Below are 54661 nucleotides of genomic sequence, written 5' to 3'. Positions count from 1 at the left end.
GATAAAACAGAAAGATGCCACCTCGGCGCGTCGCCTTGGCGGCGGGCCGGGTCACGCTTGGGCGCGGTGGGACCGTCGCGGCCGACGGCGCCCGAAAGAGAGTGAGGCGCCGCCGGAGGGGGCGGTGGTCCGGCGGGTGTAGGGTTCGGAGCTGCGAAGGGGAGTAGCCCCGCGAACCGGTCGTCGACACACTGGAACCCGCTTGCGGGTTCCCGGTGGCCGGGCCCGCACGGTGCGGGCGGGCGAGACCTTCGGTCCTGTTTGTCGACGACCGTATGCGTGTCGGCAGGGGCCGAAGCCGTGCCCCGCCCTCGTGCCGGTCGTCCTTCGGAGCCCCCGCCGGTGCGGGAAGGCTGGACGAGTCCCGTGATCCCTTTTCTTCTGCTCATCGTGTGCGCGGTGGCGATCTATCTCTCGTGCGAGTGGTTCGTCAACGCGGTCGAATGGCTGGGCGAACGCCTCAAGGTCGGGAAGATGGCCGTCGGTACGATCCTGGCCGCCTTCGGCACCGCGCTGCCCGAGTCGGTGGTCACGCTGGTCGCGGTGACCACCGGCGGGACGGAAGAGGCCAAGAACATCGGCGTCGGCGCGGCGATGGGCGGCCCCCTCGCCCTGGCCACCGTCGCCTACGGCGTCACCGGCACGATGCTGCTGCTCAAGCACCGCAAGGAGCGTCTGCTGGTACTGGCCGACACCGGTATGGCCCCCGGCGGACCCGATGCTCCGGCCCTGGGCGACGAGAAGGACATGAAGCGCCTGGCCAAGGACCAGCAGTGGTTCCTGCCGATCTTCATCGTCAAGGTCTCGCTCGGCCTGGTCGCCTTCGCCTTCAAGCCCGCACTCGGCCTGCTGTTCTTCGCCGCCTACGCGGTCTACTTCTGGCGGGAGATCCGCAGCAGCCGGGCCGCTGAAGCCCAGGAGGAGACAGAGGAGCTGGAGCCGCTGAAGTTCCAGCCCAAGGCCGCGTCCCCCGCCACCTGGGCCGTGGTGGCGCAGACCCTGGCCGCCCTCGCGGTGATCTTCTTGGCCGCGCACTACTTCGTGAAGCAGCTCGATCTCATCGGCCCCATGCTCGGGCTGTCCGCCACGGTGACCGCGCTGCTGCTCTCCCCGATCGCCACCGAACTCCCGGAGATCATGAACGCGGTGATCTGGGTGCGGCAGGGCAAGACGAAGCTGGCCCTGGCGAACATCTCCGGTTCCATGATGATCCAGGCCACCGTCCCCAGCGGCATCGGGCTGCTGTTCACCACCTGGCACTTCGACGGCGCGCTGCTGTGGTCCGGGCTGATCACCATGGCCGCGATCACCTATCTGCTGGCGACGATGCGCGCCCACAGGCTCACCCCGGCCCGCCTCGCGGTCGCGGCCGGCTTCTACGTCGTCTTCGCCCTCGGACTGATCCCGATCCTGTCCTGACCCCGCTCGACCGCTACGCCCACTTCAGGCCAGAGGCGGGCCGGAAGGGGCGTGGGGCGGTCGATAGTCTGCTTGTCGGCCGGGGTGCCGGTGACACACGTTCTCTGCGGCTCCAGCGGCAGGCAGTATTCGCCGGTGCTTCTCTGCACTTCATTCGTTTGGGTGACCAGGGGTATGTGGTTCGGAAATGAGGCTCCGTGGGTCAGGGGACTGGGGGCGTCTCGATGTCGACGCCCAGGGGTCGCGCCGATCGGCGTGGCTCGGGGTGCCAAGCTCAGCGCGATGACGAGTGATGGGGAGGGTGAGGGGGTTGAGCTATGACCTCAAGGCAGTGATCGCGGGGAGCGGTTTGCTGGCTGCTGTGGTTGGCGGTCTGCCCTCGGCTCGCGTCGTAGATCTGCGGCAAGGTCTGGCATTGCTGCCCGTATCTGATGCCTTGTCGGATGCGGTAGCTGGTGCTGACCAGCACTGCCGTACCGATTTCTGGAGCCTTCCGTCCGGCTTCGACCGTGTGCTGGCCGCGTGGTCGAAGGAAGGCTCCGTCGCCTATGTGGAAGCCGAGTACTTCGGAGGTCTCGGCGAGGAGAACGTGGCGGTCTGGCGCGACGGGCAGCTCGTCCTGGGACCGCTCCACCTTGTCGAAGGTGAGCTGCCCTCGTCTGAGGGCACTCCCCTCTGCCGGGCTCTGCGCGAACTTGGTGTCCGTGCTGGTAAGCGGGAGGACGAGTTCACGGCCGTGGGCCTGGGCAAGCACCGGAACACCGAGGGGTGGGCCGGCGCGACGACGTGAGTGTCGTGTGCCGCGGGGGCGCCTGCATCATTCGTCGGCCCCGAGAGCGCGGGGGCGGGGTTTGGGGATGCCGAGGTCGACGGCTGGACGGCGGGCCATGCGTTGGGACTCGTCGGGCTTGGAGCGGAGGAGGGCGAGGGTGAGGGTGAGTCCTTCGATCTCACCGGCCCGGCCCTCCCTCTCAGTTCTGTACCCGCGGGCGAGGAGATCCTTCTCGAGTTCGTCGAGGCGGGCCAGCATTTTGGGGTTGACGTGCAACATCGGGCAGCGGATGCACGCTTCTCTGAACTGGTTCCGTTGATCCGGGCCAATTCGGGCAAGGTCACCCTCAGGTGATGACCTCGACGGCCGCTGGCCTGGCAAACGGTGTTGTTTCCCAACCCAAAGGCCAGTCTCCCTCGCGGTGCTCTGCGGCCTCGACATCCAGGCGACGGGGAACCCGCCGGTCCCACCACCCAGCCCCGTCCTCGGGTCGGCCAGGCCAGGGAACTGTGGCCTGGCGATACTGCTCGTCGATGCGGTCGAGCTCGGGCTGTCTGATCGACCGGACGCGCAGGGGCAGCAGCGGCCAGACCCTCGCGAGGGCGCTTCGGCACCAGATGCTGTTGTGGAACTCGGGTGCGCAGTCCGAGTAGCCTTGCTGTTCCAGTTCCGCGGCGATGTCGCTCCACTGTTCGAGCAAAGAGTTGAGTGTGGGCGGCTGTCCGCCAGCTCGGGGGCTGGCGCCAGCGGTGATGGCTGCACGTACCGCGTCGTACTCTTCGGCGCTCAGAACGATTGCGTCCGCGTGATCGTCTGCTGGGTTCATGCGTCGACTTTCTCTGAACTTCTGCTGAGTGGTGATCGAGTCAGGAGTGTCGTTGCTTGCGGTTGAGTTCGTGGTAGGCACGAAAGTCGAAGAAGCGTAGACCGTCGTTCACTGCTCCAGAATCGATTTCCTGCAAGGTCCAGGGGTGGGCGGAGTAGTCGTCGGTCGCCAAGCCTCCGTGCTTCATTAGGAGCGCGAGAAGTTGGTGAAGCTCTGCGGTGCCGTCGATCCGCCCGGAGATGTCGATCTGGACTGCCCAGGTGGGATGGTGCCCGAGGGCCGCTTCGAGGACCGCCACGTCGTCGGGATCCCAGTCGGAGAAGAGGTAGCCGGTCTGTTCATCGTCGATCTCGATGTAGAGGTTGCCGTCCACAGTCCACGGATCGCGCTGCTGGGGCAGGTGCCGATCGAGTGAGGCGACCGTCTCAGCTCGCTCACCTGCTGGGAATACGAACACACTGCGCATGGGATGGAGCGTAGGAGGTGCAGCTTCGCGGCGACCACGGGTATTCAGGGCTGGTGCGGGTCCGTGGGTGTGCCGGTGGTGTGGATGGCGATGTCAGCGATGGCCGGCATCCCCGGGTTGACCGTTGTCGAGTGCCGGGCGATGAGGTTGTCGAGCTGGGCGAGTTTCTCCTCTGCTCCGGCAAGGCTGGGTGACGAGCCGTTCGGGGGTGTCCTGTGTGAAGGAGGCGTGCCAGTGGGTGTCGAATCCGTCGTACACGTGGTGCTGGAAGCGCCAAAGGGTCTCGTCACCGGGGGTGTGCCGCAGGAGGCAGCGGCCGTCGCGTGAAGTGAAGGTGCCGTCGTCTGCACGCCAGTGATTCAGGTCGGCGATCTCGGCGAGGGTGCTGGTCGTGAGAGGGATCCGGTCGAAGTGGCGGCGGTCGCCGATCAGCTGGGGCAGAGCCTGCGTGAAGGCAGCGATGGCCTCGATCGGGGTCTGCCGGCTGAACCGCACCTCCCAGTAAGGCTCGTGGTGGGCGACGGTCCACCATCGGCCGGCCGGGTCGCTGGGGGTGAAGTCGAGGAAGAGGCTGCCGTCGGGGCTGTCGATGGCGACGCGCCCGGTCGCGACGTCGCGCTGCGGGGGCCGGCCGAAGAGGTGGATCAGCGGGCCGAGCGCGTCGGTGAGCCGGTCGAGTCCGGCTCCGCCCAGGTGCCGTGGGGAGACATGGGGTGGCGTGACTCCGGATGAGAGCGGCTGCGGGCGGCCGTCTGTGCGGCGGTGGGGACAGGCGGAGGTGTCGTACCGGGTGTGGCCCCGGTGGACGGAGGGAGGCCGAGGGCGGAGGCGAGGGCGATGGCTCCGGCCGAGGTGAGACGGACCCGGTCCTGAAGCGGTCCGCCCGTGTACACGGAGGACGCGGACTTGGGGACGCGCTCGGCGAGGTCCTTGGCCTCCAGCGACCGCAGCGTGCTGGTCAGCACGCGGGCGTCCCGGTAGGGGACGTACGGCTGTCCCGGGGAGCTGGTGGCCACGACGTGCCCGCGGGCGATCTCCCACAGGACGGGTGCTGCGTGGCGGTCACGAAGCGATCTCGTGGACGCCGTCGACCGGGCATTATCAGGCCCATGACACACACCACCCGTCCAGGTATCCGGCCCGCCTGGACGATAACTCCCGCTCCGTACGACGACCCTGTGGTCCAACAGCTTCTGCTGGGATTACACGACGAACAGCGCTCGATGTACGGCTTCGCCGACAACCCCGCCGACACCCCCATCTCCCAGTTCGCCCTGCCGCGCGGGCTGTTCCTGCTGACGCGGGACGAAGAAGGGAACGCGCTCGGGTGCGGCGGATGGTGGTTCCTGGACACGCATACCGCAGAGATCAAACGGATGTACGTCCGCCCCGCGGCCCGTGCCCAGTCCCTGGGGCGGGAGATCCTGCTGCATCTGGAAGCCGACGCGAAACTCAGGGGCGCCACGTGCATTCAATTGGAGACCGGCGTCGCCAACACCGCGGCCCTGGCGCTGTACCGCGCTCAGGGATACATGCCGATCACCTCGTACCGGCCCGACAGGAACCCCGACGTCAACCGAGCCCTTCGCAAGGATCTATAGAATGCTGCTGCGTCGGCCGGGGCGGCTCTGTTCCGTGGCTGTGTCAAGGTGTCCGGTCCTTCTGTACGGTCCGGATGTCCTGCGGTCAGTCAGGAGGCTGGGGGCGCAATGCCAGGTACACGGGCCTGGCCGCCGAAATCTCCCCCCGACCTAGCTAGTGCTGTGACCGGAAACGATTGCCGGGGTGTCCTGCGATGATCGGTGGATGAGCGAGCGTGAGTGGCAGGCGTTGACCAAGTCCGAGGAAGCGTTCATGGTCAATTCGTATGAGATCGACATCCTGGCTGGTGTCTGGGGAGATCTCGACGATGCCGATCGGTCCCGACCCGTGAAGGAGCTGGCAGGGATCTTGCTCAGTCTCATCGATCGTGGATGGATCGAGGTTCGTCGAGTTGCGCCGTGGACGTCGCCGTCAGGGGAGAAGGGTTTCCAGCCCGGGGAGCTGGTGCCTCGTGATCAGCTCCCGGTGGTCCTCGAAGATGCGGCCAACTGGGAGTACCCGGACGGCGACTGGATCGGTGCAGTGACCCTGGTGGAGACCGAAGCAGGTATGAAGATCACCCGTCGTTCTCCCGAGGAGATGGCCGAGTAGAGCGCCGTGGCGGGGATTCTCAGGCCGCTGCTGCCAGTGGTCGACCGCCCCACCGGATGCCCCTCTCGCTGCGGACACGGGCGCGTTCGCGCCGTTGGGCGGCCAGGACGGAGGGGTGGCGGGCGTTCTTGTTGCGCCAGCGTAGGTAGCGGTGCAACTCCCGTGTCTGCACGGTGTGGTTGGGGTGGTGGGAGTTGGCAAGGGTGAACTGCCGCAGCGGTCCGAAGTGCGCCTCGATCGGGTTCGCCCAGGAGGCGTTGGTCGGCGTGAAGCACAGCTCGACCTTGTTCTTCCGGGCCCACCGGCGGATCTTGCTGCCCTTGTGGGCGGACAGGTTGTCCAGGATCACGTAGATCGGGCGCCGTCCGGTCGGGCGGCCCGGATCGATTGCAGCGCGGCCAGGGACGGGGCAGTGCCTTTGTGGCGGCGGTTGACACCCCAGAGGGTGTCGTCGCCGACCGAGTAACAGCCGTGGAAGTAGGTGACTCCGTGGGTGCGGTGGAAGGTCGCCGGCGGCCGGTTCGGCCTGCCCTCCTTTGCCCAGCAGGACCCGGCGGTGGGGCGGATGCCGAGCGGCCCGAACTCGTCGAAGGCGAAGGTGCGGTCGGGGCACTCGGTCAGCGCGTACTCGATCCGGTCCAGCTTGGCGTCGAAGTCCGGGTCGGTGGATTCCTTCCAGGTCTTGGTCCGCTGGAACGTCACGCCGCGGCGCGAGAGCAGGCAGCGCAGGGCCTCGCGACTGATGCGTATCGGCTGGGCGACGTTGCGCCGCAGATGGTCGGCGAGCTTGCGGATCGACCAGCGGCTGAAGGGCCTGCCGAGCTTGGTGGGGCGGGTGGTGGCCGTCTGGATGACGAAGTCCTCGTCGTCATCGCTGAGCAGGCGGGGACGGCCTCCCGCCCACCGAGGGTCCAGACAGGCCAGCCCGATCTCGTTGAAGCGGTGGATCACATCCCGGACGGTGTCCTCGTCCGCTTGGACGAGATTCGCGATCACCGGCACGGTGTTCCCGCCAGCCGAGGCCAGCAGCATCATCGCCCGCCGGAATCGCACCGTGCTGGTGCTGCCCCGCCGCACAATCCGCTGGAGCTTCTGCCCCTCCTGCCCGGTCAGCCCGCGGACCCTGACCGTCCCTGCCATCGCGCCTCCTCGCGCCAATCAGACGTGTCGTCACATCCAACCGGCGCAAGCCCAGTCGGCGCCACCCGGTGATCGTTTCAGGTCACAGCACTAGCTGCCTCCGGCCGCTTCGGGCGTCTCGTGTTGCGTGGGGCTGCGCGGAGCACGGTCGAAGCCGATCTCGGGGAAATGCATCGCGCGTACATCGAGACCCGACAAGAACTGGAGTGGCTGAACAAGCGGCTCCAGGAGGTCGCCCAGGCGGCTGGACCCGTCGATGAGTTCGAAGCCACGCTCACCGCTGCGGACATGCCTGAGCAGGAGAAGGCATATGTCCTTCGACGTGCCCAGGAGCAGGACAACCGGGATGCCGGGCGGCTGCGCACCGAGGCGGTCACGAAACGGCGTAGAGCCGATGGCTCCGTATGCCGGGAAACCGGCCTGCGTGACGAAATGCACGCGCGGATTCGACCGTCACAGCGGCGATGGCCTTCGACAACAGCGAGCACGCCGTCGCTCTCCAGCGCTTCAACACCGCGGTGAAACTGGCAGCACGGTCCGGCGACGCAGCCCTGAGCGGGCACATCCTGCGAGCCATGGCACACCAGGCACTCGACATGGGTTTTCGACGCGAAGCCCTCCAGATCGCGCGGGCTTCGGTGCACGGCGAGCGGTACGCGGCCGCCACTCCCCGCGAACCGCCACAACGATGCGGCGGCGAAAGCCCTGCTGCGGGCTGAGGACGACCTGTCGAACGCCCACGACGGGATCAGGGAGCCCGACCGGACGTCTTCTTCGGCGAGGAGTCCTTGGCCCACGAGACCGCATGTGCCCTGCGGGATCTCGGTGATCACCAGCGGGCGGTCAAGGAGTTCCGGCGCTCCGTGCGCACGCGCGGCGCGGCGTTCCGGCGCACGCACGCGGTCACCCTCGGGTACATGGGTGCGACGCAGACCGCCCAGGGCGGTGTTGAGGAGGCGTGCGCGACATGGACCAGCGTCCTGGACGCGATGGAGGACGGGATCTATTCCGGCCGGGCCCGGCAGAGGGTCGTCGACATGCGGCACCTGTTGTCGCCCTACCGCAAGCGCGACATTCCCGCAGTGGGCGTGCTCGACGCCCGCGCGGCCACGTACCTCGCCCAAGTAGATTGATCGCCAGCGTCGCTACGACCGAGTCGAAGGGTTGGGCCCGTGGCCTTGGAGATCAAGCCGGTCGGGGAAGTTGTCGCGGGCCGCACCGAGGTGGCTGATGACTACTGGGGCGGCGTTGAGTCAGTGATCCAGCTCGATGAGGCCGAGTTCCCTACCGACTCCGTGCAGGGCCTGGAGGAGTTCTCCCACCTGGTGGTCGTGTGGCACTTCGACCAGGCATCACCTGATGATGTCGAGTACCACGCCCGCAGCCCGCGGGGAAACACGCAGTGGCCGGCCACCGGGACGTTCGCCCACCGCAACCACCGGCGCCCCAACCAACTGGCGCAAAGCTTCCCGCGCCTGCTGGAAGTCGACGGCCTTCGACTGCGGGTGACGGACCTGGACGCGGTGGTCGGCACGAAGATCTACGACGTGTCGCCATACTTCGCCGAGATGGGACCGCGCGGCGCGATCCATGAGCCCGCCTGGCCCGGCGAGATGCTGGCGGACTACTGGGCAGACAAGGGCTGACCAGGTGTATTGACCTGTGAGGCTGGGGACGCGGCTGGCGGGTGGCCGTGGTGGGTGAGACCTGGAAGCGTTCGGCGGCCCGTCGCAGCGGCCACCCGTCGTCCACGACGCAGCGGGCCAGACGCAGCCGTCCGGTCTCGGTCAGAGGTCATTGCGGTGGGGCATGAGGGCCTTCTGATCGTTCGTGTAGATGTCGCATTCCACACCGAACCCGGAAGGCCCTCACTCATTCAAGATCACCGCACCGTGCGATCCGTCACCAACCTCCATGGACAGAACAGCTAGGGCATTCGTCACCACCATCACCCTCGACCACTTCGTGCCAGAGGCGGGGAAGAAGGGGCGCAGGGCAATCGATAGTCTGCTGCGGACGGGGGAGGGGACTGGTCCAAACTCCCCAGATTCTCCCCAGGACCGGTCCTGAGCACCGATCGGCCTGGCCGATTGGGCAGAAACAGCGAGGTGAGAGGCCATATGTTCACTACCCGTCCCACTCTCCAGGGCACCTTCGGCATGGTGTCCTCCACCCACTGGCTCGCCTCGCAGTCCGCGATGGCCGTGCTGGAGGACGGCGGCAATGCCTACGATGCCGCCGTCGCCGCGGGCTTTGTCCTGCATGTCGTGGAACCGCATCTCAACGGACCGGGCGGCGAGGTGCCGATCATCCTCGCGCCCGCAGGCGGCGAGGTGCGGGTGCTCTGCGGGCAGGGCCCGGCCCCCGCGGGCGCGACCATCGGCCACTACCGCTCGCTCGGCCTGGAACTGGTCCCCGGCACCGGACCGCTGGCCGCCGCCGTGCCCGGTGCCTTCGACGCCTGGATGCTGCTGCTGCGCGACCACGGCACCAAGTTCCTCGCCCAGGTGCTGCGTTACGCCATCGAGTACGCGGAGGACGGCCACGCGCCCGTCGAACGGATCGGCCAGACCGTCGAGACCGTCCGTGAGCTCTTCGAGAGCGAGTGGACCTCGTCCGCCGATGTCTACCTCCCCGGCGGCAAGGCACCGGCGCCCGGCGAGCTGTTCCGTAACCCCGCGCTCGCCGCCACCTGGCGCCGTCTGATCGCCGAGGCGGAAGCGGCCGGCGAGGACCGGGTGAGCCAGATCGAGGCCGCGCGCGCCGTGTGGCGCGAGGGCTTCATCGCCGAGGCGCTGCTCCGGCAGGCGGCCCATCCCACCATGGACACCAGCGGCTCACGCCACACCGGCACGCTCACCGCGGCCGATCTGGCCGGCTGGTCCGCGACGTACGAGGCGCCCGCGACGTACGACTGGAACGGCTGGACCCTCTGCAAGGCGGGCGGCTGGAGCCAGGGCCCCGCCTTCCTCCAGCAGCTCGCCCTGCTGCCCTCGCTCGCGTCCGAGCTGCCCCGGTACGGCTCCGCGGAGTACGTCCATCTGCTCATCGAGGGCTGCAAGCTCGCCATGGCCGACCGGGAGGCCTGGTACGGCGACGCCGCCGACGTGCCGCTCGGCACGCTGCTCTCGGAGCCGTACAACACCGCACGCCGCGCGCTCATCGACGAGCGGGCCTCGTACGAACTGCGCCCCGGCAGCCCCGACGGACGCGAGCCCGCCCTGAGCGCCCACGCCAGCGCGGTCGCCGCCGGAGAGCCCGGCTTCGACGCGCTGGGCGTCCCGGCCGCGGGCGTGGGTGAGCCGACCGTGGCCAAGGACGGCGCCACCCGGGGGGACACCTGCCACCTCGACATCGTGGACCGCTGGGGCAACATGATCGCCGCCACCCCCAGCGGCGGCTGGCTCCAGTCCAACCCGGTCGTGCCCGAGCTGGGTTTCCCGCTGGGCACCCGGCTGCAGATGGCCTGGCTGGACCACGGCCTGCCGAACTCCCTCGCCCCCGGCCGTCGGCCCCGCACCACCCTCACCCCGTCCCTCGCGCTGCGCGACGGCGTACCGGTGCTCGCGTTCGGTACGCCGGGCGGTGACCAGCAGGATCAGTGGCAGCTCCACTTCTTCCTGGCGGTCGCCCTCCGCACGCCCGTCCGGGGCGGACTCGACCTCCAGGGCGCCATCGACGCGCCCAACTGGCACAACGACAGCTTCCCCAGCTCCTTCTTCCCGCGCGGGATGCGGCCCGGCAGTGTGACCGTGGAGGCGGGCATGGACCAGGACGTCATCGACGCCCTGCGCGGCCGCGGCCATGACGTGACCGTCGCCGAAGCCTGGTCCGAGGGGCGGCTGTGCGCGGTGGCCAGGGATCCGGAGACCGGCATCCTGTCGGCCGCCGCCAACCCCCGCGGCATGCAGGGTTACGCCGTCGGCCGCTGACCGTCCCCCCAGCCGTCACCCGACCTGGCATTCGGCGGGCCATCGGGGCGTGGTTGGCTGGAGGCATGATCGATGACTCTGTGTACGGAACGGTGCCCCTGCGGGGGACGGCCCACGAACCCCGCGTGTCGGCCGTCGAGGAGGCCGTCCGCGCGGCGGCCGCCGCCGAGATCATGCCGCGCTTCCGGCAGCTCGCCGCGCACGAGATCGTCGAGAAGAGCGGCCCGCACGATCTGGTGACGATCGCGGACCGGCGTGCGGAGGAGTACCTCACCGCCGCACTCACCGCGCTGCTTCCGGGCTCCGTGGTGGTCGGCGAGGAGGCGGTCCACGCGGACCCGGCGGTGTACGCCGCCCTGCGCGGCGACGCGCCGGTCTGGATCGTCGACCCGGTCGACGGCACCCGCCAGTTCGTCCGCGGCGAGCCGGGCTTCTGCACCCTCGTCGCCCTCGCGCAGGGCGGCGAGGTGCTGGCGTCCTGGACGTACGCGGCGGCGCTGGACCTGATGGCTGTCGCGGTACGCGGCCGGGGCGCCACGCTCAACGGTGCGCCGCTGCGCTCCGGCGCCCCCGCGCCGGGCGCGGTGCTCGCGGTCGCGATGTCACACCCGGACTACACCACGGACGAACAGAAGCGGGCCCTCCTCGGCCTGCGCACCGAGGGCATCGACGCCCGCGCGTGCGGCTCGGCGGGGCTGGAGTATCTGGCCGTCGCGCGCGGCGCGCTCGACGCGGTGGCCTTCAACTGGGAGCTGGCCTGGGACCACGCGGCGGGGCTCCTGCTGGTGACGGAGGCGGGCGGCGTCCAGACGACGCTTTCGGGTGAGCCGTACCGCATCACGGGCGACAACGCGCTGCCCTTCACCGCGGCCAGGGACGCGGCGACGGCGCGGCGGGTACGGGAGCGACTGCTCACCGGAGCCTGATCCGTCCGGCGTCCGGCGTACGGCCTCAGGCGTTAGGCGTCCGGCGTCAGGCCTCCGGCTCAGACCTCCGGCGGACGGCTTCCGGCAGCCCGGACCTCGCCGACACGCCCGCGCCCGCGTCCAGCACCGCCCGTACGCCCTTCACTACGTCCGCCGCGGCCTCCACCGCCTCCGCGTCCAGCGCTTTCAGCGCCTCCGCGACCCGGTCCGCGAAAGCGAGCAGCTGCTCGGCTCTCCCGCCGCTCCCGTACGAGGTCCACACGAAGGCCGTGACCATCCGGTCCAAGGCCACCACGAAGTCCACCGCGGTCGGGGTGCTCTACAAGAGCCACAAGTTCAGCGTGGCCAAGAAGAGCGGCAACTGGCTCTACATCACGGACAAGACGACCGGCGTAAAGGGCTGGGTCTCCGGCACGTACGTCTACCGCCACGCCCGAATGTGCCTCGACTGACAGGCACGCGGCGACAACCCGCTTATTGCATAGCTGAGTTAATCACTCGCTCGCCAAATCCCGTCCCGTGAACAACCGGGCCGCTGGGCCCCTCCGGACGGAGTTCTCCTTGTCCGACGACATATCCGACGACATAAGAGGATGTCGTGGGCGTGCTCACGACACGGATCGAAGCGGACTTCGGAATGGGCATGGATCAGGTGAAGGCCACGGTCCCTGCGGCGCCGACTGCCAGCCCCGGTGCCACCGACCTCGTCAAGTGGCACGGCCTTCTGGCCGAGTCTCAGAGGGTGGTCGACCGGGCGGAAGACGCGCTCCTCGCCGCGCTGGAGACACAGCCCAGTGAGGTCGACCACCCGACGATGGACCTCGCCCATCGCGTCAGCGCGGCCGTCGATGCACGGGATCGGCGGGCTCTGGTCGTGCGGTGACTTCTCGACCCGGACGCTCCCGGGAAGAAGGATCTCGCTGCCGAACGGCTTGCCCGTCTCAATCGCGGCGCCCGTACGGGCCCGGCCATGCAGACCAGCGCTCCGTACCGACCCGCGGCTGCACCGCCGTCAGCGCCGAGCACGGGAAGGGCAGCGCAGCGATGAGCATCCGGCTCAAGCCCAGCACCGTGGACGGCCGACTGCAGGACGTCTTCGGCGCCCCTGTCGCCCAGCTGTACGAGAGGGCGATCAGTGCCGATGCCTCTCCGGCGATGACCCGCGCCCTGGAGCTGCGGTCGTTCCTCGCTCTGGCCGAGGAGCAGGTCGTCCGTGTCCGCGACCGCGTGCACGACCGGGATCTCGGTGGCGATGGTGAATGCCCGGTGGGCGGCCATCTCCGAGCCCTGGTCCCAGGTCAGGGGACGCCACAGATGCGGCGGGAGGGTCTGGACCGTGGCGGCGCGTCCGTTGCTCCACCGCTTGCTCCTGCGGAGGTTGATCCCGACGATCCGGGCCGCTTCCCGGGTGCTGTAGCCCTGCTCCAAGAGCTGGAAGTATGCGGCCCGCTCCCGGATCAGCCTTCCGGCCCCCGGCGTCCTGTTCTCGCAGATCTCGAAGTCTGGCTCCGTTCGTTTCTAGGAACAGCGTTTGTCGGCGGGTTCCGGAGGCAGTTGGTGATCAACCAGTCCGTGAATGTTGAAGAGAAATGACGGCACTGCCCTGGCCCCGAACGCGGGACGGCCAGCCGTCCATCGGGCGGCTGGGGCCCTTTTTGTGGATCACCTCGCGGCCGTGAGCCCGGTTCTCAGTCAACGGGCTCCGTGGCTTTGTTCACGAGAACCGGCTCTGGCTCAACTTCTGTGACGCGACCACTCTCAGTGATCCGCCTTGCCTTCGAATTTCCGGGCGGCAGAGTCCAGGTGGCTCGTTGGGAGAGGGCGGTAGCGTGTGTTCGTTGCCAGCGAAGGCCCGCGAAGTTCATGGCGGCGTGTGTCAGGGTTCTGGCATGACTTCGACACCGGATGGACGCCCTATCCCACCCGCACGTGCTGGCGAGCGCGCCATGCTCGAATCGTGGCTCGACTTTCACCGTGCCACTCTCGCCCTGAAGTGTTCGGGCCTCAAAGACGATCAATTACGGCTGGCCTCGGCTGCGCCGTCGTCGATGACACTGCTGGGCCTCGTCCAGCACATGGCCGAGGTGGAACGCAACTGGTTCCAGCGTGTGTTCGCAGGCCAGGACGTGCACGCAGTCTTCGGGGAGAGCAACGTTGACGGCTTTGCACTTGAGGATGGCCGAGGACTCGACGAGGCCGTGGCGGTCTGGCAGACAGAGATCGTTCGAGGGCGTGAGCTCATCGCTGCCGCCTCGCTGGACGACTCCGGTCGGCTGTCTGAGCAGGAAGCCAGCCACGTAGGTGACGGAGGTGTTTCGCTGCGCTGGATCATGGTCCACATGATCGAGGAGTACGCACGTCACAACGGCCATGCCGACCTGATCCGGGAGCGCATCGACGGTGTCGCCGGGGCGTGAAATGCGGTTGGCAACAGCTTGTTCGGCTGGCTCTATTCACCAGTAGTGTAGTGGTACTGTCACCAGCTGTTACGACAACAGGACTCTTTTTCTGAGGAGTTGGAAGCCGGCCCGGCCGAACATATGGCGCTTGAGCATCTTGATCCGGTTGACATGCCCCTCGACGACACCCCGAATTCCAGGGGAGCGTGAAGCCGGCGATGACTGCTTCGCGGTCGCGGTCGATGCCCGCGGCGAGGGTGTGGAGGCTGGGGAGGTCGTCCTGCCTGACGGCGGCGAGCCAGTCCGGCAGGCGCTCCCCCTGGCGCTCGGTGAGCATGGTCGCGAAGGACCGGACATGCCTGGTGAGTGCGTCGATCTCGGGGCAGTTGGCCCGGACGTTCTTCAGGTGGAGGTGTTCGGTCTCGGAGAGGGTTTCAGGGCGGCGGAGAACCCATCCGGCGACGGCCCGGGGCGAGGGAGGACGGGCTGTAACGGGCCGCGGCGAGGTGCGTTTCTGGCGGAGGTAGGCACGAACGCGCTGGTAGCTGCCTTTGTAGCCGAGCGGGACGATCTCTTCCCATAGTTTCCAGGCGTTGGTGCGGCCCTCGTTCCAGCGGTCGTCCAGGTAGGTCTTGTACTCGTCGAGGACCGAGGTCCGGGTCTGCCACTGCCCGGTGAAGAGGTCTTCCGGCTTGGCGGCGCCCGCGTACCGTTTGACGGTTCGGCTGGTCATGCCGAGCTGCCGCTGGATGGCGCGACGGCTGTGTCCTGCCTCAACCAGGGCATGGACCGTGGCATGCACGGTCCGGGTTCGGTCGGCGAACCGGTGGCCGGTCGGCCATGGTGAGCCGGAGGACTCCTCCGCCGGGTCGGGCTCCGTCTCGGGCGTTTCAGGTGTCTCGGACACCAGGACTCGCAGGCATCGGCGGTGCTGGGCGATGCTCCGCTCGGCGGCCTCGCTGAGGTTGTGCCAGAGGTGCCACCGGTCCGCGACCTGCACGGCCTGCGGGGCGCCGAGGCTGGCGCCCTCGGCGAAGAACGGCGCGGTCCGGCATACGACCTCGATTCCGGGCCGTTGGGCCAGCCACGCGGCCAGGCTCGACGACTCCCGGTCGGGCAGCAGGTCGACGGGTCGGCGGGTTTCGACGTCCACGAGGACGGTGCCGTAGTGGCGGCCCTTGCGGGTGGCGTACTCGTCGACGCCGACCACCCGCGGAGCGGGTACTTCTGGTTCGGGAAGTGCTTCGACCAGCCGCAGGACTGTGCTGCGGCTGGTCGGCGCACCGACGATGTCGGCCAGGCGGGATCCGGGCCGGCCCGCCAGCGCGAGACCGATCGCGGTCAGGGTCGAGCGCAGCCGCTCGGTCCGCTGACTGTGCCTTCGGGTCAGACCGGGTATCTGCTCGACGAAGGTGTGACGTCCGCACTCGGCGGTCCGGCAGGCGAACCGGCGGACCCGCAGCTGGAGTACGACGCTTCGTCCCGAACTCGGAACATCAGCGGGAAACCGCAGGTAGGAGCCGTGAACCTGGGCGGACCACGCTCCGCAACCCGGACACGAGGCGCCCGCGGCGGTGCACCTTACATCAACACGCACTATCGCGATATTCACGTCGACCGACAGCACCGCGACGTCCGCGATCGACGGGAACAACAACTCCTCCAGCCGAAGCAAGATCTCATTCACAGCCCCGAACTATCGGCCCAGCCACTGCTGTCACTGCTCGTTTTGAAGCAACTTCCCGCGTCAACGTCGGGAGTTCAGTCGTCACTCACAGTTCACGGATTACACAACCTGAGCCAGAACCCGAGAACCGACAGCACCTGTGCACGAGTTTGGGCAGCACTCGAAGCTCTGCAGAAATCGAACAGTTCATGACTTCAGGCAGCACGGGCCCCTGCCGAGAGTTCAGCAGGGGCCCACGGTGTAGCGAGCTGCGGAGGGCCGGGGCCTGTCCTCGATGAGCGGCATGCCGGCCGGCATCCGCTACCGTCTGCTGCCGGTCTGACGGCCCGGCCTCACTTCAGATGTCGGGTGAAGAACTGGGCCGCGGCGTCCCCCGCGAACTGCGGGACGCCGGTGTGCCCGCCCATATTGGCGTGCAGGGACTTCTCCTTGGAGCCGAAGGCGTCGAAAAGGTCCAGGGCCGCCTGCCGGTCGTTCCCTTCGTCGTCCCACTGCAGCAGGACATGCAGCGGAATAGTGACCTGCCGGGCCTCCTCGAACATGGCGCGAGGCACGAAACTCCCGGCGAACAGACCGGCGGCCGAGATGCGAGGCTCGACCACCGCCAGCCGGATGCCAATCGAGATCACTCCCCCCGAGTACCCGACCGGTCCGCCGATCTCGGGCAGCGAAAGGAGGGCGGCCAGGGCGGCCTGCCATTCCGGGACGGCCTTTTCGACCAACGGGAGGATGAGGGCGTCGACGATCTCGTCGCTGACCGGCTCGCCGGCCCCCATTGCCCGGCGCAGGTCGGAGCGGGCCTGCTCGGCGGCGGGCCAACGGGGCCGGTCGCCGCTTCCGGGGAGCTCGATGGTGGCCGTGGCGAAGCCCTCCGCCGCGGAGTGCAGGGCCCGGGCCACCAGTCGGGGGTACATCTTGCGCAGCCCGAGGGGAGGGTGGCCGAGCAGGATCAGCGGCACCGGTGCGGATACGGATGCGGATCCGGGTGTCCACAGGATGCCGGGGATCTCACCGAGGGTGAATTCGCGTTCGAGGACGCCGTCGTCGAGGCGCTGCTCGGAAGTGAAATGCATGGTCGTGCCTTTCGGGAGTGCTCAGAGCGGCGCTCCCGGACGACCTATCGCCCGACCGTGACCCCGGAGGGGAGCACCCATGTCGATACTGCGTTCACGGGTACCACCTCCTCGATCTCTCGCACGGCCTCCGGAAAAATAGCAGTGGTCGCCCTCGTCCGCCTAACGAGTTTTTGCGGAGTCTCCGTGGCCGGATGACACGAAGACTACGCAGAGCTACTTGGGGTGTCGTCGCGACTTCCCGAGTGGCGGCTCTGCGACGGCGGGGTGCACTGGCGCTGTCGTTTCTCAGGTTCTGGCTCACATTCCGTGTAGCTGTTACGGAGAGTCAGATCTTCGGGGCCATGCGATGCCTGTCGGGATGGGCACGAAGCTGGGGTGAGGTGAGTTCCAGGGCCCTGTTGTCGCATCCGGCGCTCATGTGGTTGAGCCAGCGTTCGTACCAGTCGAGGAAGTCGGCGGCGGAGGAGACGTTGGGGCCCCAGTAGCCGTCGCCGTTGCCGATGAGGACGCGGCCGGTGAGGGGATCGGTTACCGCGATGACGCATACGTCGGTGCAGCTCTTCCGCAGGAGAGCGAAGCCGGCGCGGCCGAACATCTGGCGCTTGAGCATCTTGATCCGGTTGACGTGTCCTTCGACGACGCCGGAGTTCCAGGGCAGGGTGAGCCCGGCGATGACGGCGTCGCGGTCACGTTCGACGCCCGCGGCGAGGGTGTGGAGGCCGGGGAGGTCGTCGCAGTGGACAGCGTCCAGCCACTGCGGCAGCCGTTCCCCCTGGCGCTCGGTGAGCATCTGGGCGAAGGACCGGACGTGAGGCCCAGCGTAGGTCTCGGTCCCGACTTCGCACCCGCCACGGTCAGCCCGAGGCTCAGCTCCGTGACCCGCTTGCGCCCCCACGCCGGCTACTCCTGAGTAGATGACCGGTCGGACCTCAAGCCCGTCGACGTTGGGGCCGCTTCCCCAGGGCCGCGGGCGGCACTATGTAGCGGACCGTCACCCGGCTCTGCGGCATGCCCATGCAGTGGGGTGCGATCGGCGACGGCGGCACCGTCTACTTCGGCGGCCGCGGCGACCGCGACGAGCACGGTCACTACACCGGCGCCGATGACACGATCAGCGACCACGGGCCCCGTTGAAGCGGCGTACCTCGCGGCACTGGCCGCCTTCGCGGAGAGCTCGGGCATCGACCGGCTAGAGATCCGCGACCCGTCCGTCACCGGCCACGTTCACCTCGGCGTAGAGCCCCCGGTCGCGGGCCACGGCCTCGCCGGGCTCTTCCCACCCGACCTCACCGGCTCCCACGACGGCGCCGAAGTCTGCCTCCCGGTCGCCCTGGAACTGGTCCGTGCGATGCTCCGCGACCAGGGAGCCTGATGCCGGGCTGGAGGTCGGCGACGTGTTCACCGTGCATGTCGAGTGGGATCAATAGCCTCCTACGAGGAGAACAGCAGCGATGCTGATCAGCAACCGCATCGTCGCCTCGGCCAACGAGTCGACCGGCACCGACGCCGTACGCACCGTTCGGGTCCTGGCCGTCGGCGCCGCGCCCGAGCCCCGGACCGCGCAGCCCGTCCCGCAGGCCCCCGCCGCGCCGGGCGTCCCCGAGGCGCCGGTGAAGACGCGGGAGACGGCGTCACCCGGCTTCCGCCAGGCGCTGGCCGCGCACCAGGCTGTCGCCCCCGCGCAGCAGCTGGATCCGGGGATCACGGAGGCGGTGGAGCGGCAGACCAGGGCGATGCGCGAGCTCAGCCGCAGGGCGTTCCCCGAGCCGCCCGCGGTGCCCGATGATGCGCCGGCCCCGCTCGACCAGGCCCGCGTCCAGCGTCGCCGCCAGGCCGCGGCGACCGAGGCGGCCGCGCTGCGCAGGGCGCGGCAGGAACGCGCGGGCATCGCCGTGCCGCAGGCTGTTGCACTGCGCACGACAGCGTGAGCGGCGTGTCCGTACGGCGCCTGGGCTCGTTGTTTCCCGCGGGAAACAACGAGCCGTCGCTCGAACCGGGGGATGGCGGTGCCGTTCTAGGTGCGACCGTATTGAGCCTGTAACTGGGCGAGCAGTTCCTGTGCTTGGTCCGGGGAGAAGGCGGTCACGTCGGCCTCATCCACGCCGTGGACGGCGAGAGTCCATTCGCCCGAGTCCGAGGAGCTGACTTCGATGGGCGGCTGAGCCATCCACATCACGTCGATGCCGCGCCGGACGACCACGGCCACGAGTCCGGGCATCGACGCCGTCGCTCGGCCGCCCGGGTTCATCATCAGGAAATCAGCAAGAGCCTCGGTGGCATCGTCGCCCCGCAGGCTCGTTGCGGAGACCGCGATGTCCCCGCCGCCGGTGTGGACGAGCGTGACCGCCATGTGCGTACAGTCCTCGTGCCGTTCCCACGGTGGGGTCTTGCAAGTGAAGGTCATCTGCGCATCCTGCCCAAGCGGCAGGGCCGCTGGTAGCCGAACCAGTAAGGCTGTCCTGGTCCGAGGGTTTCCGGCCTGCACCTTGGCTGGACCTCGACCGGCGGCTAGGTCAGGAGGTGGTCTGCGTTGTCGCGGGCGCACCGTCCAGGGAGTCGAGGAGCTCGCCGAAGGTGGGCTTGGTTTCGTCGTACTCGAAGGTCATGGCGGCGGCGAGAGCCTCCCATCGGCCGGTGCTACGCCCGCAGTGCTCCAGCAGGATCTTCAGCGCGATCTCGGGTTCCTGGCGGGCGAGGACCTCATCGGCGGGGATCTGGCGCAGGTGCTCCAGGGTGTGGTGCCGGGACTTGACCAGGGCCCGGTAGATCTCGGAGCGGGAGAGGATTTCGCCGGCGGCGGGGGAGTCGAGCCAGGACTGCAGGACGGCGGCGGGGTCGGGGTGGTAGGCGAGTTCGTCGTCGCTCAGCAGCCGCAGCACCCCGTCGTCCTCGTCCTCCGGGGCCGGGACGGCGGCCGCCGCCTCCAGGAACCAGGCGGGGCCTTCGACCTTCTCGGCGATCCAGGCCAGTTCGGCGGGGTGCAGCGTGTTCAGGGCGTCGGTGACGGCGGCGTGCGGGGTGTGCGGGTTGGCGGCGAGAGCGGCCAGGGTCTCGGCGCGGCGGTGCTCGGCGTGGCGTTCCAGGAGCCGGGCCGGGCGGCCGTAGTCGGCGGGGAGGCTGTCGTCGACGACGCGGATCAGGGTCCGGCTCGGTGCGGGGGAGACGACGGCCGGCTGGTCCAGGGCGGCGAGCTGGGCGCAGGCGCCCGCGAGGTGGTCGGGGTTGGCGCTCAGGAGGGCCAGGTCATCGGCGAGGCGCCGCACCCGCCCGTCGAACTCGTAGTCGTTCTCCTGCTTCTCGGACAGGTGGAGCAGCTGGCCGCGGACTACCGCCGCGCCGGCGGCCGCGTGCAGCTGCTCGGCGGCGAGGTCGACCAGGCGCGGGTTGGTCTCGACGCGGCGGGCGATGTGGTGAAGGGTCCTGCGGGCCGTCACCCGCGGGTTGGGCAGTGCGGCCAGCTCGGGCAGGCACAACGCGGGCAGGCACGCCCGCAGCAGATCCTCGCTGAGAGCGGGGGCCGGCTCGTCTGCGGGGAGGTCTTCGCCGGGGTCCTCCTCGCCGGGCAGGTAGCCGACGGCGTTGGTCCGGGCGTCTTCCGCGGCCTGGATCTCGGCCTGGTCCAGGAGCAGGTGCTGGACGGCCGCCTTGAGCGTGGGGTGCGCGGCGAGTTCCGCCCACCGCTCGGGACACCGGGCCAGCATCGCCCAGCCGCTGCGGCCTCCCAGTTCCAGCGACCAGTCCTTCGGATACGCGGACACGGCCTCCCAGCCCTCTTCGGGTTCCGGGAGGAGCAGGTACGCGGCGAGCGGGGTCAGGCACGCCTCGAGGACGGCGTCGAACAGCGCCTGCGGCACCGGCGGGGGCGGGGCGGCCCCTTCGGTGCGGGTGTACTGGTCGGGATCCCAGTCCCGTACGACCCGCTCCACCTCGTGGTCGGCGAGGCGCGGCAGGAGCGCGACCGCCGCATCGACCTGGCCGGGGTGCCGGGCCAGAGCGGCGACCAGCCCGGCCCACAGGCGCCGGTGTCGCAGGATGGCGGGCACGTCGTCGACGCTCACCGTGCCTTCGGCTGCCAGGGCGGCCAGCAGCTTCTCGTCACCGTGGACCAGGAGCCGGCCCCGCAGCCGCTTGGCCGACGTCCGCGCCAGCAGCGCCGGAAGCGCGGCCTTGAGGGCTTCCTCCCGCCACTGGTCAGCCCGGGAGTCGAAGCCGTCCGAACACATCGCCGGGGCGCACAGGGCCTCGATCACCGTCTTGAGGGCTTCCCTGGGAAGGTCCTCGCTCATCGCGAGATCCCGCCACAGCGGGTACGTACGGGCATTGACCATCCCCGGGGATCCCCTCCCACGCCTGACCCGGCGTCACCGCCCGGTCGCCATCCGTCCACCGACCGTACGGTGCACCCGGGCCCGAGCGGGCCGCGATCCAAGAACTCGCCTCACCCTCGTTGGCGATGAACTGGTGGCCGTTGGTGATCCCGATGTAGGCGACCCCGTGCTGGTACGGCACTAGCGATCCTCAAGCGCCCGGACATACCTTCCGCGGCAGGAGCCCGGACCGTTATCCGGCGGCGAAAGGCTCGGTCCTGCCTGAATCAACTCGTCATCCGAGGTGAGACCCCTGAGCGCGGCTCCAACAGCCTCGATACCCGCCACCGTCGACACGACTGCTGAAGCCGCCGTGCCCAGCCGGTGGCGGCGGATCGCCGTCCTCGGCTTCCTGACCGTGCTCGCCGACGGCTTCGACACCAACGCCCTCACCTTTGTGGTGCCGAAGATGGCCAAGGAGTGGGGGCTGAAGTCCTCGGCATTCACTCCGGCGCTGGTCGCCACCCATGTCGGTGTGGTGATCGGCTACGTCCTTCTGGGCAGGCTGGTCAACCGGTTCGGCCGCAAGCCGGTGATCATCTCCGGCACCACGATCTTCGCGGTGGGCTCGGCGCTCACCGTGCTGGCCGACTCGATTGCGGTACTCACCGTGCTGCGCCTCTTCACGGCCCTCGGCCTCGGCGTGGTGCTGCCCGCCTCCATCTCGCTCGCGACGGACCACGCGCCGCATGGGCGGCGGGAATCGGTCGGCGTCATGGTCGTGATCGGAATCGCCATCGGCAACATGGTGGCGGGCGGCGCCGGAGTCAAGCTGATCGCCGCCTACGGCTGGACCGCGATCTTCTGGCTGGGCGCGGCCCTGCCGGCGCTGCTGCTGCCGCTGCTCATCTGGGGACTGCCCCGCACCGCTCCCGTCCCGTCCGGCGTCGGAGCGGCAGCCGGGCAGTCCGGTTCCGGCGAGAAGGCCGCCACGGTCGGCAGGCTCTTCCAGGGCGGCCTGGCCGTGCCGACGGCGCTGCTGTGGTCCTTTGCCTTCCTGGTCTTCATGAGCGGCTATGCACTCTCCACCTGGATTCCCACGCTGCTCAACACCAGCTTCGGGTTCAGCGAAGAGCAGGCACCGATGGGAACGGTCGCGCTGGGTGTCGGCGGTGTGCTCGGAAGTCTGGCGCTGATCCCGCTGTCGACCCGGGTCCGTACGGTCCTCCTGGTGGCCGGTGGGGCGCTGATCGGCAGCGCCTTCGTGACCGTCACCGCGCTCTCGGGCGCCGTGGGCACGGTCCTGCTGGTCCTGCTGGCCATCGGCTCCTCCGGAACCGTCCCCGGCGTTCTCGGCCAGGCGGCTGTGGCGGTGGGGCTGTACCCGGCGTCGGCCCGTACCACCGGCGTCGCCTGGGCCGCCGCCATCGGCCGAGTCGGCTCGATCGTCGGCCCGGCCGTGATCGGTGCACTCCTGGCGGCGGACGTCTCCGGCCGCGACGTGCTGCTCATTGCGGCGGTGCCGATGGCGGCGGCCGCGGTCGTCGCAGTCCTCCTCGCCCGCCGCACCGCCAGCGCCGCAGAGCCCCAGGACTGACCGGCCTCACTACGCCCACGCCTGCAGGCGGCATATGCCGGTTCGGCGGAGCCTGGAACCGTTTCATGACACCGCCCGTTCTCATCTGTAGGACAAGGTGTCGACCAGCGTGCCCACAACTACGGAATGCGAACTCGCCGCCACGCGGGGCCGGGGCGTAGGCGCGTCCGTCGTCGGGATCAGAGTCAACTTCTTGCGAGATCAAGGCCTCCTGCCTCTGCCTACATACCGGACGCAGGGTCCGGTCTAGCGAGGAGGAGACCTTGTGACTATCGCCATGGGGTCCGAGATGATTGAGGCGTCCCCCGGAGTGTGGACACAGGGGCTCATGCCGCGATTGAGAGTTTAGCTGCTTGCAGATGCTGCTGTTCGAACTCCACTGGTGAGAAGTAGTTGAGGGCACTGTGGCGTCTGCGGGCGTTGTAGTAGGTCAGCCACTGGAAGATTTCCAGCCTCGCGTGACGCACCGTCGAGAACAGCCTTTGGTGCATCGTCTCCCTCTTGAGCCCCTGCCAGAACGACTCGGCGAGGGCGTTGTCGTAACTCGAGCCGATCCGGCCCATGCTCCTGCGGATCCCGAAACCGTCGCAGACCTGTGCGAACGCGGCAGCGGTGTACTGCGAGCCCCTGTCCGCATGAAAGATCACGCCGTCCACGTTGCCGCCGCGGGCCGCCATTGCCATCTTGAGGGCGTCGATGACCAGCTCGGCCCGCATATGGGTGGCCATCGAGTAGCCGAGCACCCGGCGTGAGCAGACGTCCAGGACGCAGGCGAGATACAGCCACGACCCGCCGACCTGCACATACGTGATGTCACCGCACCACTTCTCGTCCAGCCGCCCGGCGGAGAAGTCACGTTGGACGAGGTCCGGGGCAGGCGGTGCGAGGCGGTCCGGGACCGTGGTGCGTTTACGGCGCCGCAGATGGAGGCCCTCCAGGCCGTGCTTGCGCATGAGCCGCTCGACGCGCTTGCGGTTCACCGTGTGTCCGAAGCCCCGCAGCTCAGCATGGACACGCCGCACTCCGTACGTTCCCTTGTGGTCGGTGTGGATCTCGCGGATTTCCGCGGCCAGGGCATCGTCGGCGGCCTGCCGCACCTGCCGCACCTGCCGCACCTGCCGCACCTGCCGCACCTGCCGGGCCTTCGCGCTGGCGATCCACCGGTAGAAGCCCGAGCGCGAGACCTGAAGCACCCGGCATATCCGCTGCACGCCGAAGTCGCCCCGGTTGTCGGAGATGAAGCCCCAGCGGAGGGTCATGCCCTCATCTCCTTCGCGAAATATTGGGCCGCCCGACGCAGGATCTCCCGCTCGAGTTCCCACTCCTTCTCCGCCTTGCGCAGCCGGCCATTCTCCGCCCGCAGCCTTGCCAGTTCTTCATCCCTGCCCTCGGCGACCGGCTCATCGCGGTTGCCGCGGCCCGCCAGCTCATCGGCCTGGCGCACCCAACTGCGCAGCGTCTCGCCGGTCACCCCAACATCCGCCGCCACCGCCGCATACGTGCGCTTGCCACCCGCCGCGCGGTACAGCGCGACGGCATCGTTCCTGAACTCCGCCGGATACGGAGACTTCCGTCCCACCAGGACACCCTTCCTCGGATCTGCAAGATCCATTGTCAGAGTGTCCACACCACCGGGGTCGCCTCAGATGCCCTGGGACTGCCGGGGCGGACGGACGGCGAGTTCACGCAGTCCCATGAGGCGTTCGGTGCGGGCGCCTTCGGGGACCTGGTCGAGCAGGCCGGGGCCGAACCAGTACGCCCGAACGGCGCGGACGCCGTCGCCGCCGCGACGGGGGCCGCCGACACCGCCCGGGAACGCACCACCCAGCACCTGCTCACGATGCGGCTGGAGCATCTGCGCGAGCAGTCCGCCGCCCGCACTGAGACGGACGCGGCCTTCGCGCCCGGATCGCCTTCTCCGACTCCGCCGCGAAGCAACTGGACTCCCTCAACAGCGAGGCCGAGCTGCAGGCCCTGGACCGCGCCCTGGTCGTCATCTCCGTCGACCCCGACGCCCGGCGGTGATCCGCCCGCGCCGGCCGTGAGCCGCGCGGGCCCAGGGGGCGGGGCCCGCGCGCGTCGTCAGTCCGTCAGCTGCCGTGCCGCGCCCGGCGACGGCGTACGACGAGGACGGTGCCCGCGCCCGCGACGACCGCTGCGGCGGCCGCGCCCGCGATCGGGAGTGTGGCGGAGGAGGAGCCGGTCGCCGCGAGGGCGCCGCCGGTCGTGGCCGAACCGGCACCGCCGGCCGACCCCGTCGACCCCGTCGACCCCGTCGAGCCGGTGGAACCGCCGCTTGACCCGCCGGTCGAGCCGGAGCCACCGTCCGGGCCGCCGGTCGTACCGCCCGTCGCGCCTGGCTCCCCGCCGGTGACCTCCACCGTGATGGGGGCCGTGTCGTTGGCCTTGTCGGGGTCGAACGGCAGCTTCCTGTTGCTCAGCGCCACCGAGCCCTTGGCGCCCGCCACCTTCTTGTCGATCTTCAACTTGAAGGTGAAGGTCGCCGTCTCCAGGTGTTCCTGCGGGCGGGTCGTGAGGCCGCAGTTGTACACCTTGCCCTTGGCCTTGCAGTAGAAGTCGGGCTTGACGACCGACGTTCCGGCGGGGAGCGTGACCAGGACGGAGGTCCACGGAGTTCCCGGCTTCGACCAGACCCAGCCAGGGCCGGTATTGGTGAAAGTCACCTTCATCGTCACCGTGTCGCCGGTCTTCCCCCGCAACGCCGCGCCCGTCACCTCGTAGTCGGCCGTATTGACCGACGTGACGGGCACCCTGAACCGGTCCGTGGACCCCGTGCCCCCGGTCGGCGACTCGACCAGTTCGATCTCCGGTGCGGTGCCCGGAAACGGAGTGCTGTTCTCGTCCGGTGACGGCTCGTAATCCGTGACGGTCACCCACATCTCGTCGTCGAAGGCGTGCTTCTCCGCCTTGACGGCGAACGGCTTCTGGGGCGTGTAGGCGACGCCCGGCTTCACCGCCTGGTCGAACGCGCATATCGCGATCCACCGCTCGGGCATCTCGTCGTACGCACCGACGTACTGCTTCTGGCAGTTGGAGGGAACCTCCGGGAAGGCGAGACCCCGGGTGGCGGTGTACTTGATCCACACCTTCTCGACGGTCGTGGTGCCCTTGTTCACCACGGTGACCGGCAGATCGACCGGGCTCCCCGGTTTCACTCCGGTGATCGGCTTGATGTCTCCAAGGACCAGGGAGGGCGGAGCCTCGTCGCCCACGGCGGCGGGAGCGGCGCCCAGCGCGACAAGCCCGGCGGCACCGAGGGTGGCGACGGCGGAACGGGAGACACGGCGTCGGTACGGGGGGTTCGGCATTGACGGAATCCTCTGTCGGGACATCGCTGAATGGAAGGCGTCTTTCAGGAGAACGGCACGTGCAACCCTTAGACACATACCGGCCCCGAACAGTTGCACGTGTCGTGCCGGACCCGGACGGCGCGGACGGCCCGTGGGCGGCCATCCCCGCCCTGTTCCCGGGTTTCGGGCCCGGCGCGGCTTCGCAGGCCGCGCTGTCGCGCGCGGTCCGACAACTACGTCTCCAGCAGCGCGTTGCTCGAGAAGATCACCTGCGGGCGCCGTGCAGCCTCCTTCGGAGCGGGCATGGACGCCCGTACCGCGGCACTCATTCGCCGGGCGGACACGGGACCGGTATCTGAGTCAACTGCCCCCTCGGACCAGTGCGCCGGGCCGGCACCCCGTACGGGGGCGTGGTCGAAGAACCGGTTCCCGGTGTCGATACGGATCTCCCGTACGCCGGGGTAGGGGCGGGGGAGGGGATCGTTGGTCGCGGCGATGACCTGGCAGGCGTAGCCGTCGGGGGAGGTGTCGTCGGCGATGTCGATGAGGGTGCCGATCAGGCGCAGCGCGGTGTCGTGGTCGAGGCCCTGGGATCCGAGGCCGGAGAGGGGTGAGTCGATGATGAGGAGCGGGGGCACCCTGACGGCGGGGTCGACGCGGCCCAGGTCTGTGCAGCACGAGCGCCTCCTCCCGGGTCCGGAGCAGCCCCAGATGCTCCCTCCCCCGCAGCGCGAACTTCGCCACGGCGACCTTCGAGCTGCGCTCCAGGGCCTTGCGCAGCAGGACGTACGGCTTGCTGGCCACAGCGCCGTCGGCGGTGAGGTAGTAGGAGTCGCCGATGCGGATCGGGTCGATGCTGTCGGCCGGCACGAACGCCACGATCTCGATCGCCTTGGCCGTGGGCAGCGGCATGGCGCCGAGCTCTTCGTCGGTGATCTCGATCAGGCTGCCGCCGGGCAGTTCGTAGCCGCGGCCGATCTCCTCCTGCCCCACCGTCTGGTCATCCAGCTCGCAGACCTTCCGGGTCCGCACCCGGCCGCCATCTGCCTCGTGGTACTGGTGGAAGCTGATGCTGCGGTTCTCGGTCGCGTTCACCACCTTGATCGGGATGGTGACCAGCCCGAAGCTGATGGCGCCGGACCAGATGGGGCGGGGCATGGCAGACCTCCGTGACAGCCCTGAGGCGGCCAGCGTCCGGCGTCAGGCCTCCGGCTCAGGCTTCCGGCTCAGGCCTCCGGCGTACGGCTTCCGGCAGCCCGGCCTCGCCGACACGCCCGAGAGCCGTCCGGCGTCACGCGCCCGCGTCCAACACCGCCCGTACGTCCCTCACCACGTCCGCCGCGGCCTCTACCGCCTCCGCGTCCAGCGCTTTCAGCGCCCCCGCGACCCGGTCCGCGAAGTCCGGCGGGGTGTCCGGGAGGGCGGCGGCCGTCGCCGCCGCGCCCTTCTCATTGAGGCACCAGACCCGGTGGTGGGCGAGCAGGGCCTGCACGAGGACGCCGAACGCCCGCGACAGACACAGCGACACATGGAGCGCGTCGCCCGTGCCCACCGACTTGCGGGCCGACCCGACCGAGAAGTCCGCCTCCCAGGCCGCCCCGGTCAGCGCCGCGCGCAGGCGCTCCGGATATGTCCGCGCCGCGGCCCGCAGAGCCGTCAACTCGCCTGCCGGATCGGCCAGTACGCGGCACAGGGCGACCTCCCCGGCGTACGCGGGCGACCAGAAGCCCAGCGGGTGGCCGGGCTGCGTCCCGACCTCGAAACGGCCCTCCGCGCAGTCGGCCAGGACCCGCTCCACCCGGTCCAGATCCCGCAGGATCCAGTCCACCGCGACACCGTCCACCGACAGCCAGGCGCCGCCGTTCACCCACGGGCCCCAGCCGCCGGGCCCGGCGACCTCCACCGGCGCGCCCGTCACCTCGGCGGCCAGCGCCGCCAGCGCCGGTACGTCGACCTCGCCGCGGTAGTAGACACCCAGGTCCCAGTCGGAGTCCGGGCGGTGCGTGCCCCTGGCGCGGCTGCCGCCCAGCGCCACGGCGCGTACCCCCCGCACGCCCGTGAGCCGCGCCGCCATCGCCTCGATCGTCCCGTTCACCGTCTCGTTCACCGCCCCTTCGCCGTCGCGGACAGTACCCGGGCACGGGCTGTCGGTGCCCGGGAATATCCTGGAGGTTCTTGGCCGTCGGCTACAAAGGAGTCCGAAGGTGACGTCGATGCTCGATGCCGTCGTCGTGGGGGCGGGACCGAACGGGCTGACCGCCGCGGTCGAACTGGCCCGGCGTGGCTTCTCGGTGGCCGTGTTCGAGGCCAGGGACACCGTGGGCGGGGGCGCCAGGACGGAAGAGCTCACGCTCCCCGGCTTCCGGCACGACCCCTGTTCCGCCGTGCACCCCCTGGGCGTCGGCTCGCCCGTCTTCAAGACCATGCCCCTGGAGCGGTACGGGCTCGACTGGCTGCACCCCGAACTGCCCATGGCGCACCCCTTCGACGACGGCACGGCGGCCGTGCTGTCCCGCTCCGTCGCCGAGACGGCCGCGTCCTTCGGGCCGCGCGACGCCGGCGCGTACCGCCGTCTGGTCGCCCCCTTCCTCGGCCGCTGGGACACGCTCGCCAAGGACTTCATGTCCCTGCCGCTGACCGCCCTGCCGCGCGACCCGGTGACCCTCGCCCGCTTCGGTCTTGCCGGACTGCCGCCCTCCACCTGGCTGATGCGCCGCTTCCGCGACGACAAGGCGCGGGCCCTGTTCGCCGGGCTCGTCGCCCATGTCATCGCCCCGCTGGGCGGGATCGCCACCGGCGCCGTGGGCCTGATCTTCGCCCTCGCCGCGCACGCGGGCGGCTGGCCGCTGCCGCGCGGCGGCTCCCAGTCGATCTCCGACGCCCTCACCGCGTACCTCCGCGATCTGGGCGGTTCGGTCCACACCGGATACGAGGTCAAGCGCCTGGACGACCTGCCGCCGGCCCGCGCGTACGTCTTCGACACCTCGCCGACCGCCCTCGCCCGGATCGCGGGCCTCGGCAGGGTGTACGACGGCTATCGCTACGGCGCCAGCGTCTTCAAGATCGACTACGCGCTGGACGGACCCGTGCCCTGGACGGCCGAGGAGCCCCGCCGGGCCGGCACCGTCCAGATCGGCCCCAGCAGCCGGGAGATCGGCACCGCGCTGCGCCAGGCCGCCGGCGGAGAGGCGCCCGGCACCCCGTTCCTGATCTGCGCCCAGCCCAGCCTGGTCGACCGGTCCCGGGCGCCCGAGGGCAAGCATGTCTTCTGGACATATGGCCATGTCCCGAACAGCTGGGACGGGGACCTCACCGACGCGATCGAGCGGCAGATCGAGCGCTTCGCTCCCGGCTTCCGTGACCGCGTCCTGGCCCGCGCCACCGCGGGACCGCCCGAGCTGGCCGCCCGTAACGCCAACTATGTCGGCGGCGACATCGCCTGCGGCGCCGCCTCGGGCCTTCAGCTGCTTCTGCGCCCCAAGATCTCGCTGTTCCCGTACACCACCTCGCATCCCGCCGTCTTCCTCTGCTCCTCCGCGACCCCGCCGGGAGCCGGTGTCCATGGGATGTCCGGGCACAACGCGGCGAAGGCCGTATGGCGACGGCTGCGCGAGACACACACGTGATTCGGGTCGCACGCGCGGCCGGAGCGCCTCCCGGCCACCCGCCCCGTCGGCCGGACGGCCCGGTCCGGCGGGCCGAAGGCTGATGTCGTTTTCCTGCCAGCCCGGAGGTCTCGCGTGCCCGATGCTTGAGACATGTACACCGACACCGAGCGTTGTGTGCGGGCCGTCCAGTCCAAGGACGCGCGGTTCGACGGCTGGTTCTTCACCGCGGTCCTGACCACCCGGATCTACTGCCGGCCCAGCTGTCCGGTCGTGCCGCCCAAGGCCGAGAACATGACCTTCTACCCGAGCGCGGCCGCCTGCCAGCAGGCCGGCTTCCGCGCCTGCAAGCGGTGCCGTCCGGACACCAGCCCCGGTTCCCCGGAGTGGAACGCCCGCGCCGACACCGTCGCCCGCGCCATGCGGCTCATTCAGGACGGGGTCGTCGACCGCGAGGGCGTCCCGGGCCTCGCGGGACGCCTCGGCTACTCCGCCCGCCAGATCGAACGGCAGCTCCTCGCCGAGCTGGGCGCGGGCCCGCTCGCACTGGCCCGCGCCCAGCGGGCCCAGACCGCCCGACTGCTCATCGAGACGACCGGGCTGCCGATGGCCGAGGTCGCCTTCGCGGCGGGCTTCGCCTCCATCCGGTCGTTCAACGACACCGTCCGCGCGGTCTTCGCGCTGGCGCCGAGCGAGCTGCGCGCACGCGCCTCGCGCGCGGCCTCCCGCGCCAGGCGCGGTGCGGGGCAGCCCGCCACCCCCGGCGTGATCTCGCTGCGGCTGCCGTTCCGCGCGCCCCTCAACCCGGACAACCTCTTCGGGCACCTGGCCGCGACCGCGGTGCCGGGTGTCGAGGAGTGGCGGGACGGCGCGTACCGGCGCACCCTCGCGCTGCCGTACGGCCATGGCATCGTCGCGCTCAGCCCGCGCCCCGACCACATCGCCTGCCGGCTCTTCCTCACCGACCCGCGCGATCTCACGCTCGCCATCAGCAGCTGCCGCCGGCTGCTCGACCTCGACGCCGATCCGGTCGCCGTCGACGAGCAGCTGCGCGGCGACCCGCTGCTGACCCCGCTGGTCGACAAGGCGCCGGGGCGGCGGGTGCCCCGTACCGTCGACGCCGCCGAGTTCGCCGTACGCGCCGTGCTCGGCCAGCAGGTGTCCACCGCGGCGGCCAGGACACACGCGGCCCGGCTGGTCGTCGCACACGGCGTGCCCGTCGACGATCCCGAGGGCGGACTCACCCATCTCTTCCCGGACTCCGACGCGCTGGCCGCGCTCGACCCGGAGGCGCTGGCCCTGCCGCGCAGCCGGCGCACCACTCTGACCACGCTCGTCGCGGCCCTCGCCGACGGCTCAGTGCGGCTCGGGACCGACAGCGACTGGGAGGAGGCGCGGGCGCGGCTCACCGCCCTGCCCGGGTTCGGACCGTGGACGGTCGAGGTGATCGCGATGCGCGGGCTCGGTGACCCCGACGCGTTCCTGCCGACCGATCTCGGCATCCGCCGGGCCGCCGGCGGACTCGGCCTGCCGTCCACCCCCGCCGCGCTCACCGCGCGCGCCGCCGCCTGGCGGCCCTGGCGTGCCTACGCCGTCCAGTATCTGTGGGCCACCGAAGACCATGCCATCAACCACCTGCCCGCGTAACCACCTGCCCGCGTAAGGATGTTCGCCGTGTTCAGACAGCACACCGTGATCGACAGTCCGTACGGACCACTGACCCTCGTCGCCACCGAGGGGGTGCTCAGCGGCCTCTACATGGTGGAACAGCGTCACCGTCCGCCGGCCGAGACCTTCGGCGAGCCCGACCCCCGGCCGTTCGGTGAGACGACGCGTCAGCTCGCCGCGTACTTCGACGGCGAGCTGACGGACTTCGAGCTGCCGATGCGGCTGGACGGCACCCCGTTCCAGCTCCGCGTCTGGGAGGAGCTCCGGAAGATCCCGTACGGCGAGACCCGCTCGTACGGCGAACTGGCCGTGACCCTCGGCAAGCCGGGCGCCTCGCGGGCGGTCGGGCTGGCCAACGGCAAGAACCCGATCGGCATCATCGTGCCGTGCCACCGGGTCATCGGCTCCACCGGCAGCCTCACCGGCTACGGCGGCGGACTCGACCGCAAGCAGCGGCTGCTGCGCTTCGAGGGCGCGACGGTCGACGTCCCGGCCGCCGCCACGCTCTTCTGACCCCGCGCGGGAGGCGGGGGTCAGCCGGCCGCCGGGTCAGCCGTGGTGAAACCGCTTCAGCAGCGCGGGCAGCGCCGTGCCGATCGGCTCGCGGACGATCTCGTCGGCCCGGTCGTCGTACGGCGTCGGCTCGGCGTTCACCACGATGAGCCGCGCGCCGTGGTCGGCGGCGATCCCCGCCAGCGAAGCGGCCGGCTGCACCTGGAGGGTCGTACCGACCGCGACGAACACCTCGCACGCCTTGGCGATGGCCAGCGCCTGGGCGAGCACGTCGGGGTCGAGCCGCTCGCCGAACATCACCGTCGCCGACTTGAGGATCCCGCCGCACACCAGGCAGCGCGGATCCTCCTCGCCCTCGGCGACCCGGTCCAGCGCTTCCTTCATCGAGGACCGTGCCCGGCACCCGGTGCAGCTGACCGACCGCGCCGTGCCGTGCAGTTCGAGGACCTTGCGGACCGGCGTCCCGGCCAGCTGGTGCAGTCCGTCGACGTTCTGGGTGATCACCCGGACCGCTGTCCCCGACTGCTCCAGCTCGCGCACCGCGCGGTGCGCGGCATTGGGCTCGGCACGCAGCGTGGGGCTGTCGCCCCGCATGCGCCAGGAGCGGCGGCGGATCTCCGGGTCGGTCATGTACGAGTCGTACGTGACGAGCTTCTCGGCCCCGGGATCGCGCCGCCACAGGCCGTTGGGTCCGCGGTAGTCGGGGATGCCGGAGTCGGTGGAGATCCCGGCGCCGCTGAGGATCGCGACGAGAGTCATGCCGCGAGCGTACGCAGCGGCGCCGGGAGCGGCGAGCGGATTAGTGGCCGGCCGGTGTGGACGACGGCGGGTCGGCGGGTCGGCCGGTCAGGGCCGCTTGACCGGGGTGAAGGGGCTCGGAGCCAGCCCCGTCCAGCGGTGCAGGACGGCGCGGCCGGTCTGCTGAGTCACCCCGTCGACCTGGACCGTGCCTGCCTCGGCGAGGTAGTAGCGGCCGTCGTCGAGCGAGATCAGCCCGTACTGGCCCGTGGACTCCCAGCCGTACACACCGGACGCCGTGTGGTGCAGCCCGCGGGGGAGGAGCGACAGCAGCCGGCCGCGCTCCGGGCGCTGCTGACCGCGCACGGTGCCCCAGGCGGGGCGCTTCGAGCCGTCGAGGACGAAGAGGGAGTAGTTGGGGAACTGTGTCTTGGTGCCCTTGTACGCGGCCATCAGCCAATTGCCGCTGTGCGCGTCGTACTCCAGGTTCTGCACGCCGTAGGTGGTGTTGCCGGTATACGCGAAGTACTTGCCGTCCGGGGCGGCGGGACCGCTCGTGTGCGGGGCGGTCTCGGTCAGCGGCTTCTCGAACTTCTTCCACTGCCCGACGTCGTACTGCAGCAGGACCTGGTGGTCGTTGTCCTTGCGGGTGGTGTTGGCGTAGATCCCGTACGCGACGGTGAGCTTCGTCCCGCCGCCTCTGCGGTCGAGGGCCGGGCCGAACGCCACGCCGTCGATACCGCTGCATCCGTACCGGTGGTCGGGGGTCTTGGCGGTGTCGCCGTCGAAGACGCCGTCGCCGTTCATGTCGGCCGTGTAGTCCTTCACGACCTCCTTGAGGTGAACCGTGGAGACCACGCCCGTGGACTCGGCGTCCATGTTCATCCGGGTGATGCGGTCCCCGTTGAAGACGGCGATGTAGAACGCCTTCGCCGCCTTGTATTCCAGGGAGCCGTAGACCCGGCCGTCCCGGTCGTTGAAGTCCAGGTCGCCGAGGTGCCCGGTGAAGCCGGTGACGGAGCCGAGGGGCTTGCCGCGCAGATCGGTCTTCACCAGGAGGTTGGTGAAGGAGAAGTACATACGGCCCTTGCGGCGGTCGACGGCCGTGCCCTGGAGATGGCCGGACTGCCAGCCGCCGCCGCTGACGGCGGTGGGCATCCTGGGCAGCGTCTTCGGTGCGGGCGGTCTGCCGCCCGCGGTCCCGGCCTGGGCGGCGCCCCCGCCGGCCACGACGACCGAGAAGGACATCACGGCTAAGGATGTGAGCAGGGCCGCCAGTCGGCCACGTGTCTGGCTTCGCATGGTTCCTCCGGGATCCTGGGACTTCGAATGATGCCAGCGGAGCGTGCACCAGGGACCAACACTGAGTGAACGCGTGGCGTGCGGCCCGCGGTCCGTCAACCGATCGCCGCAGAAAAACGGTTGTATGTACGCCTCGCGAACTGCCGACCCAGCGGCGGCGCTTCGGATCAGCCCCTGGCCGCCGCCACGGCACCGCCGCTCTGCCGGGCGGACCGCAGCGTGATCGCCTCGCCGAGCGCGGTCTGCTCGGCGGCGGGGAGGCGGCGCTCGGCGTGGAGCATGCGCAGCGCCGTGGTCACGCGCTCCTCGTCCTCTGGTCCGCCGAGGTTCCCCATGCAGGCGGGGAGAACCAGACTCAGCGCTTCGAGGTCCGCGCGTGCGCACAGGCGCGTCAGGAGGGTACGGACCGAGTCGTCCTGCCGGTCCGCCGTGCCGGTGGCACGCAGGCCCCTGGCGATACAGAGGCGGAGCCACTCCCCGTACTGGCCGGGCGGCACGTCCTTCAGGCGCTCGGCGGCCGACTCGAAGTGCTCGCGCGCCGCGGCCGTCTGCCCGAGATCCTGGTGGGCGCTGCCCATGGTGGCGTGGAGGGAGGCGTAGAAGCCGCGGACGCGCTCGTCACCGACCAGGTCGGCGCGGGACAGGCACTCCTGATTCCACCGCAGGGTCTCCTGCGGGGTCGGCTGATGGCGGGCGAGATAGTGCGCGGCGACGCAGGCGTCGTAGTCGTCGCCGGCGGCCTCCCACGCCCGCAGGAACAGGTCGCGCGCCTCGGCTTCCCGCCCTTCCGCCTCTGCTCGCATGCCCTGCGCGCACAGCTGTACGACGGGGTTCTCGGGGTCCATGTCCACTCCTGGGGATGTGCGGGGAGGTACGGGGGAGGTGCGGTGATGTGCCGGGGTGTCAGTTGCCGTTGCCGGGGGTGAGGCTGATCGGCATGACCAAGGTGGTGAAGCTGCCCTGGTCCGCGGAGCGCACCACGACCGGCTGGGTTGCGGTTGAGATCTCCAGCAGCACGTCCGGGCCGATGCTCGCCTCCAGCGCCGGTGCCAGGACAGCGGGGTCGAAGCCGATCCGCAGCGGCGGCTCATCCGGGCGGACGGCGGGCAGGCGCGTGGCACCGGAGCCGTCGGGCAGGGAGATGACCACCTCGTCGTCGCCGAGGACCAGGGCGATCCCCGGCGTGTCACCGCGGCGGCTGACGGCGTCGAGCAGGGCCTGCCGGTCCACGATGACCCGGTGGGCGGGCGGCGCCAGGGCGGACAGCATCTCGCGATACGAGGGAAACCGTCCGTCGCACACCACGAGATCACGGAACTCGGACCCGGACGCGTCGTATGCCCTGGCCCCGTCCGGGCCGACCTCGACGGTGACCTCGGAACGGCGCGCGGCCCAGGCCCCCGTCCCGGTCAACGCGGCCGACTCCACCAGCAGTCGACAGGCCGGCCCGTCCACCGCCGCCGGTCCCAGGACACGCATCGACAAGCGGTAGCGATCGGTGGCCACCAGCCGTACTTCGCCGTCGTCGATCTCGACCAGAACGCACCCGAGGACCGGATGCGCCGCGTCGTGCCCGACGGCGGGCACGACCTGGCGGACGGCGCCGGCCAGCTCCGGGCCACCCAGCCGCACCCGCGTGGACGCACCGCCCCCGGCGGGGGAAAGGGACCGGAGCACCGCCGCGATCGTGGCGTCGGCCGTCCGGCTCCGGTCCCGCACGGTGGTCCGGTGCCCCTCCAGTACGGCGCGGGCCGCCGGCGCGGGACCGTCGAGCACGACGGTGACCTCGGCCAGCGGCAGCCCCGCCTCCCGCAGGGACCGCAGCAGCCGGGCCCGCGTCTCCTGGTCAGGCGTGTACGAGCGGTAGCCGGTCGCCGCGTCGACCCGCGCCGGCCGCAGTACCCGGCAGTCGTCGTAGAAGCGCAGCGCGCTCGGCGCGAGACCGACGCGCCGGGCGAAGGCGCTGATGCTCAGCAGTTCCGTGGTGTCGTCCGTGGTGCCGTCCATGGCCGCGATTGTGGGCGTTCATCCAGCTTGAAGGTCAACCTGAAGGTCAACTCCATGCCGGGACGGCGCCGCCACGGGCCTGTTACGGGCCTGCCACGGGTCTGCTCACAGCGGCCGGCGGCCGTTCTCCAGCTCCGCCGTGCCCGCGCCGGAGTCCAGCACGTCGAGCGCCGCCAGCACACGCCGCCCGAGAGCCCCCAGCAGATACGACGGGATCTCCTCGCGGTCCACCAGCCGCCAGGACAGCAACTCCTCCTCCTGGAGCCGGATCGCCGCGAGCCGCTCCTCGCCCAGCACCCCGCCGTCGTAGAGATACACGGCGATCGGCGGCCGGTTCCCGCCCGGCACCCAGTCGATCGCGAGCAGCGGTCCCGGCTCGATGTCCAGGCCGATCTCCTCGATCGTCTCCCGTCTGGCGCCCTGGCGCGGCGTCTCGCCCTGGTCGGACTCGATGGTCCCGCCGGGCAGCACCCAGCCCTCGCGGTAGTTGGGTTCGGCGATCAGTACGCGCCCCTCGCCATCCCTGAACAGCATGGCGGCCCCGGCGAGTACCCGGGGGAGGCCGGCGATGTACGCGGCGTAGTCGGCATCCGTATTCGTCACACGGAGAGCCTATTGCCGCCAGGAGCGCTCGGTCCCGTCAGGGCCGGGACTCCCCTGGGAGATACGGCTGCGGATAGGGTCGGGGCGGCGCGACTGCCTGTTCGAAAGCAAAGGGATACAAGGTGACGGACGGAGCAGTACGAGAGGCCGCGTGCGTACTCGTCGCGGCGGACAAGTTCAAGGGTTCCCTCACGGCCGTGCAGGTCGCCGAGCGGGTGACGGCCGGGCTGCACCGGATCGCTCCCGGGGTGACGGTCGAGACCCTGCCCGTCGCGGACGGCGGTGACGGCACGGTGGCGGCCGCCGTGGAGGCCGGTTTCGAGCGGCGTGAGGTACGGGTCACCGGCCCGCTCGGTGATGAACTGACCGCGGCCTACGCCCTGCGGGACGGTACGGCGGTCATCGAGATGGCGGAGGCGTCGGGCCTCCAGCACCTCCCCGACGGAGTCTTCGCACCCCTGACGGCGACGACGTACGGCTCCGGCGAGCTGCTGCGCGCCGCGCTCGACGCGGGCGCCCGGTCCATCGTCTTCGGCGTCGGCGGAAGCGCCACCACCGACGGCGGCGCGGGGATGCTCGCGGCGCTCGGCGCACGCTTCCTGGACGCCGACGGGCAGCCCGTCGGTCCCGGCGGCGGTGGACTGCGGGAACTCACCACCGCCGATCTCTCCGGCCTCGACCCCCGTCTCGCCGGGACGGACATCGTCCTCGCCAGCGACGTCGACAACCCGCTGACCGGACCCAAGGGCGCCCCCGCCGTCTACGGACCGCAGAAGGGCGCGAGCCCGCAGGACGTCGCCACCCTCGACGCGGCCCTCACCCACTACGCCTCGGTCCTGGAGACGGCTGTCGGCTCCCGGGCCGCGCGTCTCGCGCGGTCGCCAGGCGCGGGCGCCGCCGGCGGTATCGGCTACGGCGCGCTGGTCGGCCTCGGAGCGAGCTTCCGCCCCGGTATCGAGGTCATGCTCGATGTGCTGGGCTTCGCCCCGGCCCTGGCCCGGGCGACCCTCGTCATCACGGGCGAAGGCTCACTGGACGAGCAGACCCTCCACGGCAAGGCCCCGGCGGGCGTCGCGGCGGCGGCCCGTGCCCAAGGGATCGAGGTCATCGCGGTATGCGGCCGGCTGGCGCTGCGCCCGGAGGCCCTCGGCAAGGCGGGTATCCGCCGGGCCTACGCGCTCACCGATCTGGAACCGGACCCGGCCGTCTGCATGGCGGAAGCGGGCCCGCTACTGGAACGTCTGGCGACCGACATCGCGCGGGACTTCCTGGTCTGAGAGTCTGTCGGACGACCTTCGATCAGAGGTCGTCCGACAGGCTCTCAGCCGTGCGCGGAGCGGGGCAGGGCTCGCCCGCGAGGGACGGAGCCCGCCCGCTCCCGCCGTACCGGCACCGTCCCTCACCCCGGCGTCAGCCGGAACGCGTCCAGGGCCAGGGTCATCTCGATCAGGTCCCTCGGCCGCGACAAGGACCGCGAGGTGAGCTGTTCCAGCCGGCGCAGGCGGTTGAAGACCGTGTTCCGGTGGCAGTACAGGCGGGTCGCCGCGCGCCCCGCGGAGCCGCCGTACTCGAGCCAGGCGTCGAGCGTCTCCAGCAGTACGGCGCGGTCCGCCGGGTCCAGGTCGAGCAGCGGGCCGAAGACGTCCGCGATCAGACGGGCCGCCAGCTCCGGCTGGCTGACCACGAGCGCCGTAGGCAGGCGCTCGTCCAGGCGGACGATCAGCGTCGCGTCGGGCGCGAGGGTGCGCAGCGCCGTCTCGGCCAGCCGGCGGGCCCGGCCCAGCTCCGCCAGGCTCTCCACCACCGGGCTGATGCCACCGGGCCCCTGGCCTGCCTCCCCGAGCACCTCGGCCAGCTCCGCCAGCCCCGCGTCCGGCTTCAGCGCGACGACCGCGATCTCGCAGTCCGCCCGCATCCGCCAGAAGAAGCGCATGCCCTCCGCCGACGCGGTCCGCTCGAACGGCTCGCGGCCGCCCTGCCGTTCGACCCGGACCACCACCACCGCGTACCGCCCCTGCTCCGGCAGATCGAGCCCCGCCGCCGCGCGGGCCGCGAGCCCCGGCTCTGACCGGCCCTCCAGCAGCGCGTCGAGCAGCGCCTGCACCCGTTCGTCGCTGCGCCGCCGCATCTCCTGCTCCGTCCTGCGGTACGCCTCCGCGACCGTCGTCGCCTGCCGGTCCACGCCCGCCCACATGTGGGACGCGGTGTGCACGAGCATCGGCAGGGCCTCCGGGTCCTTCTCGGTGACGATCCGCAGTAACTCGTCCCAGACCAGATAGCCCGCGTGCCGGTACGCGTGCAGCACCAGATCCAGCGCCACCCCCTGCTCCGCCCGCCGCCGGCCGAGCCGCCGCGCGTACTCCAGATCCGGACGCGGCGCGGAACGGGGCGCCGCGATGGCCTCGATCCCGTACCGCATCGCCTTGTTGATCTGCTGCCAGTGCTCGTCGGGCGGCACGGCGAGATCGAACTGCGGTGAATGAAGCCGTAGTTCCCCGATGAGCTGGTCGGTGAGGTGCGGTACGCGGTCCAGCAGCACCCGGGAGGCGCTCGCCAGGACCGACCACTCATGATCCGTGCGCGCTCTGCGGCCACCCATGGCTGGTGAGGATGCCACCGGCCGCCCTGTCGGGGCCAGACCGCCTGCCGCCCGGCAGGCAGCTCTTGTGCGCGTGCACAACGCGGGCGCCGCGCCGCTGGTCATCGGCAGCGATTACGCCCGGCGCCGTGGACGGTGCCCGGGCCCGGTGCTGAGGTGTGGCTCCGGCAAGCCCCACCACAGCGACCAGGCCCACTCACAGCAACTCACAGCAACGGAAGGGGAATGCATGGCCGCGCTCGAAGTGCGTGCGCTGTCCGTCGGTTACGGCCCGGTGCGGGCGCTGCGTGACGTCTCCCTCGATGTACCGGACGGCGCGATCGTCGCCGTTCTCGGCGGCAACGGCGCCGGCAAGTCCACGCTGCTGCGCGCCATTTCGCGCACCCTCGGCTTTCACCGCGGGACGGCGGGCCCCGGCACGGTCCGGTTCGGTGGCCGCCCGCTGGACGGGCTGAGCCCCGCCCGGGTGGTCGCCGCCGGGGTGGTCCAAGTCCCCGAGGGGCGGCAGGTGTTCGCCCGGATGACCGTCGCCGACAATCTGCGGGCGGGCGCGCTGGGCGCGCGGGGCGGCCGCAAGGAGTCAGCCGAGGCGCTCGCCCGGGTGCGTGAGCTGTTTCCCGTACTCGCGGACCGCGCGCACCAACGGGCCGGACTCCTCTCCGGCGGTGAGCAGCAAATGCTGGCGCTGGGAAGGGCGTTGATGGCCCGGCCGAAGCTGCTGCTCCTCGACGAACCGTCACTCGGCCTGGCTCCGCTGATGGCCGCCCGTATCGCCGAGACCGTCCAGGAGATCAACGCCCGTGGCACCGCGGTCCTGCTCGTCGAGCAGAACGCCGCCATCGCGCTGCGGCTGGCCGCCACGGCCTACGTCCTGGAGGTCGGCGAGGTGACGCTCGAAGGCTCCGCGGCCGAGCTGGCCGCGTCGGACGAGGTGCGGCGCCGCTACCTGGGCGTGGTCGACGAGACCGCCGCCGACGACGCCGGCCGGGCCCAGCAGGCCGTGCCCACGCTGCGGAGGTGGTCCGCGTGACGCGCCACGATCCGCTCGCCGGAAGCGATGACCGCCCGGCAGGCGCACCGGCCGGCGCACCGCCCGGCCGTCCCGCCGGCGCCGTGCCCGTCCCGCCGCTCACCGTCAGCGGGATCACCGTGCGCTTCGCCGGTCTCACCGCGCTCGACTCCGTCTCGTTCACCGTCGAACCAGGCAGCGTGCACGCCGTCATCGGGCCCAACGGCGCCGGGAAGTCCACCTGTTTCAACGTCCTGTCGGGTGTCTACCGCGCCACCTCGGGCAGCGTCCGGCTCGGCTCCACCGAACTCACCGGGCTCGCGCCGCACCGGATCGCCGCCCTGGGCATCGCCCGCACCTTCCAGAACCTCGCCCTGCCGCCCCACGCCACCGTCGCCGACAGCATGCTGCTCGGCCGCCACCGGCTCACCCGCGCCGGGTTCCTCGCCACCGGGCTGCGGCTGCCGTCCGCCGCTCGCGAGGCCCGCCGCCACCGGGCCAGGGTCGGGGAGATCGCGGAGTTCGTCGGTCTCGCCGGTGATCTCGACCGGCCCGCCGGAGCACTCCCGTACGGAAAACAGAAGCTCGTCGAACTGGGCCGCGCCCTGTGCATGGAGCCCAGCGTCCTGCTCCTCGACGAACCCGTCGCCGGAATGACCGCCGACGAGCGCCGCCGTACGGCCGCCGTGGTCTCGGGCGTACGCGACAGCCTCGGCATCTCGATCGTGCTGGTCGAACACGACATGGGGGTGGTGATGCGGCTCGCCGACGCCGTGACCGTACTCGACTTCGGCCGCAGGATCGCGAGTGGGCCGCCCGCCCGCGTACAGAGCGATCCGGCGGTGGTCCGCGCCTATCTGGGCGCCGACGCCGAAGCCGAGGCCGAAGCCGACGCCCCCACCGAAGCCGATGCCCCCTCCGGCCCGGACACCCCCGCCGGCGCCGACGACGAAGCGGAGACCGGATCATGACCACCCTGATCGAACTCCTCCTCGGCGGCCTCTCCATCGGCTCCGTCTACGCCCTGATCGCCCTCGGCTTCGTGGTCATCTTCAAGGCCACCGAAGTGGTCAACTTCGCCCACGCCTCGCTCCTCCTGGCCGGCGGCTATGTGACCGCCGTCCTCCATGACGACCTCGGCTTCTGGCCCGCCCTCGGCGTCGGCATCGCGGGCGCGGCGCTCGTCGGCTCGGCGGTCGAGTTCCTGGTGATGCGCCGCTACCGGGGCTCCGACCACAGTGTCCTCGCCATCGTCACCATCGGCGTCGACATCCTGCTCACCACCGAACTCACCCGCCGTCTCGGCACCGATGTGCTCGCGCTCGGCGACCCCTGGGGGGACCGTGTCCTCACCTTCGGCGACGTCACCCTCGCCCAGACCAGGGTGGCGGCCTTCGTCGCCGCCGCCCTCCTGATCACGGCCTTCCTGCTCGCCTTCCGCTACACCACCTGGGGTGTCGCGATGCGCGCGGCGGCCGAGAACCCGCAGACGGCCGCGCTCATGGGCGTACGGCTCGGCCGCGTCTCGCTCTCCGCCTGGGCGGTCGCGGGTGCGCTCGCCGCCGTCGCCGCGCTCTTCCTCACCGTCTTTCCGACACCCGGACTGGAACGCGCCACCTCCCTGGCCGCGCTCAAGGCCTTTCCCGCCGCGATCCTCGGCGGCCTCGACTCGACGACCGGAGCGCTGGTCGGCGGGCTGCTCGTGGGCGTCACCGAATCGCTCGCCACCGGCTACCAGAGCGATCTGTCCTTCCTGGGCCGGGGCTTCGGCGATCTCGCGCCCTATCTCGTGATGGTCGTCGTGCTGCTGGTCCGGCCCGCCGGACTCTTCGGGACGAAGGAGCTCGCCCGTGTCTGAAGCGACGTCAGGAACACTTCGTACAGGGCTGCTCAGGGCCCGGCCGCGCACGCCCCGCGGCTACGCCTGGACCGCGGGAGCCGTCCTGCTCCTCGCCCTGCCCTTCTATCTCGACCGCTTCTGGCTGCAGGCCGGACTCTTCGCGATGGCGGCGGCGATCGGCGCCATCGGCCTCAATCTCCTCACCGGCGCGACCGGCCAGCTCTCCATGGGCCACTCCTTCTTCCTCGCCGTCGGCGCCTACGGCTACTGCGTCCTGGCGGGCGACAGCGGGACCGAGAACGGCCACGAGCTCGCCGGACTCGGCCTGCCGACCTGGCTCGCCGCCGTACTCGCCGTGCTGCTCGCCGGCGCGGCAGGCGGCCTCTTCAGCCCCATCGCGGGCCGGCTGCGCGGTGCGTATCTCGGCATCGCCACCCTCGCGCTGATCTTCATCGGGCAGCACGTGCTGTTCAACGCCGGTGATCTGACCGGGGGGTTCAACGGCCGGGCCGTCCCGCCGCTCTCGCTCTTCGGCTTCGCCTTCGACGACAGCGAGACCGTTGTTGCCGCCGTCCCCTTCCAGTCCTCGGAGAAGCTCTGGTACGTGGGACTCGCCGCACTTCTCGCCGGTGCGCTGTTCGCCCGCGGCGTGCTGCGCGGCCGGCCGGGACGGGCCATGAACGCCATCCGTGACCATCGCATCGCGGCGGGGGTGATGGGGGTGCCGGTGGCCCGCTACCGGGCGGCCGTCTTCGTCCTCTCCTCCATGTACGCGGGTCTCGCGGGCGTCCTGCTCGCGCTGATCTTCCAGCGGACCGTGCCCGACTACTTCGGCATGATCCTGGCCCTCGAATATCTCGCGATGATCGTCATCGGCGGTCTCGGCACGGTCGCGGGAGCGGTCGTCGGCGCCGCCTTCGTCTCCCTGCTGCCGCAGCTCCTCACCCACTACAGCGACACCCTCCCGCTGGTCTCCGACCCCGGCACCGGCGGGCTCGCCCCGGGGGAGGCCGCCCGCTATCTGTACGGCGCCGCGATCGTCGCGGTCGTCCTGTTCCTGCCCGGCGGTCTCACCCGCCCGGCCCTGTCCGCACGGTCCCCACGGTCCTCTCGGGAGAAGACATGAATCCACGTGCCACGAACACGCTGAGGGGCGGCGCGGCGCTGCTGGCCGTACTCGCGCTCGCGCTCACCGGATGCAGCGGCAAGACCACCGGGAAGGACGACAAGACCGAGGACGCCGGGGGAGTGAAGACCGGCGTCGGCGTCACCGACAAGACCATCACCCTGGGCGTGCTCACCGATATGACCGGCGTCTACGCCTCGCTGGGCAAGAGCGTCACCCAGGCCCAGCGGCTCTGGGCCGAGCAGACCAACGCGGCCGGCGGCATCTGCGGCCGTACGGTCGAGCTGACCGTCCGTGACCACGGCTACGACCCGCAGAAGGCCGTCGCCGCGTACACCGAACTCGCGCCCGAGGTGCTCGGCTTCGCCCAGTTCATCGGCTCTCCGTTCGTCGCCGCCGTGGAACAGCGCATCGACGGCCAGGACAAGGGCCTCGTCCTGCCGCAGGCCTGGTCGGCCTCGCTGCTCGGCAGCGCGTACGTCCGGGTGGTCGGCGCGACGTACGACGTCGAGACCATCAACGCCGTCGACTATCTCCTCGCGCAGAAGCGCATCGCCAAGGGCGACAAGGTCGGCCATGTCTACTTCGAGGGCGACTACGGCGAGAACGCCCTCGTCGGCTCCAGGTACGCGGCCCGGCAGGCCGGGCTGACCATCGTGGAGCAGAAGATCAAGCCGACCGACAACGACATGTCGGCCCAGGTCGCGGCGTTGAAGCAGGCAGGCGTCAAGGCGATCCTGATCAGCGCGGGACCGCGCCAGGCGGCCTCACTGGTCGGTGTCGCGGCGGCCACCGGCTTCAAGGTGCCGGTCGTCGGGAACAATTCGGCCTTCGCGCCCCAACTCCTGGCGACCCAGGCCGGGCCCGCGCTGATGAAGGACTACTACGTCGCCGCCTCCACGCTCCCGATCGGCTCGTCCGAGCCGGCCCCGGCGAAGCTCGCGAAGGAGTACGCGGCCTCCTACCCCGAGGATGTCCTCGACAACGGCGTGGCCGCCGGGTACACCGCCGCGGGCGTCTACGGCGAAGTGCTCAAGAAGGCGTGCGCGTCGAAGGACCTGACCCGGGAGGGCGTCGGCAAGGCGCTGCTCACCCTCACCTCGTACGACAGCGGCTTCGGCATCACGCACGACTTCTCCGACCCGGCGGCCCCGTCCACCCGGCAGTCCGTGATCATGAAGCCGGACGACACGGTCCCCGGCGGACTGAAGGTGGTGCGGCCCGCGCAGACCTCCGAGGCGGCGCAGTCCTTCCAGGTCGGCGGCTGACCGGACGCCTCAGCACGGAAGGGCCCGGGTGCGTGTGCACCCGGGCCCTTCCCGTTGTTCCTCTGACCGCTATGTGTCAGACAGGCCCTAGGGCAGCTGGGCCGCCCGCGCCTCGCGGCGGTTGTCGCGGAAGGTGTTCACCCGGCGCGCCGTGGCGAAGAGCGGGATCACCGCGCCCGTCACCACCTGGAGCGCACAGCCGGTCTGCAGCAGCAGCTGACCGCCGGGGGCATCGAACGCCCAGGCCGCCAGCAGCCCCATCGCGGCCACGATCCAGCTGAGCATCGCCACCGCGAGGACACCACGCGGCTTGGGATACTCGACCCGGCTCACCATCAGCCACGCCACCCCGACGATCGCGAGCAGCGTCGGTACGAAGGGAAGCTCCAGCAGCACGATCGAGATGACCGTCAGCGCGCCGAAGGGGCTCGGCATGCCCTGGAACATGCCGTCCTTCATCGTCACACAGGAGAATCTGGCGAGCCGTAGCACGACGGCCAGCAGCACCACGATCGCCGCCAGCGCCGAGACCCGCTGATGCGCGTCGTCCGCGACCATGCCGTACACGAGCACGAAGTACGCCGGGGCGAGGCCGAAGCTGATCAGGTCCGAGAGGTTGTCCAGCTCCGCGCCCATCGGCGAGCTGCGCAGCTTGCGCGCCACCAGCCCGTCGAACAGGTCGAAGATCGCGGCGCACAGCATCAGGATGACGGCCGTCGCGGCGGAGTGCCGTGCCATGCCGCTCTCATCGCTGCCCGTGAGATGGGGGATGAGAATGCCGGTGGTGGTGAAGTACACGGCCATGAAGCCACAGGTGGCGTTACCGAGCGTGAGGGTGTCCGCGATCGACAGCCGCATTGACAGCGGCATGTCTTCCGCGTCGTCCTCCGCCTCGGCCTCCGTGGCCCAGCCGGCTTGCGTATCAGGATCAATCACGGTCAATTCGAGTCACCCCTGCGGTCGTGGTCTGACCGACCTCGACAGCGACATCGACACCTTCCGGAAGGTAGATGTCGACGCGCGAGCCGAAACGGATCAGGCCGATGCGCTCGCCCTGTTCCACCTTGGTCCCCTGGGGCAGATACGGGACGATGCGCCGGGCAACCGCGCCGGCGATCTGCACCATCTCGATGTCGCCCAGCTCGGTGTCGAAGTGCCAGACAACGCGCTCGTTGTTCTCGCTCTCCTTGTTGAACGCCGGAACGAATCCGCCGGGGATGTGCTCGACGGACGTCACGGTACCCGCGAGGGGAGCGCGGTTGACGTGGACGTTCAGCGGACTCATGAAAATGGCGACCCGGGTACGCCCGTCCTTCCACGGCATGATGCTCTGCACCACGCCGTCGGCCGGGGAGATGACCCGGCCCTCAGTGATCTCGCGCTCCGGGTCACGGAAGAACCAGAGCATGCCCGCGGCGAGCGCGGTGGCGGGCACGGCGAGGACGGCGGCGCGCTTGGAGCGGCGCGCACGGGCGAGGCCGATCGCGGCGGTGGCGACGGTCGGCAGGAGCCACGGCGATGCTCCGCGCGCGAGGCGGACCCGGCCGCGTGGTGCGGAGGTTTGGCTGTGGGGCATGGATGACCTTCGTAGCGGATGATGCCGCGCTGGCAACGGGGGACGGCGGCTTTCCATCGATGGTATCGGTTGGCGGCCGTAACTGAGCAAGCCAGCAGCCGAGTCGGACGGCTGGAAGCCGACGACAGATGACGACACGGTGTGATCTTCTTCGCTGCTAAACGGGTCCAAAATAGACAATCAGCCCTGGAATCGGTACTCCTCGAGCAACCGGCGGCCGATGATCATTTTCTGGATCTCGGCGGTGCCCTCACCGATCAGCAGCATCGGTGCCTCGCGGTAGAGGCGCTCGATCTCGTACTCCTTGGAGAAGCCGTAGCCGCCGTGGATCCGGAAGGCGTCCTCGACGACTTCCTTGCAGTATTCGGCGGCGAGGTACTTCGCCATCCCCGCCTCCAGGTCGTTTCGTTCCCCTGAATCCTTTTTGCGTGCGGCGTTGACCATCATCGCATGGGCGGCCTCGACCTTGGTGGCCATTTCGGCCAGCTTGAACTGGATCGCCTGGTGCTGGGCGATGGGCTTTCCGAAAGTGTGACGCTGCTGGGCATATGAGACGCCCAGTTCGAAAGCGCGCTGCGCGACCCCGCAGCCACGCGCCGCGACATTCACCCGGCCGACTTCGACACCGTCCATCATTTGGTAAAACCCTCGGCCGGTGGCGCCGCCGAGGACCCGATTGGCCGGAATGCGCAGTCCGTCCATGATCAGCTCGGTGGTGTCGACGCCCTTGTAGCCCATCTTGTCGATTTTCCCGGGGATGGTGAGACCGGGCCTGACCTCGCCGAAGCCGGGCTCCTTCTCGACCAGGAACGTGGTCATCGACTTGTGTGGAGCCGTGCCCTCCGGATGGCCCTCGTCGCTGCGGCACAGCACGGCGACGAGCGTGGACGTCGCGCCGTTGGTCAGCCACATCTTCTGGCCGTTCAGTACATACGCGTCGCCGTCCCTGATGCCCTTGGAGGTGATCGCCGAGACATCGGAACCGAGACCGGGCTCCGACATCGAGAACGCGCCACGCACCTCGCCGGCCGCCATCCGGGGCAGGAAGGTGTCCCGCTGCTCCTGGGTGCCGTGCTGCTTGAGCATGTACGCCACGATGAAATGGGTGTTGATGATGCCCGAGACGGACATCCAGCCCCGGGCGATCTCCTCCACGCAGAGCGCGTAGGTGAGCAGGGACTCGCCCAGGCCGCCGTACTCCTCGGGAATCATCAGCCCGAACAGGCCGAGTTCCTTCAGTCCCTCGACGATCCGCGTCGGATACTCGTCGCGGTGCTCCAGTTCGGTGGCGACCGGGAGAATCTCTTTGTCGACAAAATCCCGGACGGTGGCCAGGATCTCCTGCTGGATGTCGGTCAGCCCGGCTGTCTGGGCGAGTCGGCTCATCGCTGTCACTTCCCCTGAGGCGTCTGCGGCTGCTGTGGCGTGTCCTGGCTGTCCGACAACTGCGGGCGGCCCGGCTGCTCGCCGCCGCGCTCCTTGATGTACGTCGCGGTGGGGACCATCACCTTGCGGCGGAACACACAGACCAGCGTGCCGTTCTGGGTGTAGCCCTTCGTCTCCACCTGGACGATTCCGCGGTCGCTCTTGGACCGTGACGGCGTCTTGTCCAGCACGGTCGTCTCGCCGTAGAGCGTGTCGCCGTGGAAGGTCGGCGCGACATGCCTGAGCGACTCCACCTCCAGATTGGCGATGGCCTTCCCGGAGACGTCCGGTACGGACATGCCCAGCAGCAGCGAGTAGATGTAGTTGCCGACCACGACGTTCTTCCCGAAGTCCGTCGTCTTCTCGGCGTAGTTGCTGTCCAGGTGCAGCGGGTGATGGTTCATGGTGAGCAGACAGAACAGGTGGTCGTCGTACTCGGTGACCGTCTTGCCCGGCCAGTGCTTGTACACCGCGCCGACCTCGAACTCCTCAAAGGTGCGTCCGAACTGCATCGCTCACGCCTCCGGGGCTTCGAAGGCGGTGGTACGCCGCATCCCGGCGGCCCGGCCCTTGCCCGAGATGACCAGTGCCATCTTGCGGCTGGCCTCGTCGATCATCTCGTCGCCGAGCATCGCGGAGCCCTTCTTGCCGCCCGCCTCGGACGTGTAGTACTCGTACGCGTCGAGGATCAGCTCGGCGTGGTCGTAGTCCTCCTGGGAGGGCGAGAAGATCTCGTTCGACGCCTCGATCTGGCCCGGGTGCAGCACCCACTTGCCGTCGAAGCCCAGGGCGGCGGCGCGGCCCGCCACCTCGCGGTATCCCGCCACATCGCGGATCTGGAGGTACGGGCCGTCGATCGCCTGGAGATCGTGCGTACGGGCCGCCATCAGGATGCGCATCAGGATGTAGTGATACGCGTCCGCGCCATAGCCCGGCGGCTGCTGACCGACGACCAGGGACTTCATATTGATGGAGGCCATGAAGTCGGCGGGGCCGAAGACGATGGTTTCGAGCCGCGGCGAGGCGGCCGCGATCTCGTCGACGTTCACCAGGCCCTTGGCGTTCTCGATCTGCGCCTCGATACCGATCCTGCCGACCTCGAAGCCCATCGTCTTCTCGATCTGGGTCAGCAGCAGATCGAGGGCGATGACCTGCTGGGCGTCCTGGACCTTCGGCAGCATGATGCAGTCGAGGTGGTGGCCCGCGCCCTCCACGACCGTGATCACATCACGGTACGTCCAGTGCGTCGTCCAGTCGTTGACCCGCACGACCCGGGTCTTGCCCGTCCAGTCGCCCTTGTTCAGCGCGTCGACGATGGTGTGGCGGGCGCCCTCCTTGGCGAGCGGCGCGCACGCGTCCTCCAGGTCCAGGAAGACCTGATCGGCCGGCAGTCCCTGGGCCTTCTCCAGAAAGCGCGGGTTCGAGCCCGGCACGGCCAGGCAGGAGCGGCGCGGACGCAACCGGTTCGCGGCGGCCCCGGGGGAGGCCGGGGTGAGAGGGGCGGCGGGGGCGGTCATGCGGGGACCTCCAGAGGGTCGAGTTTGTTCGCTTTCCGGATCTCGTCGACGATACGGCCGATGATCCCGGTGATCCCGAAGTCCTTCGGGGTGAAGACGGCGGCCACGCCGGCCGCCCGCAGCTCCTCGGCGTCGGCGTTCGGGATGATCCCGCCGACGATCACCGGGATGTCGGCCGCGCCCGCCTCGCGCAGCCGCGCGAGCACATCGGGGACCAGCGCTCCGTGCGAACCCGACAGGATCGACAGCCCCACACAGTGCACGTCCTCGGCGAGCGCGGCGGTGACGATCTGTTCGGGCGTCAGCCTGATGCCCTGGTAGACCACTTCGAAGCCGGCGTCCCTGGCGCGTACGGCGATCTGTTCCGCGCCGTTGGAGTGCCCGTCCAGACCGGGCTTGCCGACCAGCAGCCGCAGCCGTCCCGAGCCGAGGTCCTCGGCGGTACGGGACACCTTCTCGCGTACGGCGGCGAGCGGGGTGCCCGCCTCGGCGGTCACCGCGACCGGCGCGCCGCTCACGCCGGTGGGCGCGCGGAACTCGCCGAAGACATCGCGCAGCGCCCAGGACCACTCCCCGGTCGTCACACCGGCCCGTGCGCACTCCACGGTGGCCGGCATCAGATTGGCGGTGCCCGCGGCGGCCTTCTTCAGCGCGGTCAGCGCCTCGGTGGCGCGGGCCTCGTCGCGGTTGTCCCGCCAGGTGTGCAGGGCCGTCACCACCCGCGCCTCGTTCGCCGGGTCGACCGTCATGATCGCGGTGTCGAGATCCGCGGTGAGCGGGTTGGGCTCGGTGGACTCGTAGCAGTTGACGCCGACGATCTTCTCCTCGCCGGACTCGATGCGCGCACGCCGCCCGGCGTGCGAGGAGACCAGCTGGGACTTGAGATAGCCGGACTCGACGGCCGCCATCGCGCCGCCCATCGCCTCGATACGGTCCATCTCGGCCAGGCTCTCGGCGGCCAGGGATGCCACCTTGGCCTCGATGACATGCGAGCCCTCGAAGATGTCCTCGTACTCCAGCAGGTCGCTCTCGTGCGCCAGGACCTGCTGGATCCGCAGCGACCACTGCTGGTCCCAGGGCCGGGGCAGGCCCAGCGCCTCGTTCCAGGCCGGCAGCTGCACGGCGCGGGCGCGGGCGTCCTTGGAGAGGGTCACCGCCAGCATTTCGAGAACGATCCGCTGGACGTTGTTCTCCGGCTGGGCCTCGGTGAGTCCGAGGGAGTTGACCTGGACGCCGTAGCGGAAGCGCCGCTGCTTGGCGTTCTCGATGCCGTACCGCTCACGGGTCACCTGGTCCCAGATGCGGGAGAAGGCCCGCATCTTGCACATCTCCTCGATGAAGCGGACGCCGGCGTTGACGAAGAAGGAGATCCGGGCGACGACGTCGCCCCTGCGGTCCTCCGGGATCTGGCCGGACGCGAACACCGCGTCGAGTACGGCCACGGCGGTGGACATCGCGTACGCGATCTCCTGCACCGGGGTCGCCCCCGCCTCCTGGAGGTGGTAGCTGCAGATGTTGATGGGGTTCCACTTGGGGATGTGGTTCACCGTGTACGTGATCATGTCCGTGGTCAGCCGCAGACTCGGCACCGGCGGGAAGACATGCGTCCCGCGTGAGAGGTACTCCTTGACGATGTCGTTCTGCGTCGTCCCCTGGAGCTTCGTGAGGTCCGCGCCCTGCTCCTCGGCGACCACCTGATAGAGCGCCAGCAGCCACATCGCGGTGGCGTTGATGGTCATCGAGGTGTTCGTACGTTCCAGGGGGATGTCCTGGAACAGCCGCCGCATGTCGCCGAGATGCGAGAGCGGAACCCCGACCCGGCCGACCTCGCCCCGGGCCAGGATGTGATCGGGGTCGTAACCCGTCTGCGTCGGGAGGTCGAAGGCCACCGAGAGACCCGTCTGTCCCTTGGCGAGGTTGCGCCGGTAGAGCTCGTTGGACGCCTCAGCCGTGGAGTGACCGGCGTACGTCCGCATGAGCCAGGGCCGGTCCTTCTGATGATCGGTCATGTGACGTCCTCAGATGTTCCGGAAGCGGTTGATGGCGTCGAGGTGCTCGGCCCGCATCTCCTCGTTGCGCACCCCCAGACCCTCACGGGGCGCCAGCGCCAGCACCCCGACCTTGCCCTGGTGGCGGTTGCGGTGGACGTCGTACGCGGCCTGGCCGGTGTCCTCCAGCGCGTACACCTTCGACAGCGTGGGGTGGATCTTGCCCTTGGCGACCAGGCGGTTGGCCTCCCACGCCTCGCGGTAATTGGCGAAGTGCGAGCCGACGATCCGCTTCAGGGACATCCACAGATAGCGGTTGTCGTACTCGTGGGTGTAGCCCGAGGTCGAGGCGCAGGTGACGATCGTGCCGCCCTTGCGCGTGACGTACACACTCGCGCCGAAGGTCTCGCGTCCGGGGTGCTCGAAGACGATGTCCACGTCCTCGCCGCCGGTCAGCTCGCGGATGCGCTTGCCGAAGCGCTTCCACTCACGCGGGTCCTGGTGGTGCTCGTCCCGCCAGAACGCGTAGCCCTCGGAGGTACGGTCGATGATGGCCTCGGCGCCCATCCGCCGGCAGATCTCCGCCTTCTTGTCGCTGGAGACGACACAGACCGGGTTCGCCCCGCCGGCGAGCGCGAACTGCGTGGCGTACGAGCCGAGTCCGCCGCTCGCGCCCCAGATCAGGACGTTGTCGCCCTGCTTCATACCGGCGCCGTTGCGGGACACGAGCTGGCGGTACGCGGTGGAGTTGACCAGGCCGGGAGCCGCGGCCTCCTCCCAGCTCAGGTGGAGCGGCTTGGGCATCAGCTGGTTGGACTTCACCAGCGCGAGTTCCGCCAGGCCGCCGAAGTTGGTCTCGAAGCCCCAGATCCGCTGCTCGGGGTCGAGCATCGTGTCGTTGTGGCCGTCGGACGACTCCAGCTCGACGGAGAGACAGTGCGCGACGACCTCGTCGCCCGGCTGCCAGGCGTTGACGCCGGGTCCGGTGCGCAGCACGACGCCCGACAGGTCCGAGCCGATGACGTGGTACGGCAGGTCGTGGCGCTTGGTGAGCTCGCTGAGCTTGCCGTACCGCTCCAGGAACCCGAAGGTCGGCAGGGGCTCGAAGATCGAGGTCCAGACGGAGTTGTAATTCACCGAGCTGGCCATGACGGCCACGAGGGCCTCGCCAGGACCGAGTTCGGGCACGGGCACGTCGTCGAGATGGAGGGACTTGCGCGGGTCCTTCTCCGAGGTGGTGAGACCGCTGAACATCTCCGTCTCGTCCTTGTGCACGGTCACCGCGCGGTACGAGCCGGGGATGCGCAGTGCGGCGAAGTCGGCGGACGTGCTGTCCGGCGACTGGATCGCGTCCAGGATTTCCTTCACGGTTTTGCCTCCGGCGAAGCTGAGGGTGCGTGATGCGTGGGGGCTGCTTGCGGTGCGAGGGAGGTGTGCCGTCGGTTCGGCGGGTGCGCGGTGTGCTGATCGAGCTGATCGGCGGCGCCGGGTGGGCGCGGAGGTGCCTGTGACGCAGGCGTCCGGGGCACAAGCGGGATCGCTTGCGGGAACAGCCGGACAACGTCAACGTATGGCACGCCGTGACACCTGACAAGGCACTGGGTGCCAAAATTTACTCTCACTTGTCACCCGCATGGCACGCATGAGCAATGTTTACCGCCCTGTAAGCGGTAAATATCACTTCATGTGCCCGAGTGTGCGCATGGCGTATCGGCGCGAGGGCAGCCGTACGCACGCGGGAGCGCGCGCCGCGCGTTACCGCCGGAGGGGACCGGACAGGACCTAGGCGTTCCTGAGCGCCTGGCGGATGGTTCGCATGACCTCGTCGAGCGGCGCGTCCGTGTGCGCGACCGTCACGAGGACGTCGCCACTGGTGCGGGCCGAGGCCGCCGCGTGCCGCGGCTTGCCGCCGACGGTCCGGCCGGCGCCGATGCCCGTGCCGAAGGTGTCACGGACGATCGCGAAGGCGTGGTCGAGCTGTGTCTCCACATCGCCCTGGCCGCCCGCCCGCAGCCACCGGCGCAGCACATGGTTGTGCGCGGTGACGACCGCGGACGCGGCCACCTCCGCCAGCAGCGGGTCGTCATTGCCGTCGGTGTGGTCGCGCTCGTCGAAGTGGCCCAGCAGATAGCGGGTGAAGAGCCGCTCGTAGCGGGCCACCGAGGCGATCTCGCGCTCGCGGAGCGTGGGCACCTCGCGGGTGAGGCGGTAGCGCTCCACGGAGACGGCGGGGGAGGCCGCGTACATCCGCATGACTTCCTTGATGCCCCGGCAGACCGTGTCGAGCGGGTGCTCGTGGGCCGGTGCGGCGTTGAGTACCGCCTCCGCCCGTACGAGCGTGTCGTCGTGGTCCGGGAAGATCGCCTCTTCCTTGGAACGGAAGTGCCGGAAGAAGGTCCGGCGCGCGACCCCGGCCGCGGCGGCGATCTCGTCGACGGTCGTCGCCTCGTACCCCTTGGTCGCGAACAGTTCCATCGCCGCGGCCGCCAGCTCCCGGCGCATCTTCAGCCGCTGGGCGGCCGCGCGGGTGCCCGCGGCGCTCTCCGGAACGTCGGACGTGGTGTTCGTACGGGGGGATTTGGCCGACTGGGACATGAGGTGAACGTACTGCATCGGCGCAGGAGAGCGCGCCTGCGGGGGCGGACCGCCCGGGGGATCGAGCAGCCCGCCCCAGCCGGCGCCGGGGTCGGCGCCGGAGTCGGCACCGGAGTCGGCGCCGCGGTCAGCGCCGGGATCACCGCCTGGGTCAGCGCCGGGCATATTCGCGAAAGCCGCGTCCCGTCTTGCGGCCGAGGCATCCCGCAGCCACCAGATGTTCGAGCAGTGGCGCCGGCGCCAGGCCCGGGTCGCGGAACTCGCGGTGCAGGACCCGCTCGATGGCGAGCGAGACATCGAGGCCGACCACATCGAGCAGTTCGAAGGGGCCCATCGGATAGCCGCCGCCCAGCTTCATCGCGGCGTCGATGTCGTCGAGCGTCGCGTAGTGCTCCTCGACCATCTTGATCGCGTTGTTCAGATACGGGAAGAGCAGCGCGTTCACGATGAAACCGGCGCGGTCGCCGCAGTCCACCGGGTGCTTGCGGACGGCCGTGCTCACCTCGCGGGCCGTGGCGTGCACCTCGTCGGCCGTGAGGACCGTACGGACCACCTCGACCAGCTTCATCGCCGGGGCCGGATTGAAGAAGTGCATCCCTATGACGTCCTGGGGGCGCGAGGTCGCGCGGGCGCAGGCGACAACCGGCAGCGAGGACGTCGTCGTGGCCAGCACCGCGCCGGGCCGGCAGACCTTGTCGAGCGTGGCGAAGAGCTGCCGCTTGATCTCCAGATCCTCGGCCACCGCCTCGATGGCGAGATCCACCTCGGCGAACGCGTCGAGCGAACCTGCCGGGGTGATCCTCGCCAGGGCCTCGTCGCGGGCCTCGGCGGTCAGCCTGCCCTTGTCGACCGAGCGCGCCAGGGACTTCGCCGTCCGGGCCCTGGCCGCCGCCGCCTTCTCCGGGCTCCGGGCCGCGAGCACCACGTCGAACCCCGCCGTGGCGAAGACTTCCGCGATTCCGCTGGCCATCGTGCCGGAGCCGGCCACGCCGACCGAGCGCACCGGGCGGCCGGAGACGCTCCGCGCGGCCGGCGACGGGGTGAGGGCGTCCGGCGCCACCGTGCCGGATCCGGGCGCGTCGTACGTATAGAAGCCGCGCCCGGACTTGCGGCCGGTCAGCCCGGCGTCGCTGAGCTGCCGGAGGACCGGCGCAGGGGCGTGCAGCCGGTCCTGGGAGGCCGCGTACATCGCGTTCAGCACGGTACGGGCGGTGTCGACCCCGATCAGATC

General features: G+C 70.2%; 54 protein-coding genes and 6 pseudogenes (1 of these 60 cut by a window edge). 26 read left to right on the top strand and 34 right to left on the bottom strand.

Annotation, left to right across the window (positions count from 1 at the left end; translation table 11 throughout):
- Positions 1-366: 366 nt before the first annotated feature.
- A complete protein-coding gene (locus tag ACFVWW_RS06020; RefSeq protein ID WP_386876185.1) occupies positions 367-1419 on the top strand; it encodes a sodium:calcium antiporter in 1053 nt (350 codons plus the stop codon).
- Between the two features lie 310 nt (positions 1420-1729).
- Positions 1730-2209, top strand: coding sequence for a hypothetical protein (locus ACFVWW_RS06015; protein ID WP_386876183.1), 480 nt, complete (start codon positions 1730-1732; stop codon positions 2207-2209).
- A 27-nt stretch (positions 2210-2236) separates the two neighbouring features.
- On the opposite strand, the gene ACFVWW_RS06010 is transcribed toward ACFVWW_RS06015, so the two are convergent.
- The 5 genes from ACFVWW_RS06010 to ACFVWW_RS05990 all read right to left on the bottom strand — a co-directional run bounded on the left by ACFVWW_RS06010 (position 2237) and on the right by ACFVWW_RS05990 (position 4499).
- A complete protein-coding gene (locus tag ACFVWW_RS06010) occupies positions 2237-2470 on the bottom strand; it encodes a recombinase (protein ID WP_386876181.1) in 234 nt (77 codons plus the stop codon).
- 67 nt (positions 2471-2537) lie between these two features.
- Positions 2538-3017, bottom strand: a complete 480-nt coding sequence (locus tag ACFVWW_RS06005; protein WP_386876179.1) for a hypothetical protein — start codon at positions 3015-3017, stop codon at positions 2538-2540.
- 40 nt (positions 3018-3057) lie between these two features.
- Entirely contained in the window at positions 3058-3483 is a 426-nt protein-coding gene (locus ACFVWW_RS06000; RefSeq protein WP_386876177.1) for a hypothetical protein, read from the bottom strand.
- Between the two features lie 93 nt (positions 3484-3576).
- Complete coding sequence (locus ACFVWW_RS05995; RefSeq protein ID WP_386876769.1) at positions 3577-4074, bottom strand: DUF317 domain-containing protein; 498 nt, start codon at positions 4072-4074, stop codon at positions 3577-3579.
- 53 nt (positions 4075-4127) lie between these two features.
- Positions 4128-4499 carry a hypothetical protein gene (locus tag ACFVWW_RS05990; protein WP_386876811.1) on the bottom strand — a complete coding sequence of 124 codons (372 nt, stop codon included), beginning with the start codon at positions 4497-4499 and terminating at the stop codon, positions 4128-4130.
- 93 nt (positions 4500-4592) lie between these two features.
- Between ACFVWW_RS05990 and ACFVWW_RS05985 the strand changes: the two genes are divergently transcribed.
- The gene (locus ACFVWW_RS05985) at positions 4593-5084 is read left to right on the top strand and encodes a GNAT family N-acetyltransferase (RefSeq protein WP_386876175.1); all 492 of its coding nucleotides are present in this window, start codon (positions 4593-4595) and stop codon (positions 5082-5084) included.
- Positions 5085-5289: 205 nt separating this feature from the next.
- Positions 5290-5676: a hypothetical protein gene (locus ACFVWW_RS05980; protein WP_384337810.1), complete on the top strand. Its 387-nt coding sequence runs from the start codon at positions 5290-5292 to the stop codon at positions 5674-5676.
- Between the two features lie 19 nt (positions 5677-5695).
- Here ACFVWW_RS05980 and ACFVWW_RS05975 read toward each other — a convergent pair.
- Positions 5696-6816: pseudogene (locus ACFVWW_RS05975) on the bottom strand (IS630 family transposase).
- A 90-nt stretch (positions 6817-6906) separates the two neighbouring features.
- Positions 6907-7254: a hypothetical protein gene (locus ACFVWW_RS05970; protein ID WP_386876173.1), complete on the bottom strand. Its 348-nt coding sequence runs from the start codon at positions 7252-7254 to the stop codon at positions 6907-6909.
- Positions 7255-7280: 26 nt separating this feature from the next.
- On the opposite strand from ACFVWW_RS05970, the gene ACFVWW_RS05965 reads away from it, so the two are divergent.
- From ACFVWW_RS05965 to ACFVWW_RS05955, 3 genes are all read left to right on the top strand, one after another.
- Complete coding sequence (locus ACFVWW_RS05965; protein WP_386876171.1) at positions 7281-7535, top strand: hypothetical protein; 255 nt, start codon at positions 7281-7283, stop codon at positions 7533-7535.
- 69 nt (positions 7536-7604) lie between these two features.
- Positions 7605-7949, top strand: coding sequence for a hypothetical protein (locus ACFVWW_RS05960; RefSeq protein WP_386876169.1), 345 nt, complete (start codon positions 7605-7607; stop codon positions 7947-7949).
- Between the two features lie 39 nt (positions 7950-7988).
- Complete coding sequence (locus tag ACFVWW_RS05955; protein WP_386876167.1) at positions 7989-8462, top strand: TrmO family methyltransferase; 474 nt, start codon at positions 7989-7991, stop codon at positions 8460-8462.
- A 37-nt stretch (positions 8463-8499) separates the two neighbouring features.
- On the opposite strand, the pseudogene ACFVWW_RS05950 reads toward ACFVWW_RS05955, so the two are convergent.
- A pseudogene (locus ACFVWW_RS05950) lies at positions 8500-8627 on the bottom strand (IS481 family transposase); the annotation flags it as partial.
- Between the two features lie 309 nt (positions 8628-8936).
- Here ACFVWW_RS05950 and ACFVWW_RS05945 point away from each other — a divergent pair.
- The 6 genes and pseudogenes from ACFVWW_RS05945 to ACFVWW_RS05920 all read left to right on the top strand — a co-directional run bounded on the left by ACFVWW_RS05945 (position 8937) and on the right by ACFVWW_RS05920 (position 14091).
- Positions 8937-10748: a gamma-glutamyltransferase family protein gene (locus ACFVWW_RS05945; protein WP_386876165.1), complete on the top strand. Its 1812-nt coding sequence runs from the start codon at positions 8937-8939 to the stop codon at positions 10746-10748.
- Positions 10749-10813: 65 nt separating this feature from the next.
- Positions 10814-11674, top strand: a complete 861-nt coding sequence (locus ACFVWW_RS05940; protein WP_386876163.1) for an inositol monophosphatase family protein — start codon at positions 10814-10816, stop codon at positions 11672-11674.
- A gap of 161 nt (positions 11675-11835) precedes the next feature.
- Positions 11836-12126, top strand: a pseudogene (locus ACFVWW_RS05935) (SH3 domain-containing protein); the annotation flags it as partial.
- A gap of 109 nt (positions 12127-12235) precedes the next feature.
- Positions 12236-12722: pseudogene (locus ACFVWW_RS05930) on the top strand (hypothetical protein).
- Positions 12719-12922 (top strand): annotated as a pseudogene (locus tag ACFVWW_RS05925) (hypothetical protein); the annotation flags it as partial. The pseudogenes ACFVWW_RS05930 and ACFVWW_RS05925, both read left to right, overlap by 4 nt.
- 641 nt (positions 12923-13563) lie before the next feature.
- Complete coding sequence (locus ACFVWW_RS05920) at positions 13564-14091, top strand: DinB family protein (protein WP_384181270.1); 528 nt, start codon at positions 13564-13566, stop codon at positions 14089-14091.
- On the opposite strand, the gene ACFVWW_RS05915 is transcribed toward ACFVWW_RS05920, so the two are convergent.
- The 3 genes from ACFVWW_RS05915 to ACFVWW_RS05905 all read right to left on the bottom strand — a co-directional run bounded on the left by ACFVWW_RS05915 (position 14003) and on the right by ACFVWW_RS05905 (position 17626).
- Entirely contained in the window at positions 14003-15670 is a 1668-nt protein-coding gene (locus ACFVWW_RS05915) for an ISL3 family transposase (protein WP_386876767.1), read from the bottom strand. The genes ACFVWW_RS05920 and ACFVWW_RS05915 overlap by 89 nt on opposite strands.
- A 422-nt stretch (positions 15671-16092) precedes the next feature.
- Complete coding sequence (locus ACFVWW_RS05910) at positions 16093-16833, bottom strand: alpha/beta hydrolase (RefSeq protein ID WP_386876161.1); 741 nt, start codon at positions 16831-16833, stop codon at positions 16093-16095.
- A gap of 328 nt (positions 16834-17161) precedes the next feature.
- Complete coding sequence (locus ACFVWW_RS05905; protein ID WP_386876159.1) at positions 17162-17626, bottom strand: hypothetical protein; 465 nt, start codon at positions 17624-17626, stop codon at positions 17162-17164.
- Between the two features lie 218 nt (positions 17627-17844).
- Between ACFVWW_RS05905 and ACFVWW_RS05900 the strand changes: the two genes are divergently transcribed.
- The 3 genes from ACFVWW_RS05900 (at position 17845) to ACFVWW_RS05890 (ending at position 18764) form a co-directional block, all read left to right on the top strand.
- Positions 17845-17970 (top strand): hypothetical protein, encoded by a 126-nt coding sequence (locus tag ACFVWW_RS05900; protein ID WP_386876157.1) that lies wholly within the window; start codon positions 17845-17847, stop codon positions 17968-17970.
- The gene (locus ACFVWW_RS05895) at positions 17939-18208 is read left to right on the top strand and encodes a hypothetical protein (protein WP_386876155.1); all 270 of its coding nucleotides are present in this window, start codon (positions 17939-17941) and stop codon (positions 18206-18208) included. The genes ACFVWW_RS05900 and ACFVWW_RS05895 overlap by 32 nt, the downstream gene beginning before the upstream one ends.
- A gap of 79 nt (positions 18209-18287) precedes the next feature.
- A complete protein-coding gene (locus tag ACFVWW_RS05890) occupies positions 18288-18764 on the top strand; it encodes a hypothetical protein (protein WP_384335280.1) in 477 nt (158 codons plus the stop codon).
- Positions 18765-18850: 86 nt separating this feature from the next.
- Here the strand turns inward: ACFVWW_RS05890 and ACFVWW_RS05885 are convergent, their stop codons facing one another.
- Positions 18851-19186 (bottom strand): hypothetical protein, encoded by a 336-nt coding sequence (locus ACFVWW_RS05885; RefSeq protein ID WP_384335277.1) that lies wholly within the window; start codon positions 19184-19186, stop codon positions 18851-18853.
- Between the two features lie 163 nt (positions 19187-19349).
- A complete protein-coding gene (locus ACFVWW_RS05880; RefSeq protein ID WP_386876153.1) occupies positions 19350-21164 on the bottom strand; it encodes a hypothetical protein in 1815 nt (604 codons plus the stop codon).
- 352 nt (positions 21165-21516) lie between these two features.
- On the opposite strand from ACFVWW_RS05880, the gene ACFVWW_RS05875 reads away from it, so the two are divergent.
- Entirely contained in the window at positions 21517-22740 is a 1224-nt protein-coding gene (locus ACFVWW_RS05875) for an MFS transporter (RefSeq protein ID WP_384335271.1), read from the top strand.
- 326 nt (positions 22741-23066) lie between these two features.
- Here the strand turns inward: ACFVWW_RS05875 and ACFVWW_RS05870 are convergent.
- The 6 genes and pseudogenes from ACFVWW_RS05870 to ACFVWW_RS05845 form a co-directional block, all read right to left on the bottom strand.
- A protein-coding gene (locus ACFVWW_RS05870) for an IS3 family transposase (protein ID WP_386876765.1) occupies positions 23067-24319 on the bottom strand; the annotation gives its coding sequence in 2 pieces (ribosomal slippage) (positions 23067-24067 and positions 24067-24319; 1254 coding nt in all).
- Between the two features lie 63 nt (positions 24320-24382).
- Entirely contained in the window at positions 24383-24595 is a 213-nt protein-coding gene (locus ACFVWW_RS05865; protein ID WP_386876149.1) for a hypothetical protein, read from the bottom strand.
- A gap of 235 nt (positions 24596-24830) precedes the next feature.
- Positions 24831-26069 carry an LAETG motif-containing sortase-dependent surface protein gene (locus ACFVWW_RS05860; RefSeq protein WP_386876147.1) on the bottom strand — a complete coding sequence of 413 codons (1239 nt, stop codon included), beginning with the start codon at positions 26067-26069 and terminating at the stop codon, positions 24831-24833.
- Between the two features lie 215 nt (positions 26070-26284).
- Positions 26285-26689: a hypothetical protein gene (locus ACFVWW_RS05855; protein ID WP_386876809.1), complete on the bottom strand. Its 405-nt coding sequence runs from the start codon at positions 26687-26689 to the stop codon at positions 26285-26287.
- A gap of 31 nt (positions 26690-26720) precedes the next feature.
- A pseudogene (locus ACFVWW_RS05850) lies at positions 26721-27209 on the bottom strand (Ku protein); the annotation flags it as partial.
- A 133-nt stretch (positions 27210-27342) separates the two neighbouring features.
- Positions 27343-28125 (bottom strand): nucleotidyltransferase domain-containing protein, encoded by a 783-nt coding sequence (locus ACFVWW_RS05845; protein ID WP_386876763.1) that lies wholly within the window; start codon positions 28123-28125, stop codon positions 27343-27345.
- Between the two features lie 130 nt (positions 28126-28255).
- Here ACFVWW_RS05845 and ACFVWW_RS05840 point away from each other — a divergent pair, with 130 nt between their 5' ends.
- The 3 genes from ACFVWW_RS05840 (at position 28256) to ACFVWW_RS05830 (ending at position 31837) form a co-directional block, all read left to right on the top strand.
- Positions 28256-29677: a phytoene desaturase family protein gene (locus tag ACFVWW_RS05840; RefSeq protein WP_386876145.1), complete on the top strand. Its 1422-nt coding sequence runs from the start codon at positions 28256-28258 to the stop codon at positions 29675-29677.
- 132 nt (positions 29678-29809) lie between these two features.
- Entirely contained in the window at positions 29810-31303 is a 1494-nt protein-coding gene (locus ACFVWW_RS05835; RefSeq protein WP_386876143.1) for a DNA-3-methyladenine glycosylase 2 family protein, read from the top strand.
- 18 nt (positions 31304-31321) lie between these two features.
- The gene (locus ACFVWW_RS05830) at positions 31322-31837 is read left to right on the top strand and encodes a methylated-DNA--[protein]-cysteine S-methyltransferase (RefSeq protein WP_386876141.1); all 516 of its coding nucleotides are present in this window, start codon (positions 31322-31324) and stop codon (positions 31835-31837) included.
- 36 nt (positions 31838-31873) lie between these two features.
- On the opposite strand, the gene ACFVWW_RS05825 is transcribed toward ACFVWW_RS05830, so the two are convergent.
- From ACFVWW_RS05825 to ACFVWW_RS05805, 5 genes are all read right to left on the bottom strand, one after another.
- On the bottom strand, positions 31874-32596 hold the full coding sequence (locus ACFVWW_RS05825) for an NAD-dependent deacetylase (RefSeq protein ID WP_384181285.1): 723 nt from the start codon (positions 32594-32596) through the stop codon (positions 31874-31876).
- Positions 32597-32683: 87 nt separating this feature from the next.
- Positions 32684-33877: a hypothetical protein gene (locus ACFVWW_RS05820; protein ID WP_386876139.1), complete on the bottom strand. Its 1194-nt coding sequence runs from the start codon at positions 33875-33877 to the stop codon at positions 32684-32686.
- 167 nt (positions 33878-34044) lie between these two features.
- A complete protein-coding gene (locus ACFVWW_RS05815; protein WP_384335256.1) occupies positions 34045-34722 on the bottom strand; it encodes a hypothetical protein in 678 nt (225 codons plus the stop codon).
- 58 nt (positions 34723-34780) lie between these two features.
- On the bottom strand, positions 34781-35884 hold the full coding sequence (locus ACFVWW_RS05810) for a MerR family transcriptional regulator (RefSeq protein WP_386876137.1): 1104 nt from the start codon (positions 35882-35884) through the stop codon (positions 34781-34783).
- 105 nt (positions 35885-35989) lie between these two features.
- Positions 35990-36487 carry an NUDIX domain-containing protein gene (locus ACFVWW_RS05805; protein ID WP_384181293.1) on the bottom strand — a complete coding sequence of 166 codons (498 nt, stop codon included), beginning with the start codon at positions 36485-36487 and terminating at the stop codon, positions 35990-35992.
- A gap of 122 nt (positions 36488-36609) precedes the next feature.
- On the opposite strand from ACFVWW_RS05805, the gene ACFVWW_RS05800 reads away from it, so the two are divergent.
- Complete coding sequence (locus ACFVWW_RS05800; RefSeq protein ID WP_386876136.1) at positions 36610-37764, top strand: glycerate kinase; 1155 nt, start codon at positions 36610-36612, stop codon at positions 37762-37764.
- A gap of 122 nt (positions 37765-37886) precedes the next feature.
- On the opposite strand, the gene ACFVWW_RS05795 is transcribed toward ACFVWW_RS05800, so the two are convergent.
- Positions 37887-39086: a PucR family transcriptional regulator gene (locus tag ACFVWW_RS05795; RefSeq protein WP_386876134.1), complete on the bottom strand. Its 1200-nt coding sequence runs from the start codon at positions 39084-39086 to the stop codon at positions 37887-37889.
- Between the two features lie 229 nt (positions 39087-39315).
- Between ACFVWW_RS05795 and ACFVWW_RS05790 the strand changes: the two genes are divergently transcribed.
- The 5 genes from ACFVWW_RS05790 (at position 39316) to ACFVWW_RS05770 (ending at position 44329) form a co-directional block, all read left to right on the top strand.
- Complete coding sequence (locus ACFVWW_RS05790) at positions 39316-40116, top strand: ABC transporter ATP-binding protein (protein WP_386876133.1); 801 nt, start codon at positions 39316-39318, stop codon at positions 40114-40116.
- A gap of 83 nt (positions 40117-40199) precedes the next feature.
- Positions 40200-41066 carry an ABC transporter ATP-binding protein gene (locus ACFVWW_RS05785; protein WP_386876761.1) on the top strand — a complete coding sequence of 289 codons (867 nt, stop codon included), beginning with the start codon at positions 40200-40202 and terminating at the stop codon, positions 41064-41066.
- Positions 41063-41953 carry a branched-chain amino acid ABC transporter permease gene (locus ACFVWW_RS05780; RefSeq protein ID WP_384181301.1) on the top strand — a complete coding sequence of 297 codons (891 nt, stop codon included), beginning with the start codon at positions 41063-41065 and terminating at the stop codon, positions 41951-41953. Before ACFVWW_RS05785 ends, ACFVWW_RS05780 begins: the two co-directional genes overlap by 4 nt.
- Entirely contained in the window at positions 41946-43061 is a 1116-nt protein-coding gene (locus ACFVWW_RS05775) for a branched-chain amino acid ABC transporter permease (RefSeq protein WP_386876131.1), read from the top strand. The genes ACFVWW_RS05780 and ACFVWW_RS05775 overlap by 8 nt, the downstream gene beginning before the upstream one ends.
- Complete coding sequence (locus tag ACFVWW_RS05770; RefSeq protein ID WP_386876129.1) at positions 43058-44329, top strand: ABC transporter substrate-binding protein; 1272 nt, start codon at positions 43058-43060, stop codon at positions 44327-44329. The genes ACFVWW_RS05775 and ACFVWW_RS05770 overlap by 4 nt, the downstream gene beginning before the upstream one ends.
- Positions 44330-44416: 87 nt before the next feature.
- On the opposite strand, the gene pssA is transcribed toward ACFVWW_RS05770, so the two are convergent.
- The 9 genes from pssA to ACFVWW_RS05725 all read right to left on the bottom strand — a co-directional run.
- Positions 44417-45271 (bottom strand): CDP-diacylglycerol--serine O-phosphatidyltransferase, encoded by an 855-nt coding sequence (pssA, locus tag ACFVWW_RS05765; protein ID WP_384181307.1) that lies wholly within the window; start codon positions 45269-45271, stop codon positions 44417-44419.
- Entirely contained in the window at positions 45258-45905 is a 648-nt protein-coding gene (locus ACFVWW_RS05760; protein ID WP_384181309.1) for a phosphatidylserine decarboxylase, read from the bottom strand. Before ACFVWW_RS05760 ends, pssA begins: the two co-directional genes overlap by 14 nt.
- Before the next feature lie 180 nt (positions 45906-46085).
- Positions 46086-47291, bottom strand: coding sequence for an acyl-CoA dehydrogenase family protein (locus tag ACFVWW_RS05755; RefSeq protein WP_384181311.1), 1206 nt, complete (start codon positions 47289-47291; stop codon positions 46086-46088).
- A 5-nt stretch (positions 47292-47296) separates the two neighbouring features.
- On the bottom strand, positions 47297-47842 hold the full coding sequence (locus ACFVWW_RS05750; RefSeq protein WP_384181313.1) for a MaoC family dehydratase: 546 nt from the start codon (positions 47840-47842) through the stop codon (positions 47297-47299).
- Between the two features lie 3 nt (positions 47843-47845).
- Positions 47846-48847: an HpcH/HpaI aldolase/citrate lyase family protein gene (locus tag ACFVWW_RS05745; protein WP_384181314.1), complete on the bottom strand. Its 1002-nt coding sequence runs from the start codon at positions 48845-48847 to the stop codon at positions 47846-47848.
- Positions 48844-50856 (bottom strand): protein meaA, encoded by a 2013-nt coding sequence (locus ACFVWW_RS05740; protein ID WP_386876126.1) that lies wholly within the window; start codon positions 50854-50856, stop codon positions 48844-48846. The genes ACFVWW_RS05745 and ACFVWW_RS05740 overlap by 4 nt, the downstream gene beginning before the upstream one ends.
- A gap of 9 nt (positions 50857-50865) precedes the next feature.
- Positions 50866-52203, bottom strand: a complete 1338-nt coding sequence (gene ccrA / locus ACFVWW_RS05735) for a crotonyl-CoA carboxylase/reductase (protein ID WP_386876124.1) — start codon at positions 52201-52203, stop codon at positions 50866-50868.
- 414 nt (positions 52204-52617) lie between these two features.
- On the bottom strand, positions 52618-53430 hold the full coding sequence (locus ACFVWW_RS05730; RefSeq protein ID WP_384181320.1) for a TetR family transcriptional regulator: 813 nt from the start codon (positions 53428-53430) through the stop codon (positions 52618-52620).
- 151 nt (positions 53431-53581) lie between these two features.
- Positions 53582-54661 carry the 3' portion of a 3-hydroxyacyl-CoA dehydrogenase family protein gene (locus tag ACFVWW_RS05725; protein WP_386876122.1) on the bottom strand. Its footprint extends 702 nt past the window's final position, so 1080 of the gene's 1782 nt are visible here — the last part of the coding sequence; its start codon lies beyond the right edge, outside the window — the gene reads right to left on this strand; the stop codon is at positions 53582-53584.

It is taken from the genome of Streptomyces sp. NPDC058198 (assembly GCF_042882605.1).
GTDB lineage: Bacteria > Actinomycetota > Actinomycetes > Streptomycetales > Streptomycetaceae > Streptomyces.
Note: the sequence above shows the minus strand (reverse complement) of the source record. Positions and strands in the feature narration are given on the sequence as shown.

What these genes read in the sequence shown, in the direction of transcription:
- ACFVWW_RS05825 (WP_384181285.1), bottom strand. Translation starts at nt 32,596, where the DNA reads ATGACTCTCGTCGCGATCCTCAGCGGCGCCGGGATCTCCACCGACTCC.
- ACFVWW_RS05810 (WP_386876137.1), bottom strand. Translation starts at nt 35,884, where the DNA reads ATGGACGGCACCACGGACGACACCACGGAACTGCTGAGCATCAGCGCC.
- ACFVWW_RS05920 (WP_384181270.1), top strand. Translation starts at nt 13,564, where the DNA reads ATGACTTCGACACCGGATGGACGCCCTATCCCACCCGCACGTGCTGGC.
- ACFVWW_RS05755 (WP_384181311.1), bottom strand. Translation starts at nt 47,291, where the DNA reads ATGAGCCGACTCGCCCAGACAGCCGGGCTGACCGACATCCAGCAGGAG.
- ACFVWW_RS05845 (WP_386876763.1), bottom strand. Translation starts at nt 28,125, where the DNA reads ATGGCGGCGCGGCTCACGGGCGTGCGGGGGGTACGCGCCGTGGCGCTG.
- ACFVWW_RS05860 (WP_386876147.1), bottom strand. Translation starts at nt 26,069, where the DNA reads ATGCCGAACCCCCCGTACCGACGCCGTGTCTCCCGTTCCGCCGTCGCC.
- ACFVWW_RS05730 (WP_384181320.1), bottom strand. Translation starts at nt 53,430, where the DNA reads ATGTCCCAGTCGGCCAAATCCCCCCGTACGAACACCACGTCCGACGTT.
- ACFVWW_RS05865 (WP_386876149.1), bottom strand. Translation starts at nt 24,595, where the DNA reads ATGCTCCAGCCGCATCGTGAGCAGGTGCTGGGTGGTGCGTTCCCGGGC.
- ACFVWW_RS05965 (WP_386876171.1), top strand. Translation starts at nt 7,281, where the DNA reads ATGGCCTTCGACAACAGCGAGCACGCCGTCGCTCTCCAGCGCTTCAAC.
- ACFVWW_RS05835 (WP_386876143.1), top strand. Translation starts at nt 29,810, where the DNA reads ATGTACACCGACACCGAGCGTTGTGTGCGGGCCGTCCAGTCCAAGGAC.
- ACFVWW_RS05830 (WP_386876141.1), top strand. Translation starts at nt 31,322, where the DNA reads ATGTTCGCCGTGTTCAGACAGCACACCGTGATCGACAGTCCGTACGGA.
- ACFVWW_RS06010 (WP_386876181.1), bottom strand. Translation starts at nt 2,470, where the DNA reads ATGTTGCACGTCAACCCCAAAATGCTGGCCCGCCTCGACGAACTCGAG.
- ACFVWW_RS05980 (WP_384337810.1), top strand. Translation starts at nt 5,290, where the DNA reads ATGAGCGAGCGTGAGTGGCAGGCGTTGACCAAGTCCGAGGAAGCGTTC.
- ACFVWW_RS05770 (WP_386876129.1), top strand. Translation starts at nt 43,058, where the DNA reads ATGAATCCACGTGCCACGAACACGCTGAGGGGCGGCGCGGCGCTGCTG.
- ACFVWW_RS05890 (WP_384335280.1), top strand. Translation starts at nt 18,288, where the DNA reads ATGCTGATCAGCAACCGCATCGTCGCCTCGGCCAACGAGTCGACCGGC.
- ACFVWW_RS05760 (WP_384181309.1), bottom strand. Translation starts at nt 45,905, where the DNA reads ATGCCCCACAGCCAAACCTCCGCACCACGCGGCCGGGTCCGCCTCGCG.
- ACFVWW_RS05880 (WP_386876153.1), bottom strand. Translation starts at nt 21,164, where the DNA reads ATGGTCAATGCCCGTACGTACCCGCTGTGGCGGGATCTCGCGATGAGC.
- ACFVWW_RS05885 (WP_384335277.1), bottom strand. Translation starts at nt 19,186, where the DNA reads ATGGCGGTCACGCTCGTCCACACCGGCGGCGGGGACATCGCGGTCTCC.
- ACFVWW_RS05820 (WP_386876139.1), bottom strand. Translation starts at nt 33,877, where the DNA reads ATGCGAAGCCAGACACGTGGCCGACTGGCGGCCCTGCTCACATCCTTA.
- ACFVWW_RS05780 (WP_384181301.1), top strand. Translation starts at nt 41,063, where the DNA reads ATGACCACCCTGATCGAACTCCTCCTCGGCGGCCTCTCCATCGGCTCC.
- ACFVWW_RS05905 (WP_386876159.1), bottom strand. Translation starts at nt 17,626, where the DNA reads ATGCTCACCGAGCGCCAGGGGGAACGGCTGCCGCAGTGGCTGGACGCT.
- ACFVWW_RS05985 (WP_386876175.1), top strand. Translation starts at nt 4,593, where the DNA reads ATGACACACACCACCCGTCCAGGTATCCGGCCCGCCTGGACGATAACT.
- ACFVWW_RS06005 (WP_386876179.1), bottom strand. Translation starts at nt 3,017, where the DNA reads ATGAACCCAGCAGACGATCACGCGGACGCAATCGTTCTGAGCGCCGAA.
- ACFVWW_RS05750 (WP_384181313.1), bottom strand. Translation starts at nt 47,842, where the DNA reads ATGCAGTTCGGACGCACCTTTGAGGAGTTCGAGGTCGGCGCGGTGTAC.
- ACFVWW_RS05900 (WP_386876157.1), top strand. Translation starts at nt 17,845, where the DNA reads ATGCCCATGCAGTGGGGTGCGATCGGCGACGGCGGCACCGTCTACTTC.
- ACFVWW_RS05790 (WP_386876133.1), top strand. Translation starts at nt 39,316, where the DNA reads ATGGCCGCGCTCGAAGTGCGTGCGCTGTCCGTCGGTTACGGCCCGGTG.
- ACFVWW_RS05795 (WP_386876134.1), bottom strand. Translation starts at nt 39,086, where the DNA reads ATGGGTGGCCGCAGAGCGCGCACGGATCATGAGTGGTCGGTCCTGGCG.
- ACFVWW_RS05740 (WP_386876126.1), bottom strand. Translation starts at nt 50,856, where the DNA reads ATGACCGATCATCAGAAGGACCGGCCCTGGCTCATGCGGACGTACGCC.
- ACFVWW_RS05815 (WP_384335256.1), bottom strand. Translation starts at nt 34,722, where the DNA reads ATGGACCCCGAGAACCCCGTCGTACAGCTGTGCGCGCAGGGCATGCGA.
- ACFVWW_RS05945 (WP_386876165.1), top strand. Translation starts at nt 8,937, where the DNA reads ATGTTCACTACCCGTCCCACTCTCCAGGGCACCTTCGGCATGGTGTCC.
- ACFVWW_RS05940 (WP_386876163.1), top strand. Translation starts at nt 10,814, where the DNA reads ATGATCGATGACTCTGTGTACGGAACGGTGCCCCTGCGGGGGACGGCC.
- ACFVWW_RS05910 (WP_386876161.1), bottom strand. Translation starts at nt 16,833, where the DNA reads ATGCATTTCACTTCCGAGCAGCGCCTCGACGACGGCGTCCTCGAACGC.
- ACFVWW_RS05895 (WP_386876155.1), top strand. Translation starts at nt 17,939, where the DNA reads ATGACACGATCAGCGACCACGGGCCCCGTTGAAGCGGCGTACCTCGCG.
- ACFVWW_RS05745 (WP_384181314.1), bottom strand. Translation starts at nt 48,847, where the DNA reads ATGACCGCCCCCGCCGCCCCTCTCACCCCGGCCTCCCCCGGGGCCGCC.
- ACFVWW_RS06000 (WP_386876177.1), bottom strand. Translation starts at nt 3,483, where the DNA reads ATGCGCAGTGTGTTCGTATTCCCAGCAGGTGAGCGAGCTGAGACGGTC.